At 38.3% G+C, this 50,486-nt stretch carries 45 protein-coding genes and 3 pseudogenes; 28 read left to right on the forward strand and 20 right to left on the reverse strand.

Annotation, left to right across the window (positions count from 1 at the left end):
• Nucleotides 1–292: 292 nt before the first annotated feature.
• Both POD11_RS16800 and POD11_RS16805 read right to left on the reverse strand, forming a co-directional pair.
• The gene (locus tag POD11_RS16800; protein WP_239969309.1) at nt 293–844 is read right to left on the reverse strand and encodes a peptidylprolyl isomerase; all 552 of its coding nucleotides are present in this window, start codon (nt 842–844) and stop codon (nt 293–295) included.
• Nucleotides 845–1,001: 157 nt separating this feature from the next.
• A complete protein-coding gene (locus tag POD11_RS16805; RefSeq protein WP_239969304.1) occupies nt 1,002–2,072 on the reverse strand; it encodes an alpha/beta hydrolase in 1,071 nt (356 codons plus the stop codon).
• A 210-nt stretch (nt 2,073–2,282) separates the two neighbouring features.
• Here POD11_RS16805 and POD11_RS16810 point away from each other — a divergent pair, with 210 nt between their 5' ends.
• Complete coding sequence (locus POD11_RS16810) at nt 2,283–2,609, forward strand: hypothetical protein (protein ID WP_262458034.1); 327 nt, start codon at nt 2,283–2,285, stop codon at nt 2,607–2,609.
• Between the two features lie 166 nt (nt 2,610–2,775).
• Here POD11_RS16810 and POD11_RS16815 read toward each other — a convergent pair whose 3' ends face one another.
• Nucleotides 2,776–3,006, reverse strand: coding sequence for a hypothetical protein (locus POD11_RS16815; RefSeq protein ID WP_000733015.1), 231 nt, complete (start codon nt 3,004–3,006; stop codon nt 2,776–2,778).
• A gap of 391 nt (nt 3,007–3,397) precedes the next feature.
• A complete protein-coding gene (locus tag POD11_RS16820; RefSeq protein WP_262458035.1) occupies nt 3,398–4,264 on the reverse strand; it encodes an MBL fold metallo-hydrolase in 867 nt (288 codons plus the stop codon).
• A 107-nt stretch (nt 4,265–4,371) separates the two neighbouring features.
• Here POD11_RS16820 and POD11_RS16825 point away from each other — a divergent pair.
• From POD11_RS16825 to POD11_RS16850, 6 genes and pseudogenes are all read left to right on the forward strand, one after another.
• Nucleotides 4,372–5,264: pseudogene (locus POD11_RS16825) on the forward strand (LysR family transcriptional regulator).
• A gap of 162 nt (nt 5,265–5,426) precedes the next feature.
• Nucleotides 5,427–5,981, forward strand: a complete 555-nt coding sequence (grpE, locus tag POD11_RS16830; RefSeq protein ID WP_002115470.1) for a nucleotide exchange factor GrpE — start codon at nt 5,427–5,429, stop codon at nt 5,979–5,981.
• Between the two features lie 102 nt (nt 5,982–6,083).
• A pseudogene (dnaK, locus tag POD11_RS16835) lies at nt 6,084–8,038 on the forward strand (molecular chaperone DnaK).
• A gap of 328 nt (nt 8,039–8,366) precedes the next feature.
• Entirely contained in the window at nt 8,367–9,272 is a 906-nt protein-coding gene (locus POD11_RS16840) for a matrixin family metalloprotease (RefSeq protein WP_262458039.1), read from the forward strand.
• 124 nt (nt 9,273–9,396) lie between these two features.
• A pseudogene (locus tag POD11_RS16845) lies at nt 9,397–10,376 on the forward strand (M57 family metalloprotease).
• A 101-nt stretch (nt 10,377–10,477) separates the two neighbouring features.
• Nucleotides 10,478–10,852, forward strand: a complete 375-nt coding sequence (locus tag POD11_RS16850; RefSeq protein ID WP_014207668.1) for a hypothetical protein — start codon at nt 10,478–10,480, stop codon at nt 10,850–10,852.
• A 63-nt stretch (nt 10,853–10,915) separates the two neighbouring features.
• Here the strand turns inward: POD11_RS16850 and POD11_RS16855 are convergent, their stop codons facing one another.
• From POD11_RS16855 to POD11_RS16870, 4 genes are all read right to left on the reverse strand, one after another.
• Nucleotides 10,916–12,208: a lytic murein transglycosylase gene (locus POD11_RS16855; protein WP_262458043.1), complete on the reverse strand. Its 1,293-nt coding sequence runs from the start codon at nt 12,206–12,208 to the stop codon at nt 10,916–10,918.
• 684 nt (nt 12,209–12,892) lie between these two features.
• Nucleotides 12,893–14,014 (reverse strand): 5-(carboxyamino)imidazole ribonucleotide synthase, encoded by a 1,122-nt coding sequence (locus POD11_RS16860; protein ID WP_262458045.1) that lies wholly within the window; start codon nt 14,012–14,014, stop codon nt 12,893–12,895.
• Nucleotides 14,015–14,023: 9 nt separating this feature from the next.
• Nucleotides 14,024–14,539 carry a 5-(carboxyamino)imidazole ribonucleotide mutase gene (gene purE / locus POD11_RS16865; RefSeq protein WP_262458046.1) on the reverse strand — a complete coding sequence of 172 codons (516 nt, stop codon included), beginning with the start codon at nt 14,537–14,539 and terminating at the stop codon, nt 14,024–14,026.
• Nucleotides 14,540–14,819: 280 nt separating this feature from the next.
• Entirely contained in the window at nt 14,820–15,182 is a 363-nt protein-coding gene (locus POD11_RS16870) for a DMT family protein (RefSeq protein WP_080649754.1), read from the reverse strand.
• Nucleotides 15,183–15,423: 241 nt separating this feature from the next.
• Here POD11_RS16870 and mpl point away from each other — a divergent pair, with 241 nt between their 5' ends.
• On the forward strand, nt 15,424–16,797 hold the full coding sequence (gene mpl / locus POD11_RS16875) for a UDP-N-acetylmuramate:L-alanyl-gamma-D-glutamyl-meso-diaminopimelate ligase (RefSeq protein ID WP_262458049.1): 1,374 nt from the start codon (nt 15,424–15,426) through the stop codon (nt 16,795–16,797).
• A gap of 67 nt (nt 16,798–16,864) precedes the next feature.
• On the opposite strand, the gene POD11_RS16880 is transcribed toward mpl, so the two are convergent.
• Nucleotides 16,865–18,115, reverse strand: a complete 1,251-nt coding sequence (locus tag POD11_RS16880; protein WP_262458051.1) for a low temperature requirement protein A — start codon at nt 18,113–18,115, stop codon at nt 16,865–16,867.
• A 135-nt stretch (nt 18,116–18,250) separates the two neighbouring features.
• Between POD11_RS16880 and POD11_RS16885 the strand changes: the two genes are divergently transcribed.
• From POD11_RS16885 to POD11_RS16920, 8 genes are all read left to right on the forward strand, one after another.
• The gene (locus tag POD11_RS16885; protein ID WP_239969287.1) at nt 18,251–18,847 is read left to right on the forward strand and encodes an undecaprenyl-diphosphatase; all 597 of its coding nucleotides are present in this window, start codon (nt 18,251–18,253) and stop codon (nt 18,845–18,847) included.
• A 318-nt stretch (nt 18,848–19,165) separates the two neighbouring features.
• Nucleotides 19,166–20,122: a TerC family protein gene (locus POD11_RS16890; RefSeq protein WP_009392840.1), complete on the forward strand. Its 957-nt coding sequence runs from the start codon at nt 19,166–19,168 to the stop codon at nt 20,120–20,122.
• Nucleotides 20,123–20,310: 188 nt separating this feature from the next.
• Nucleotides 20,311–20,676, forward strand: a complete 366-nt coding sequence (locus POD11_RS16895; RefSeq protein ID WP_224993797.1) for a hypothetical protein — start codon at nt 20,311–20,313, stop codon at nt 20,674–20,676.
• A 21-nt stretch (nt 20,677–20,697) separates the two neighbouring features.
• On the forward strand, nt 20,698–21,858 hold the full coding sequence (locus POD11_RS16900; protein ID WP_262458053.1) for a glutathionylspermidine synthase family protein: 1,161 nt from the start codon (nt 20,698–20,700) through the stop codon (nt 21,856–21,858).
• Nucleotides 21,859–22,149: 291 nt separating this feature from the next.
• A complete protein-coding gene (locus POD11_RS16905) occupies nt 22,150–23,205 on the forward strand; it encodes an aromatic ring-hydroxylating oxygenase subunit alpha (protein ID WP_262458054.1) in 1,056 nt (351 codons plus the stop codon).
• Nucleotides 23,206–23,261: 56 nt separating this feature from the next.
• Nucleotides 23,262–24,587, forward strand: a complete 1,326-nt coding sequence (gene guaD / locus POD11_RS16910) for a guanine deaminase (RefSeq protein WP_262458055.1) — start codon at nt 23,262–23,264, stop codon at nt 24,585–24,587.
• Nucleotides 24,588–24,801: 214 nt separating this feature from the next.
• Nucleotides 24,802–25,329: a hypoxanthine phosphoribosyltransferase gene (gene hpt / locus POD11_RS16915; RefSeq protein ID WP_002115408.1), complete on the forward strand. Its 528-nt coding sequence runs from the start codon at nt 24,802–24,804 to the stop codon at nt 25,327–25,329.
• Between the two features lie 172 nt (nt 25,330–25,501).
• A complete protein-coding gene (locus tag POD11_RS16920; protein WP_002115476.1) occupies nt 25,502–25,753 on the forward strand; it encodes a GlsB/YeaQ/YmgE family stress response membrane protein in 252 nt (83 codons plus the stop codon).
• 52 nt (nt 25,754–25,805) lie between these two features.
• Here the strand turns inward: POD11_RS16920 and POD11_RS16925 are convergent, their stop codons facing one another.
• Nucleotides 25,806–26,504 (reverse strand): DsbC family protein, encoded by a 699-nt coding sequence (locus POD11_RS16925; protein ID WP_262458057.1) that lies wholly within the window; start codon nt 26,502–26,504, stop codon nt 25,806–25,808.
• 94 nt (nt 26,505–26,598) lie between these two features.
• Nucleotides 26,599–27,576, reverse strand: coding sequence for a CDF family Co(II)/Ni(II) efflux transporter DmeF (gene dmeF, locus POD11_RS16930; protein ID WP_271743744.1), 978 nt, complete (start codon nt 27,574–27,576; stop codon nt 26,599–26,601).
• 42 nt (nt 27,577–27,618) lie between these two features.
• Here dmeF and POD11_RS16935 point away from each other — a divergent pair, with 42 nt between their 5' ends.
• Nucleotides 27,619–27,882 carry a metal/formaldehyde-sensitive transcriptional repressor gene (locus POD11_RS16935; RefSeq protein WP_016142629.1) on the forward strand — a complete coding sequence of 88 codons (264 nt, stop codon included), beginning with the start codon at nt 27,619–27,621 and terminating at the stop codon, nt 27,880–27,882.
• Between the two features lie 49 nt (nt 27,883–27,931).
• Here the strand turns inward: POD11_RS16935 and mnmE are convergent, their stop codons facing one another.
• The 5 genes from mnmE to rpmH all read right to left on the reverse strand — a co-directional run bounded on the left by mnmE (nt 27,932) and on the right by rpmH (nt 32,031).
• Nucleotides 27,932–29,287 (reverse strand): tRNA uridine-5-carboxymethylaminomethyl(34) synthesis GTPase MnmE, encoded by a 1,356-nt coding sequence (gene mnmE / locus POD11_RS16940; RefSeq protein WP_262458062.1) that lies wholly within the window; start codon nt 29,285–29,287, stop codon nt 27,932–27,934.
• Nucleotides 29,288–29,377: 90 nt separating this feature from the next.
• Nucleotides 29,378–31,138, reverse strand: a complete 1,761-nt coding sequence (gene yidC / locus POD11_RS16945; protein WP_262458063.1) for a membrane protein insertase YidC — start codon at nt 31,136–31,138, stop codon at nt 29,378–29,380.
• Between the two features lie 5 nt (nt 31,139–31,143).
• Nucleotides 31,144–31,464 (reverse strand): membrane protein insertion efficiency factor YidD, encoded by a 321-nt coding sequence (yidD, locus tag POD11_RS16950; RefSeq protein WP_016142632.1) that lies wholly within the window; start codon nt 31,462–31,464, stop codon nt 31,144–31,146.
• 10 nt (nt 31,465–31,474) lie between these two features.
• Entirely contained in the window at nt 31,475–31,867 is a 393-nt protein-coding gene (rnpA, locus tag POD11_RS16955) for a ribonuclease P protein component (RefSeq protein ID WP_005063921.1), read from the reverse strand.
• Nucleotides 31,868–31,896: 29 nt separating this feature from the next.
• Entirely contained in the window at nt 31,897–32,031 is a 135-nt protein-coding gene (rpmH, locus tag POD11_RS16960) for a 50S ribosomal protein L34 (protein WP_000831329.1), read from the reverse strand.
• Between the two features lie 681 nt (nt 32,032–32,712).
• Here rpmH and dnaA point away from each other — a divergent pair.
• The 6 genes from dnaA (at nt 32,713) to POD11_RS16990 (ending at nt 40,465) form a co-directional block, all read left to right on the forward strand.
• Nucleotides 32,713–34,122: a chromosomal replication initiator protein DnaA gene (dnaA, locus tag POD11_RS16965; RefSeq protein WP_262446722.1), complete on the forward strand. Its 1,410-nt coding sequence runs from the start codon at nt 32,713–32,715 to the stop codon at nt 34,120–34,122.
• A 97-nt stretch (nt 34,123–34,219) separates the two neighbouring features.
• Nucleotides 34,220–35,368: a DNA polymerase III subunit beta gene (dnaN, locus tag POD11_RS16970; RefSeq protein ID WP_002115478.1), complete on the forward strand. Its 1,149-nt coding sequence runs from the start codon at nt 34,220–34,222 to the stop codon at nt 35,366–35,368.
• A 14-nt stretch (nt 35,369–35,382) separates the two neighbouring features.
• Nucleotides 35,383–36,465 (forward strand): DNA replication/repair protein RecF, encoded by a 1,083-nt coding sequence (gene recF / locus POD11_RS16975; RefSeq protein WP_002115479.1) that lies wholly within the window; start codon nt 35,383–35,385, stop codon nt 36,463–36,465.
• Between the two features lie 52 nt (nt 36,466–36,517).
• Nucleotides 36,518–38,986 carry a DNA topoisomerase (ATP-hydrolyzing) subunit B gene (gyrB, locus tag POD11_RS16980; protein WP_016142635.1) on the forward strand — a complete coding sequence of 823 codons (2,469 nt, stop codon included), beginning with the start codon at nt 36,518–36,520 and terminating at the stop codon, nt 38,984–38,986.
• Between the two features lie 35 nt (nt 38,987–39,021).
• Nucleotides 39,022–39,414 carry a cytochrome b562 gene (cybC, locus tag POD11_RS16985; protein ID WP_262458064.1) on the forward strand — a complete coding sequence of 131 codons (393 nt, stop codon included), beginning with the start codon at nt 39,022–39,024 and terminating at the stop codon, nt 39,412–39,414.
• Between the two features lie 124 nt (nt 39,415–39,538).
• A complete protein-coding gene (locus tag POD11_RS16990; protein WP_262458065.1) occupies nt 39,539–40,465 on the forward strand; it encodes a hypothetical protein in 927 nt (308 codons plus the stop codon).
• A gap of 48 nt (nt 40,466–40,513) precedes the next feature.
• Here POD11_RS16990 and POD11_RS16995 read toward each other — a convergent pair whose 3' ends face one another.
• Nucleotides 40,514–42,442, reverse strand: a complete 1,929-nt coding sequence (locus POD11_RS16995; protein ID WP_262458067.1) for an ATP-binding cassette domain-containing protein — start codon at nt 42,440–42,442, stop codon at nt 40,514–40,516.
• A 253-nt stretch (nt 42,443–42,695) separates the two neighbouring features.
• On the opposite strand from POD11_RS16995, the gene POD11_RS17000 reads away from it, so the two are divergent.
• The 4 genes from POD11_RS17000 (at nt 42,696) to erpA (ending at nt 46,781) form a co-directional block, all read left to right on the forward strand.
• A complete protein-coding gene (locus tag POD11_RS17000) occupies nt 42,696–43,700 on the forward strand; it encodes a putative solute-binding protein (protein ID WP_262458068.1) in 1,005 nt (334 codons plus the stop codon).
• Between the two features lie 255 nt (nt 43,701–43,955).
• A complete protein-coding gene (locus tag POD11_RS17005; protein WP_002115480.1) occupies nt 43,956–44,963 on the forward strand; it encodes a putative solute-binding protein in 1,008 nt (335 codons plus the stop codon).
• 353 nt (nt 44,964–45,316) lie between these two features.
• Nucleotides 45,317–46,321 carry a putative solute-binding protein gene (locus POD11_RS17010; RefSeq protein ID WP_239969260.1) on the forward strand — a complete coding sequence of 335 codons (1,005 nt, stop codon included), beginning with the start codon at nt 45,317–45,319 and terminating at the stop codon, nt 46,319–46,321.
• A 124-nt stretch (nt 46,322–46,445) separates the two neighbouring features.
• Nucleotides 46,446–46,781, forward strand: coding sequence for an iron-sulfur cluster insertion protein ErpA (gene erpA / locus POD11_RS17015; protein ID WP_002115421.1), 336 nt, complete (start codon nt 46,446–46,448; stop codon nt 46,779–46,781).
• A gap of 59 nt (nt 46,782–46,840) precedes the next feature.
• Here the strand turns inward: erpA and POD11_RS17020 are convergent, their stop codons facing one another.
• Both POD11_RS17020 and POD11_RS17025 read right to left on the reverse strand, forming a co-directional pair.
• Complete coding sequence (locus POD11_RS17020) at nt 46,841–47,683, reverse strand: alpha/beta fold hydrolase (protein ID WP_262458071.1); 843 nt, start codon at nt 47,681–47,683, stop codon at nt 46,841–46,843.
• A 127-nt stretch (nt 47,684–47,810) separates the two neighbouring features.
• Nucleotides 47,811–48,938 (reverse strand): anhydro-N-acetylmuramic acid kinase, encoded by a 1,128-nt coding sequence (locus POD11_RS17025; protein ID WP_262446714.1) that lies wholly within the window; start codon nt 48,936–48,938, stop codon nt 47,811–47,813.
• Between the two features lie 61 nt (nt 48,939–48,999).
• Here POD11_RS17025 and tyrS point away from each other — a divergent pair, with 61 nt between their 5' ends.
• On the forward strand, nt 49,000–50,232 hold the full coding sequence (tyrS, locus tag POD11_RS17030; RefSeq protein WP_025470410.1) for a tyrosine--tRNA ligase: 1,233 nt from the start codon (nt 49,000–49,002) through the stop codon (nt 50,230–50,232).
• Nucleotides 50,233–50,277: 45 nt separating this feature from the next.
• Here tyrS and POD11_RS17035 read toward each other — a convergent pair.
• On the reverse strand, nt 50,278–50,486 hold a 209-nt coding region (locus POD11_RS17035; protein WP_271743818.1), incomplete at its 5' end, for a hypothetical protein.

Raw genomic sequence — 50,486 nt, forward strand, 5'->3', positions numbered from 1 at the left:
AATGAAAATTATTTCGATTAATCAATCAGTAAAAATCCACACAAGTTGTTCTTCAATTCTCTTAATGATTTTTCTGCTCTTCGTCAGAGACAGAATTCAACGCAATACTAAGCTTTCATCTTAACCCTGTAAGCTAAGATATTCTCGTGTATCGCGTCGGGATGAGTGCATTATAGGGAAAAAAAACTGGTACGCAAGCACTTTTATAAATATGCTCGTTCGACCGGTTCTTTTTCAGCCAAATAAAATCTCAAAAATATACAACCAACTGATTTATATAGTTAATTTATTTTTAAAGAGTTTTGATCTTTATATCTACTATCTTTATAGGCTGTTTTGGTACATTTTGATGCATACCATAGTTTGATGTAGGGACCTGAACAATACGGTCAACCACATCCATTCCTTTAATTACTTTTCCAAAAACTGCATAACCAGGATTACCCGCAGAACGATTTAAAAAATTATTATCTGCAACGTTTATAAAAAACTGACTAGTAGCTGAGTCAGGGTTTGCTGTACGGGCCATTGCCAAAGTTCCTCGTGTATTAGCAATTCCATTTCCAGCTTCATTTTTGATAGGTGCTCGCGTAGTCTTTTCCTGCATATTTGCAGTAAGCCCACCGCCTTGCACCATAAAACCAGGAATTACACGATGAAATATCGTATCTTTATAAAAGCCTGACTTTATATAGTCTTTAAAATTCTTCACACTGTTTGGTGCTTTATCATCATAAAGTTGTATTTCAACGTTGCCTAAGTTAGTTTGCATTTCAACTAAAGTGTCAGCCCATACTGAATGACTGCTTATACCCAAACAACATAACATTAATAATTTTTTCATATCTTCCTACAACAAAATGCCAAACTTAATGAAGGGTAAATTTAATCATCTATATAAAAGAATTCTAGTGAGGATTTATTATCTTTTATTTAGTGCTTTATATTTTGGATTAAATTATTAGTCCACGTTCCACGTGAAACATGGACTAAGCTTTTATTTAACTATTTTTATCCCAGAACTTTCTGAAGTTTTTACTGATCTCGATGGTATAGCGTTTTGCCTTTTTCGAAATAGGTGTCAAATTTATAAAACCATGGGTTTGATCTGGATATTCTTCATAATGCATTTTGACGCCATTTTGTCTTAGCTTATAGCTATAAATTTTTGCTTCGTCATGCAGTACGTCATGACCAGCCGTAATCACAAAAGCTGGTGGATTCTTTTTCAAATTACCATAGGTTGGAGAAATAATTGGATCATCTAATTCTACATTATGCTGAGTTGCATAATATTGAGTGACATAATTAATATCGCTATCCGTCAAAACTAATCCTTCGTTATAAGCATAAAAAGAAGGATGTCGGCTTTTAAAATCAACTGTAGGATAAATGAGAAGCTGTGCTTGTGGAGCATAAGGTTTGTTTACTGATCGTTGAGCTACAACCGTACTGATATTTCCGCCTGCACTATCCCCTGCTACAGCAATACGATTTTTTAATATTTTTAGCTGTCTACGATTTTGATAGACCCAAGCCAATGCATCTTCGCATGATTGAATTAAATGTTGAGGTGAGACTTCTGGGGCAAGAGGATAATCAATGCTGAGTACTTGTACTTTTGCGTATTTCGCCAATATGCGGCACACCTCATCATGAGTATCTAATCCACCCACGACAAAACCTCCTCCGTGATAGAAAACCAGTAGAGGTAATTTTTTATTAGGTGCCGGGTGATAGTGTCTTGCGAAGATAGTTCCGCTTTGAAGAGGTAAGCGAATATCTTCTACAGAATCAACTTCTGTTGATTTCTGACGGATAGCCAACATTTGTGTATCGAATTGGCGTCTAGAATCAATAGGATCTGAACCAATAAAACCGATACGTCCCTGTTTAATTTGTACGGCCATCATACATTTAGTAAATGAGTCGAGATCTGGGTATTGGTAGGAATATCCAAGAATTTTGGCAAGTGATTCTTGAGCCAAACGAGGTAACTTATCAAGAGCTCGAGCAGCAGGCCCTTGGCCCTTATCTAGCAATGTTTGAATTTTTTGATTAAATGCTGTCATGCCTATCTCCATGAATTCCTTTTATCCTTCATATTTTCTACAGAATTCTTTGTCGTTTGACTATATTCGCATACAACTCATGTAATCAAGATACAAAGGTAAAAACCAATCTACGCTAATCTGATTTATAGCAAATGTCATTAACAAATCTGTCGTTTAAAACAGGACTTTTTTGCCAATTATTGTTAACAAGACAAAGGAGATTGTGCTATGTCAGCAAAACTAGTTGTTACTTTGTTAGCAACCAGTCTTTTAACTGTAGGCTGTGTTGCTTATACAGATGACCCTTATTATCGCGGTGGTTATGATTACCATGATCATGATGATGATCGTTATGACCGTAACGATGGACGTCGATATAGTGATTGGGAGCGAAAACGTTGGGAAGAGCGTAAAAGAATATACGAACAACAACGTAAAGATGCTCGCGAACAGGACAAGAATCGTCGGGATTGGGAAAAAAGACATCGTGAATGGGAAAAAAAATGCTTAGAAGATAGAGATCATGACCATCGAGATTATCGTCATGATGACTAATCTCATTACTATATAAAAAGCCCCAAAGAGATAAGGCCTTTTGGGGCTTTTTTGAGAATTCTAAATTCTCTTAATTATAGAGTAATGAGTAGCAGCTCACTTCATACATAAATCGGCATCTTAAATATATGACTCTATAATTTTTTAATGTTCTTATCGCTAAGAATTACTGAGCTGTCGCAGAACCTGAAACAGAACCAGAAGCACCAGCATCAACTTGACCTGGTTGTGCTTGACCAGAAACACCAGCATCTACACCTACACCAGCTTGTACGCCAGATGGGCTAGCGCTAGTTTGAGCAGAACCTGATGCGTTTAAACCAGCTTCAGATGCACAACCAACAGCTGTAAAAGCAACACCAGCAAGTACTACAGAGATAAGACCTAATTTTTTCATAATCGCTTTCCTTTCATTACGACAAACATTTAAATGCAAAGTTCATCTTCGCGCTGCCTATAATTCACAATTTTTTTTTCTGGCGTGCGTATCATTGGTTGTCTTTTGTAGTAATAGAAGTACAAATTGTGCAATTTTTTATTAAAATCTCTTCCTTAGCCTCACCTCTACCTTTTATATGGAAGCCACAACTTAAGCTTTTGTTTAATTTTATCAATTTCTAATTTTTATCTTAGCCTTTTACTCTAGTCAAAAATTTTCTCTTTATAGAAACGCTATATAAGGTGCGTAGAATGTTACAGAGACTTTTTACTCAAAAATGTCTTATTCCATCGAAAAAAGCCGGGTATAGACCACGGCTTTTTTGATTTTTTTAGCGCGTCATCTTAAATTATGGCCATTGCATCTCGCCTTTTACAACTTTTGCGCCTAGATCAAGGCTATCCACACTCTTCAATGTTGGATATTGTTTCTGCATGAGCTGACTTAGCTCACCCGCATTTTTACTTACTTTAACCGCTTTCTCATAGCTCTTGAGATAGTCGATAGAAAAGTTAACTGCATCTAAACCTTGTGGAGCTCCCTCAACCATATGAGCTGGAACAACTGTTTGAGGCTGCAATGCTTTAATATTTTCTAAAGTTTGAATCACTTCATTGCGGTCTTTAACTTTTGGTGTATCCGCCATCCATAAATGAATGCCTGAAGAGACAGGAATACCCCCTACTACTGCTTTAGAAGAAGGAATCCATAAATAAGTAAGTTCTTTCTTACCTTTAATTTCGATTGACTCATTTTCTAACTTTAAAGTTTTAGCAGTATAAGCTTGAGGCACAATAATTTGGCTAGGCGCATTTGCACCCATTTGTGGACCCCAATATTTCACCTTAAGCGCTTGAGTATCTTGGATATGTTTAACAGTTTCCGGCGTTGCGATAATTTGTACATTTGGGAAGTATTGTTTAAATACATCTAAACCAAAGTAATAGTCCGGATCGCCATAACTTACGAAAATTGTCTTTAATGTTTTACCGCTATCCAAAATATCCGCAGCAATACGTAACGCTTCAGATTTTGAGAATTGCGCATTCACCAACAGAACTTCTTTATCGCCTTCAATTAAAGTAGAAGTCACACCGAAATGTTCGGGTTTAGCCAAGAAACTTTGGATTTTCAAATCTTGCGCAAAAGCTGAGGAAGTTACTGTTAAAGCAGTAGCAGTTGCTAGGGCTGAAGCAGTTAATTTAAAAAATTTCATTATGTATTCTCCAATTTCATGAGAAATACTTTAAATTGCAATTTCTGTAAGGTAAATGCACTAAATTAAGATAAACTGTTGCATACATTGTAATAATGATAAAGCATATGGATACATTAAAAGCCATACAAGTCTTTGTTTCTATTGCTCAGCATGGCAATTTAACCAAAGCCGCAGAACACCTAAATTATTCACGTGCGATGGTTTCTCGTTATCTTGAGCACCTAGAATACACATTCTCACTCGACTATTCCAAAGAAATACCCGAAAAATATCTCTCACTCCAGCAGGTGAAAAAGCCCTGCTCTACTGCGAGAATATTTTACAACAACAGCAACTTCTACAAGAGTTAGCCGCACCTGAACAACATAATGGTACGATTCGTTTTACCTGTGGTTTATTTTTATTTCAATTAGGGGTTGGAGAATGTATTCGCCAATTTAAACAGCAACATCCGCATATTCAATTTGATGTATATCTGACTGAAAATACAATGGACTTAATTGATGCACAAGTCGATTTAGCCTTACGTATAACACAAAAAGTTGCAGACGGATTAATTGCGAGACCAGTTTGTCAAATCGAGTCTGTTTTCTGTGCTCATCCTGATTATTTAAAACAGCACAGTCCCCTCTCCCATCCAAGACAACTGATTCAACATGACTGTTTAGCTCACCATAGCCAACATCAATTTTGGACTCTTTTTGATAATGAACAGCAGCCTCAAAACTATCCTTTGAACGTTACCTTTAAAAGTAATGATGTAAATGCTGTTTATGACATGTGTGTACATGCTCAAGGGGTGGCGATGCTACCTACTTTATTAGTTAAAAAAGATTTAAAAGAAAAACAATTAGTTCCTTTATTTAAAAACTTTTCAGCTCCTGAGTTAAGTTTGTCGGTGGTATATGCTTCGAGACAACATTTACCCAAAATAACGCAAGAATTTATTGCTTTTATGATCGAAAATTTAAATTTTTACTTAAAACCGCAAAATTAAAAGTTTTAAATTGCCGTGTACGCTTGAATTTTTAGGCAATGCCCATACTTCATCCCTATTAATGAATTACAGCATATGCATGGCAGTTCAGGTTTTACCCAGTAAATGCTGATGCCAAAAGGACTGTACATGTTTAAAAACCCATTTAAACGGAGATCATCAATGGCTAATGAGCAAAATGAGCAAGCTCAAGACATTCAACACGAGCAAGCAGAGCAATCTAATGAGCAAACTCAGGCTGAAGGTGTAGAGCAAGCAAACGACGTTACCGTTGAATCTTTACAAGCGCAAATCACCAAATTAGAAGAAAGCCTAAAACTTGAAAAAGCACGTACTGCGAATGCAGTTTACGAAGCACAAAAAAGTGTAGAGCGTATTCAACGTGAGTCTGACAAGCATAAAGAGACTGTGCTTGAAAAATTTGCAAAAGAATTACTAGATTCTGTTGATAATTTAGAGCGTGCAATTCAAGCGGCTGGTGATGAAGAAACGCCAGTACTTGAAGGTATTAAACTGACCTTGAAGTCGCTGTTAACCACACTTGAAAAATTTGGTGTTGTAGAAGCTGATACAAAAAATGGCTTCAATGCGGATTTACATCAAGCTGTAGGTATTGACCCAAATGCTAAAGCGAATGAAATCGGTAGCGTTTTACAAAAGGGCTATACATTAAACGGTCGCTTATTGCGCCCTGCTATGGTTATGGTTGGTCAATAAATAATTTTTTGAGAGTTTTTAGATTTTTTTTAGCTAAAACGCTTGAAAAAAATAGATTCACTCTCATATCGGATAACAAGCAAAAACATTGCAAAAGAATTTTTGAGGAAAACGTCACATGGCAAAAATTATGGTATTGACTTAGGTACTACCAACTCATGCGTTGCTGTACTTGAAGGCGATAAAGTAAAAGTAATCGAAAACGCTGAAGGCGCACGTACAACTCCATCGATCATTGCTTATAAAGATGGCGAGATCTTGGTTGGTCAAAGTGCTAAGCGTCAGGCAGTAACTAACCCGAAAAATACATTATTCGCTATCAAGCGTTTAATTGGTCGTCGTTATGAAGATCAAGCGGTACAAAAAGATATCGGTCTTGTACCTTATAAAATCATCAAAGCTGACAATGGCGATGCTTGGGTTGAAGTAAACGATAAAAAATTAGCGCCTCAACAGGTTTCTGCTGAAATCTTGAAAAAGATGAAGAAAACTGCAGAAGACTATTTAGGTGAAACAGTTACTGAAGCAGTTATTACTGTTCCTGCTTACTTTAACGATGCTCAACGTCAAGCAACTAAAGATGCGGGTAAAATCGCTGGCTTAGACGTTAAACGTATCATTAACGAACCAACTGCTGCTGCACTTGCGTTCGGTATGGACAAAAAAGAAGGCGACCGTAAAGTTGCAGTTTACGACTTAGGTGGTGGTACTTTTGACGTATCAATCATTGAAATCGCAGACCTTGATGGCGACCAACAAATTGAAGTGTTATCAACAAATGGTGATACTTTCCTTGGTGGTGAAGACTTTGATAACGCGTTAATTGAATTCCTGGTTGAAGAATTTAAGAAAGAACAAAGTGTGAACTTGAAAAATGATCCACTTGCGTTACAACGTTTAAAAGAAGCTGCTGAAAAAGCAAAAATCGAGCTTTCTTCATCTAACGCAACTGAAATCAACCTTCCATACATCACTGCTGATGCAACTGGTCCTAAACACTTAGTGATCAATGTAACACGTGCGAAACTTGAAGGTTTAGTTGCGATTTGGTTGCTCGTACAATTGAGCCTTGTAAAATCGCTCTTAAAGATGCTGGTCTTTCGACTTCTGACATCTCTGACGTAATCTTGGTTGGTGGTCAGTCTCGTATGCCACTTGTACAACAAAAAGTACAAGAATTCTTTGGTAAAGAGCCACGTAAAGACGTAAACCCTGACGAAGCAGTTGCAATCGGTGCTGCGATTCAAGGTGCAGTATTGTCTGGCGACAAAACTGACGTTCTTTTATTAGACGTAACACCGTTAACTTTAGGTATTGAAACAATGGGTGGTGTATTAACACCAATCATTGAGAAAAACACGACAATTCCTGCGAAGAAATCACAAGTGTTCTCTACTGCTGCTGACAACCAGCCTGCTGTAGACATTTCTGTTTACCAAGGTGAACGTAAGATGGCTCAACAAAACAAATTGTTGGGTAACTTCCAATTAGGCGACATCCCACCTGCTCCACGTGGTGTGCCACAAATTGAAGTATCTTTCGACATCAATGCTGATGGTATCTTGAAAGTTTCTGCTAAAGATAAGAGCACTGGTAAAGAGCAATCGATCCAGATTAAAGCAAACTCAGGTTTGTCTGATGCTGAAATCGAAGCAATGATTAAAGATGCTGAAGCGAATGCTGAAGAAGATCGTAAATTTGAAGAACTTGCAAAAGCTCGTAACGAAGCTGATGCATTAATTTCAAGCTCGAACAAAGCAGTTAAAGATCTTGGTGACAAAGTTACTGAAGATGAAAAAACTGCTGTGAGCACTGCAGTTTCTGAACTTGAAGCAGCAACTAAAGAAAACGATGTTGAAGAGATCAAAGCGAAAACTGAAGCTTTACAAAACATCTTGATGCCTATCACTCAACGTGCTTATGAACAAGCACAACAAGCTGGTGGCGCTGAAGGCTTTGATCCAAATGCATTCCAAGGTGGCGATGCGGGTCAACAAAAAGCTGATGATGGTGTTGTAGATGCAGAATTTACTGAAGTTAAAGATGACAAAAAATAATTTGTTTCTTTAATAAAAAACCGCGCTTAGGCGCGGTTTTTTATTGGTTACAAAAAATAACAATACATTTTTCAGTATATTTTTAAATTATTTAATGTCAAAAAGATCAATCATAAAAATTAAGTTATTAATTTTAATTAAGATTTTTTTATTAAAAAACCACTGTTATTTATTACATTAATTATTCCATTATTGCCAAATCTAAAAACTTCTTTTGTAATTTTTTTATCAAGATCACACACCTTACTAATCTATTGAAGTTTTTATCATTTTGACGAATTAAGTTAACTAGCTAACAATAAGATTTATTTATATTTTTTATTTTACCATGAAAAAATTTCTATGGTGGGGATTGAGCTTATGCTTATGCATGGGCTTACAAACAATGCTGTTTGCTCAAAGCAACCTTTCAATCAGCTCATCTCAACAACCTTTAAAATATCGAATTGCCTTTATTGACCCGCGGTTTCAAATCACCAAAGAACAATTTATTGAGGTAAGCCAACAAGCGGCTGAAATCTGGCAAAAAGAGACTGGGAAAACTTATTTTGTTTACGATTCACAGGCTCAACTGTCAATTAACTTAATTTATGATGACCATCAAATGATTAAAGATGAGCAGCAAAACAGTTTGAATACACTTTTGCAAAAGCAGAAAATATGGCGTCTTAAAAATGAGGAAATTATTTTAAATAAACAAGAGGTTGCACAACTATCAACTGATTTGAATAAGAAAAAGATAAGTCTAAGAGCTGAGTTTGAACAATATCAACAAGACGTAATACGCTTTAATCAAGGAGAATATCAGCACTATCGGGCCGATAATTTAAAAGAATGGCAAAAACAACTAGAGCAAAAATCAGAAAATATAAAAAATGAATCAAACGATTTAAATTCTAAAATTCAAACACTTAATATAAAAATCAAGGAATTAAATCAAGAGCAAAGTGATTTAGCCGCTTTAAAAACACAATTTAAACTAGAACAAAAAACCAATATTCAGCCCTTCCATAAAGGCTTATTCAGCCAAAACCAAATTCAGATTTATGGTTACGCCTCATTCAATGATTTACGTTTGACCCTTGCTCACGAACTTGGTCATGCTTTAGGCCTAAAACATACTACTGATCCTAAATCTTTAATGTACCCCTATTTAAAAGAGCAAAACATTCATAATTTTAAATTAACAGATTCTGATTTAGATCTATTAGGGTCAATTTATAGGACTAATTAAGGAAAATCATTAAAGTTAAATGATTAAAAAAACTAAACAAAACTAGATATATTAAATTTTTTCTAAAAAACTATTTGGCATTTGGTAAAAAAGAATGAGACTAAAGTCTCATTTATTTGCCTGAATTGTACGTTTTTTGATTGATTTTTCATTTTATATTCTTATAATGCGTTTTTTTTCAAATCTCCCCCTTCGATTATGCGTTTAACATCTTTGTTATTAGGCGTAGCCTTCGCTTTTTCTAATTTTCAGGCTAATGCTAATCTTGCTACCCCAGCTCATACTCAAATCCAGCAACAAGCAGGTCAACATTTGACTTATAAAATTGCTGAAGTTGATCCACGTTTTGGTTTAAGCCAAGACCAATTAATTCAGATTAGTCAACAAGCTGCGGACATTTGGAAGCAAGGTACTGGTCAGGATTATTTTACTTATGATCCAAATGCAAAATTAGAGATCCGTCTAGTTTACGATAATAGCCAAAGTCGTTCTGAACAGCGTCAAAAAATCGCAGCACAGTTCCAACAAGAACAACAACGTGTAATTGATGAACAGCAACAAATTAAGCAATTGAAGCAATCTTTAAGTCAAACCCAGTCTGACCTTGAAAATAAAAAGCAGATTTTGAATGGCAAATTGAAAAATCTTGATCAGCAAATGATGCAACTTAATCAAGGTAAATTAGCACCTGAATATAGTGCTAAATCTCTGGCTAAAACCCAAAAAGATTTGCAAAAACAAACTGTAGCTTTAAAAAAAGAAATTGCTGCATATAACCAGCAAGCTAAAGATTTAAATGTCAAAGTGACTCATTTTAATCAAATTAATAATGAGTTTAATAATTCATTGAGTCAATTTAAGCAAAATGCTCAAGCTGATGTCTTTAAAAAAGGTATCTATAACGGCAAACAAATTGTGATTTATGAGTTTAAATCTATTGATGATTTACGTTTAACGATTGCTCATGAGTTAGGTCATGCGCTTGGCTTAAAACACAGTGATCAACCAAATGCATTGATGTACTCAGTACGTAAAGATGGTGACAAAAAAATCACTGGACTTACGGATGCTGACCGTGATCTATTAAGTACTTTACCTCAATAATTAAAAGCTTGATATAAAATGATGTATCTATTTCTGGATAGATACATCGAAATTGGTATCAAAGTCATGTTATTGTGGTCATAAGAGCTAACGAAAATAGAATGGAGATCAAGATGAGTTATTATCATATCCTGATTGAAGTAAATGATCATATCAGCACAATTGAACAGACAAGAGACATTGAACTGTTTGATATTATTGAAATTAAACCATACCTCCATTCTATTCTAATTCCTTTTTTCAATGAGCATGAAATCGAGCTTGAAGATGAAAATATCGAATATAAAGATATTCTGCATCTTGAAGTAAAACAAACTCTGTTACCGATCGAACATTTAATTGAAGAAGAACAAAAGCAGTTACCAAGTGATACTGATGTCACCATTACTGCCTATGAAATCTTTAATGACCGTGACTTAAGCCAAGATGTTACTTCGGTTATTTTTGATATTTTGGAAGCGGTTAAATTAGAGTAGTAAGCTTACATAATTGCCTATAAAAAAGGTCTGCATAAGCAGACCTTTTTTATTATTTTCAATTTATTGCATCATTTTTTGCGCTTGTTCTTGACGGAATGCGCGTAAAATTTGTTGCCCTGCTCGTCCGGTTGGATTTAAACCTAAACGAGTTTGTTCCTGACGAATAGCCACACGGGTTTTATCACCAATAAGGCCATCAACTGCACCAATATCATAGCCACGATTAATCAAAAACTGTTGGATTTCACGACGCTCGGCACGTGAAGTTCCTGGATCATCAGTTGGCCAAGATGAAACAAATGGACCAGCACCTCTCAAACGATCAGATAAATGGGCAATCGCAAGTCCATAACTTTCCGCAGCGTTATAGCTGTAAATAGCATCAAAATTCTTAAATACTAAAAATACTGGACCATTTACTCCTGCAGGTGCCATTAAACCCGCTGAAGTACTGCTAGATAAAGCCCCTTGAACAAGTGGAGAACCATCAATTCGAGTAACGCCTCGCGCACTCCAGCTACTTAAAGATTTCTTTGAACGTCGCCCTTCTCCATCAATTGACATACCTTGAGGCACTTTTACTTCGAAACCCCATGGCATTCCGGTTTGCCAACCTGCTTTATTTAAGAAATTAGCCGTTGAAGCCAGCGCATCAGCTGTACTAGAAACTAAATCTCGACGACCATCTCCATCAAAATCAACCGCTAAACGTTCATAAGTAGACGGCATAAATTGGGTATGACCAAATGCCCCAGCCCATGAACCCTTTAATTGATCTTCGGTTAAGTCGCCACGTTGTAAAATACGCATAGTGGCAAAGAATTCAGTACGGAAATAACTTTGTCGACGACCTTCGCAACTTAAAGTTCCGAGTGCTTGTAATAAAGGATATTTTCCAGAAATATCACCAAAATTACTTTCCACGCCCCACACTGCTACAATTGTTTCTGGTGGCACACCGTAGACTTGAGAAGCGCGGTTTAAAACATCTCGATGTTGCGCCAGTTTTTGTTTTCCAAGCTCAACTCGCTCTTCATCGACTAGACCAGAAAGATAATCCCAAATAGGCGTCGAAAATTCTGGTTGATAATTTAATTTATCAATAACGGAATAATCTGGAGTTAAATTTTGGGTATATCGATCATAAGTCGTACCAGACACACCAGCAGCAATGGCTTGAGAACGTAAATTTGCCAAACAGCTTTGGAAATTATTATTAGGCGTATAATCTTCGCTCGTCACTACAGGAACAGTAGCACTACTAGATATTGTAGAACCATTAATTACGAGCTCTGCTTGAGCCTGAGTCATCGCCAAAAATACAGAGCCAACAATACAAGAAAAACGTCGCATATTATCCTAGTTCAATTTTTAAATTTAAATTTGTAAGTACCATACCATTATGAGTCCAAAATTTCAGAGAGAAAACGTAAATTTGAATTCATAATCTCTACTTTAAATTCATTCCCCATGTTTTAAATTCAAATTTTCTGCTTTATTTTTAAATTTAAAAATTTCTTAATCCAAATTATAAGTTTTGAATTCAAAAAATAGCCTCAAGTTTAAATTCAAAAGTACTTCTTTAAATTTAAACCATAAATATTTCTTTTTTGTGGATAACTTTATCCACAATACGGCAAAAAGCTTCTATTTCTTAATTCTATTCCATATTCTCTTATTATTTATTAAATATTAAGGCTCAACACCATCACCACAATCCGCACTTTTAAATTTAAAATCAGCCCAAAATTTTAAATTCAAAACACCATATCAATAGACCACTAATTTTTGAATTTAAAAACCCGTCCAACTTTCTCATTTAAATTTAAAAAACACTTTTGTGGATAACTATTTTTAAATTCAAAAACACTATGGGCAGCTATTTTAGGTTTTAAATTCAAATTATAGTAGCTTTTTTAAATTCAAAAGTTCCAATTAAAGTTATCCACAGCACCAAAACATGTGAGTTCTCTTATTTTTAAATTTAAAAGACAAAAAAAGCGATCCGAAGATCGCTTTTTTTGAGTTAAAAATATTTTAGAGGTGCATATCTGCTGTTAAAGCGAGTGGTTCTGGCAAAATTTTTGCCAATTGACGGCATAAGGTCATCAATTCATTACTATCCACAGGCATTAAAGTGATATGACCTAATTTTCGGCCAGCACGTTCTGACTTATTATAAAGATGGAGATGAGCACCATTTAAGGCAAGCACATCTTCAGTTTTAGGATGTTGACCAATAATATTGATCATAACCGTTGGTCGAATAACTTCTGTTGAGCCTAGTGGTAAACCTGCAACAGCTCGAATATGGTTTTCAAACTGTGAACAAACAGCGCCTTCAATTGACCAGTGGCCTGAGTTATGCACACGCGGTGCCATCTCATTTGCACATAAACCTTGTTCAGTCACAAACAGTTCTAGAGTTAGCACGCCTACATAGTTGAGATGATTCAACAAACGAGTAATGTAGTCTTGAGCTACAGGCTGTAAAGCTTCACTGTTCGGCGCAGGTACAATTGAGTGCGATAAAATACCGTTGTGATGATGGTTTTCAGCCAATGGCCAAGTTTTTACTTCACCATTTTGACCGCGCACTGCAATAATTGAAACTTCGCGAGAGAATTTAACAAAGCTTTCAGCAACTAGACTTTTTGCAGGACCAAGTTCAGCCCAAGCAGTATCAATCTGATCTTCTGAACGAAGTACAAACTGGCCTTTGCCATCATATCCGCCAGTTGCAGTCTTAAGTACAATCGGCAAACCAAGCTCAGCAACAGCCTTTTTCAAGCTTTCTAGACTATCTACTGCACGATACGGCGCAACAGGAATCGCAAGTTCATCAAACAATGCTTTTTCTGACAAACGATTTTGCGCAGTCGCTAAAGCCACACGGGGAGGGTACAATGCTTTGGTTTGTGTCAAAACATCAACGTCTTCAACTGGTGTATTTTCAAATTCAAGACTGAAAACATCAGCACTTTCAATAAACTGCTTTAAGCCTTGCTCATCTTGGCTAGAAAAAACTTGGCCTAAAACACCTGCTGGACAATCTGTATTTGCTTCAAAAAAAGTACATTGAATATTTAATGGTAACGCTGCTTGAGCCATCATCCGGCCCAGTTGCCCACCACCAAAAATACCGATAGTTTTATCCATCTCAGCCTCTTACACCTGACCCGGAATATTTTTGCTTGCAACTTTATCAGTTTGCGCAGCACGGAAATCAGCAACATTTTTTGCGATTTCAGGACGAGTTAAACCTAAGATTTGTGCAGCCATAATTGCTGCATTCGTCGCACCAGCTGGACCAATCGCCAAAGTACCCACTGCAATACCTGCTGGCATTTGTACGATTGAAAGCAAAGAATCTACGCCATTTAAAATTGATGATTTAACTGGCACACCTAAAACAGGTAAATCAGTTTTTGCGGCACACATTCCAGGTAAATGCGCTGCACCACCTGCACCAGCGATAATCACTTGAATACCGCGTTCACGCGCAGTTTCTGCATATTCAAATAAACGATCTGGAGTACGATGAGCAGATACCACTTCCGCTTCAAATGGGACACCAAGCTGTTTAAGCATATTGGCTGTGTTTTCGAGAGTTGCCCAATCAGATTGAGAACCCATAATAATTCCAACGAGAGGTTGAGCGTCTTGTGCTGCGGCCGCATTCATTGCTAATGTTCCAGAGACAAAAGTAAAAGAAGATAAATCTCGACGAGAGCCAAGTTTTAAATGGTTCGGAAGCCCGTTATTATAGACTGATTTTTCATCTCACGAAAATTTAACTGACCAGCTCTGCGAATATTTTTATTCTCATAAAAAATTGTCATGCTTTAACAGCGGCACATTCTCAAATTTTATTACTATTATTTAAACATCCTGCAAGATCATCAAAGATCTGGAAGAGTAAAAGCTTGTATTAAATAATTGATTCTCTACAAGCTCTTACAGCTTATTGGCTTCTAAATACAAAATAAACACAACCAAATAGACATAACATCGCCCATAAATAATCAAGTTTAAATGGCTGTTTAAACAAGAAAATCATAAATGGTACAAACACAACCAGCGTGACCACTTCCTGAGTGATCTTCATTTCACCGAGTAACCAACCTTGTGCACTCAGCATACGAGTAGCGGGAATCATAAAACTATATTCAAGTAAGGCAATAATCCAACCGAATAGGATTGCTTGCCAAATGGGAGCATGGTGTAAAAATTTGAGATGCCCGTACCATGCGAGCGTCATAAAGCAATTAGAGATAATTAAGAAAGCAAAAGCTAAAACCGTTGGGCTCAAAGGCACATCCTTCATCATCACGATGATTTAAGAATTAATATGGATCGAAAATATTATAAAAGATAAACCTGTAATTCAGCTTAAATCCAAAAAATAAAGCTGTAGTTTTATGAGGGTCTCAAACACATAGAACAACAACGATTTTTGACTATCTTTTCGAGTTTAGCCTTGCTATCGTTGCTGGCAAATTTATCAATAATGCACACACAGCAATTCATATTAATGGTGTGTACAAAAGCAGTGGAGAAGGCGAGCAATGCATCTGCATATCTTGGGTATTTGTGGCACTTTTATGGGCTCTTTAGCACTTTTAGCTCGTGATTTAGGACATAAGGTAACTGGTTCCGATTTAAATGTTTACCCACCAATGTCTACCCAGTTAGAAAACGCAGGCATTACACTCATGCAAGGCTACGACCGTAGTCATTTACAGCCTCATCCAGACTTGGTTATTGTCGGAAATGCCATGAAACGTGGTATTGATGCCGTTGAATATATGCTGAACGAAGGCTTGCCTTATATTTCTGGCCCACAATTCCTTGCCGATCATGTTTTACAAGGTAAACACGTGCTTGGTGTAGCGGGTACTCACGGCAAAACAACCACAACGACTATGTTGGCTTGGGTACTTGATCAGGCGGGATTAAATCCAGGCTTTTTAATTGGTGGTGTTCCACTTGGCTTTAGTGAAAGTGCTCGTTTAGGTGGCGGCAAATACTTCTGTGTTGAAGCTGATGAATATGACTCTGCTTTCTTTGATAAACGTTCTAAGTTTGTTCATTATCATCCGAAAACGGCGATTTTAAACAATCTTGAATTTGACCATGCTGATATTTTTGATGACCTAGCAGCAATTCAAAAGCAGTTCCATCATCTTGTGCGTACCATTCCAAGTGAAGGCCGTATTATTGCGCCAATTACTGAAACTCATATTGATGAAGTACTTGAAATGGGCTGCTGGACACCCGTAATTCGTACCAGTCTAGAAGCAAATGAAAAAGCTGCTTTATCGGCTGAATTAATCTCAATTGATGGTAGCCATTTTAAAGTACTTGAAAATGGCAATGTGGTTGGCGAAGTGAAGTGGAGCATGACAGGGCAACATAGCGTAGCGAATGCTTTGGCAACGATTGCAGCTGCTCAGCATGTAGGTGTTGCACTTGAACAAGCTTGTGAAGCTTTATCTAACTTTGCCGGTGTAAAACGTCGTATGGAGTTACTCGGTACCGTGAATGGTATTGAGGTTTATGATGACTTTGCTCACCACCCAACAGCAATTGACACCACTTTAGATGGTGCGCGTAAGCGCTTAGGTGAACGCCGTTTATGGGCCATTATTGAACCACGTTCAAATACTATGCGTATGGGCAGTCATAAAGATGGCTTAGCACATTCAGCACGTTTAGCAGATGACGTTATCTGGTATCAGCCAGAAGGTTTAGATTGGGATTTACAACCTGTGATTGAAGCTGCTTCTAACCGTGCTCAAGTCAGTCGTTCACTTGATGAAATTATTGAACGTATTGTCAATGAAGCAAGTGAGGGCGATGCTGTTGTGATTATGTCTAACGGTGGCTTTGGTGGCTTACATCAAAAATTAATGAGCGCATTAAAAGTGAAAGCTGCTTAACTTCCGCTTTAGATGATTCAATAAAAAACGGGTTTCAAATTGAAACCCGTTTTTTATTTTTCTGTTTTTAAACCTTTTCTGGTTCTATATTATCCAAAAATTTATTAGAAACGATTAAACGTAAACTATAGACAATGCCCATCGCAAAAACGCTATATCCCACGTTATTACAAATAAACGGAATACATAAAATAATGAGTGCAGTAATAGGATAAAACCATTTAGTAATTCCAGATAAGCACTGAAACTCATAAAGTATCCATATGCAACTGGTATAAAGCACCACACTCACCGCGACAATTACACCCATGTATAAATCAGAAATATGGGCATGGTGCGTGGTGACATCCACGGCGGCGGCAAGCGCAGCACCTACCGCAGCAATACTCACAAAAACAAAATAATGGCCATATCCCCAAACAAACGGACGTACACCTTTAATATGATGATGCTGTTCACTGCGGTCAAAGTAAGCCCACCACATTGCAAACATCAGCATTAATCCACCAATCATCAAGAATACAGCAGGGATATTCATGGACTGAGCTGCTAATGCATCACGTATTGCATTAAAACTACCGACAATCGATTCACCCAACACAATAATTGTGAGTAGGGCATAGCGCTCTACAATATGATGAGGATGCCACGGCGTTGGAGAATATTTCTCTGCATAGATGGGAATAAATAGCTCCATCACTACTAAAAATAAAAAAACGGGGATAGAAAGTATGTGCGCGAAATTAGCAACTAACCAACCTACCTGAACTAATACAATGCCTATTGCATAGCGATAAGCCGTAATTCGTCGTTCAGGGTCATGTTTTGCGGCTCTCAGCCACTGGGTAACCAGCGCTAAGCGCATAATCACATAGCCCACAATAATGATGTCAAAATCCTGACTGTGAAACACATCAGGAATACCCGCAGCCATGACCAATGAACCTACAATCTGCACAAAGGTAAGGCAGCGATACAACGCATCATCATTGTCATATGCTGAGGCAAACCATGAAAAATTCATCCATGCCCACCACAGCGCAAAAAATACCATCAGGTAGCTTGGCAGTGCATGCCAGAGGTGATTTTCAATAATCGCGTGGTGTAACTGCTGACCAGCTGTTGCAATTGCGACCACAAAAATTAAATCGAACAATAATTCGAGGGGAGTCGCTGCTCTATGTGGTTGTTTTGGATCTCTTGGAGATAGGGGCCTCAAACTTAATTTTTTCTGTTTTTCTTGAGTAGTCATGAAATAACGTTCTCGTATAAAGTGCCGACACGTTAACACTTTAATCTCAACGCCCAGATCACGCATTAAAAATTATCTAGACCTGTTGTTTAAACTTTACCCATCAACGAACTATATTTCACTTTTGTGACAATTCTTTATCAAGACCTTAAGCTTAATTCTTTATCATAGCTCACGTTTTTGTTCTTGTTTGGAATATGAATGTCTTTAGAAACACTCAACCTTAGCTTATTCCATGTAATTAATGGGGCTCAGGATGCGAGTCAATTTATCATTCGTCTTGCTATCTTCTTTGCTAATGATCTCCTCTATATTCTTTTATTCATCCTTACATTCTTATGGTTTTATGGCGATCAAGATTTAAAAAATAGGGTCATTAAATCTGTCTTTTTAACCTGCGTATCGCTTTTAGTGGGCTATGTTATTTCGCTGTTTTACCACCACCCAAGGCCATTTGTGATGGGGGTGGGTACAACTTTTATTGAACATGCGCCAACAGCATCTTTTCCAAGTAATCATATGCTGATTTTTAGCACCATCGCTCTGTCTTATTTGTTTGCTCAGCGCAAAATGATTGGAATTATTCTTTTATTTTTATCATTTGTGGTGGCGTGGTCACGTATTTATTTAGGTGTGCATTTTCCTTTAGACATGTTGGGCGCTTTTATTGTCGCGCTACTGGTCAATGTAGCGGGTTATTACTTCTGGAACATTTATGGTACGCCTTTAACGGCATTCTTTATTCACCTATACCAAATTATATGTAAACCGCTTTTAGACCGTGGTTTGATTAAATAACCTAGAGATTTTTTTTGCATTAAAACCACGACATTAAGTTCAGTTGCGTAATACAAAAAAATCTGCCATTCTATGTGAACTTGGATATGTTTTATCCAATACAGAATTTAGTTTGACAAGGGGAGTAGCCTCCTCCAAACATAACAGCAATGTTATGTGTCAGATATCGTCAATACACTTTTATTAAAAAGTCGGTATCTGAGCATCGTGAAATTCATGATGTAGGCAAGACCTTGATCATGTTGATACAGATGTTTAATTCATCTGGCAACTGGTCGAGGTTTTTTTATGCCCAATTGCCGGATGTATGGAGGATTTATGGAAACAATCGGCAATTTATGGCTGTATATAGCATTCTTTGGCATCGTCATTGTGATGCTCTTAATTGACTTTTTAGGCTTTAAGCAGAAGCAAGGACAGGATGTCTCAATTAAGCAAGCTGCTTACTGGAGTGTGGCGTGGGTAAGCGTCGCGGCTTTATTTGGTGGTGGTTTATGGCTTTACCTGCAACAAACGGTTGGGGTGACCTTAGCAAACCAAAAAACCATGGAATACTTTGCAGGTTACTTACTTGAAAAGTCCCTCGCAATTGACAACGTTTTCGTGTGGTTAATGATTTTTGCGGCTTTTGCTATACCAGCTGCGCTGCAACGTAAAATTTTGCTCTACGGCGTATTAGGCGCAATTGTACTGCGTACCCTCTTTATTTTTATTGGTGCATGGTTCGTTCAAGAGTTCTCTTGGGTGCTTTATATTTTCGGTGCGTTCTTGGTATATACAGGTTTCAAGTTCTTAAAAGGTCAAGAAGAAGAAACCAATATCGAAGACATCAAAATTTTAAAATGGTTACGTAACCATATGCGTATTACTCCACAGCTTGAAGGAGACAAATTCTTTGTACGTCAAAACGGTTTATTGTGGGCAACGCCGTTATTTTTAGTATTGATTTTGGTTGAAGCTTCAGACGTGATTTTCGCAGTAGACTCTATTCCTGCTATTTTCGCGGTAACGAGCGATCCATTTATTGTTTTAACAGCAAACCTAATGGCAATTTTAGGTTTACGTGCAATGTTCTTCTTACTTGCTGGCGCTGCGACTAAACTGCATTATTTGCCATATGGCTTAGGCATCATCTTATTGTTCATTGGTGCAAAAATGTTGTTGCTTGATGTATTCCACATGCCAATCTGGATCTCATTAAGCTTTATCGTAATAGTGTTAGCAATTACGGCTTACCTCTCTTTACGACATAACAAAAAGCAATTGCAGTCTTAATTCATCACAACAAGACATCTACATGTGAGATGTCTTGTTATCTAAATTTTCAAAATAGGCTGTACTTTAAAAAAACAGATTAATATCATATGCCCACCTAAAATTTATCTTTCCTAATCAGAAACATAATAGATAACAGCTATTCGGTATTTTATGCCGAACATACTTATTAAAATGTGTGGAGTCTCATGCGTTCTAAAAAAATTAATCTCGTCGTTGTACCTCTATTACTCACGGCATGTAGCCATAATGATGGTCCTTTAGTACAAGACGTATATAACAACCAATATGACTGTGCTCGCGATTGGAACACCCAAACTTGTAAAGAAGAAAATAGCTCAAGTGGACATGGTTCTAGTTATGCCGGTAGCCGCTATTTAGGGCCTGCGTATTATCGAAATAATCGGGAAGTTTCTTATCATGGCAATACATTACACCCTTATAGCAATTTGAGTATAGGTCGCCCCATTATTTCAAGTACGGCGAAAAGCGCTTCTTCTTCATCCCCAATTCGTGGTGGTTTTGGCCGTAGCGGTTTTTCTTTTGGCGGCTAAGTCTTTAGGCATTCACTTAATATGAAAAGAAAAATATTTACTCCGCGCCCAGACTGGCAAGTGGAGCATCAAAATATTGGTTTCGATTATTTTAATTTACCTTCTCTTGATGGCTCAATTTACTGGTCAGAAGGTGTTGCGTATGAGTTTACCCTTAAACAGATTGAACAACTGGAAGATGCGGCAAATGAACTACATCAGATGTGTTTATCGGTAGTAGGAGATCTCATTCAACGCGGGGACTATCCAACTTATTTTCAAATTCCAGAAACAGCCATAAGCCACATTGAACATTCGTGGAAACAAAATGCGCCCATGCTCTATGGTCGCTTTGATTTCGCTTACGATGGGCGAAATATCAAAATGCTGGAATATAACGCGGACACACCGACTGGCTTACTCGAAGCTTCTGTCGCTCAGTGGCTGTGGATAGAACAGGTCTCGGGTATTGCAAACCGAGATCAATTCAATAGCATTCATGAAGACCTGATTAAACGCTGGAAGACGATTTTACCGCGTGGTAGCCATGTACATTTTGCTGCCTGTCAGGAAGCCGGAAGGGAAGACTGGGGTAATTTAGAGTACTTGATGGATACGGCTTATCAAGCTCATCTACAAGTTTCCGAGCTTTCTATGGAAAACATAGGCTGGAATGGACAAGATTTTGTCGATCTGCATAACCGTCCCATTCAAAACATATTTAAGCTCTATCCATGGGAATGGATTTGGGAGGAAGCCTTTTCTCAATATATTCACCCACACACACAGTGGATTGAACCCTGCTGGAAAATGTTACTTTCAAATAAAGCGATTTTGGTTGAGCTTTGGAAACGTTATCCAAACCATCCATTGTTGGTCGAAACCCATATTTATGACCCGCAACAAGTTTTGTCTGGCAAATGGGTGAAAAAGCCGATTTTGGCAAGGGAAGGGGCCAATATTCGAATTTTACAAGATGGTCACGACCAAGGCTCAGCTTCTGGTAGCTTTTATTTTGATGACTATGACAAATACGGATATGTTGTACAAAAATGGGTAGATACCCCATTATTTTCAGGACAACTACCTACACTCGGTTTATGGATGATTGGACATCAATGTGCAGGCATGTCTATTCGTGAAGATTGTTATGACATTATCGGTAATGATGCTCACTTTGCAGCACATTATTTTGTCGAGTAAAAACGTATAGAAATTTATAAAAAAGCACTTTAAAAGTGCTTTTTTATTATGCTTGGTCCGCAATCAAACAGTGCATTTTAGATATATAACAAATAATGAATATTTATTTTTAAAGCTAAATTAGAACAAAAATTCAAAAATATAATAATTTAATCTTATGAATTTTAAAAACTTTATTCTCATTTTCAAAATTAAAAAGTGATATTGGCAAGCTCTTTGCATCTCCTAAAAAGAAAAAAGCCTAGATTTTAAGGGCTCGCGAGAGCCCTGATTTTTTTAAGGAGTGATGCTATGAATGCTATTCCAACTTTAACGCCACTTGCCATGCCATGTAACAGCAGTTTTGATGCAAAAGATTGGGAAATTTTATCAAGTCATTGGTATCCAGTTGCCCGTATTCAAGATATCTCTACCGCGCCTCAACGCGTCACGCTACTAGACGTCAACATGGCACTCTATAAAACAGAAAGTGGTGAAATTCATCTGGTCCGAGACATTTGTCCTCATCGCGGTGTTCCTTTAACCAAAGGTTGGGTCGATGGTGATGACATTGTGTGTCCTTATCATGGTCTACGCTATAACACCGAAGGCAAATGTATTCAAATACCAGCTCAACCCGAGTTAACCAAAATTTCTGATCGTTTTTCTCTGACCAAATTTCCGGTTGTGCAAAGATACGGCCTCATTTGGACCAGTATTCATGGTCGTGATATTACTCAAGCCAATATTCCTGTATTAGATACTTGGGACCATGCAGAGCATCAAGCGATTTTGCCACCTTTTGTGGATATTGGCGGCTCTAGTGGACGTCAACTTGAAGGGTTTATTGATGTCGCTCATTTTGCTTGGGTACATCACAATGCCTTTGCGAGTCGTGATAATCCCGTCGTCCCTAAATATCACACTGAACGTACTGAATATGGCTTAAAAACGATCTATATCAGCAATGTCAGTAACTATCCGCATGAGCTAAAGCATCTCGAACCAGAAGGCTTTTTATGGAAGCGCACCTTTGAAGTCTATCCACCTTTTTCAGCCGTGCTTACAGTCGATTTTCCAGAAGGTGGGGTCTTAAAAATCTTGAATGCGTGCTGTCCTATTTCGAGCAATAAAACCCGTTTATTTGTTCCACTCACCCGTAACTTTGATCAGACAGGTGATTTAGAAAAGGTATACGCATTTAATGCTCAAATTTTTGCCGAAGATCAAGACATGGTCGAATCACAAAAGCCAGAAGAACTACCACTTGATTTAATAATGGAAGCACATTTCGAAGCAGACCGTTCATCAACGACTTATCGACGGATTTTGGCTGACTGGGGACTAAGTAAACGTTATACCGTTTAAATCTTGGCTAACTGGGGTACAATCAACCGAAAAAAGTGAAAATATATAGGCTTTCCATGTCATCGATTGCAAATACCACCGTTGTGCGTGGTCGTTTTTTAGATATTCAACAAACTGTCTCTGAGCCAACTGATATTCCAAATCAAGTACGTTATTTGGAAGATGGTGTATTGATTAGTGAACATGGAAAAATCAAATGGTTTGGAGCATGGGAAGACGCTCAAGCGCATCTACCGGCTGGAGTTGAGGTTCAACATTATCCAGAACAATTGATTGTACCTGGCTTTATTGATACCCATATTCACTTCCCACAAACTGAAATGGTTGGAGCATACGGCGAACAGCTTTTAAGCTGGCTCAATACTTATACATTCCCAACTGAAATCCAGTTTCAGGACAAAGCATATGCAAGTGAAATTGCCCAGTTCTTTGTTCAAGAACTCTTAAAACATGGTACAACCACAGCACTGGTTTTCTGTACAGTCCATCCGGAATCTGTTGATGCCTTATTTGAAGCCGCAGAACACGTTCAGATGCGTTTAATTGCCGGTAAGGTACTCATGGACCGCAATGCCCCTGAAGCGCTGTGTGACACACCAGAAACGGCTTACAGCGACACAAAAGCACTCATTGAAAAATGGCATGGTAAAGGCCGTGCTCTGTATGCGATTACGCCACGTTTTGCACCGACTTCTACACCTGAGCAATTAGAAAGAGCAGGGCAGTTAAAACAAGAATTTCCGGATGTTTACGTACATACGCATTTAAGTGAAAACAAAGATGAAATAGCTTGGGTAAAATCTTTATTTCCTGAACAAGCAGGCTATTTAGATGTTTATCAACATTATGGCCTGACTGGTAAGCGTTCTGTATTTGCGCATTGCGTTCACTTAGAAGATGAAGAATGGCAATGCATGCATGATACGCAGTCTGCTATCGCATTTTGCCCAACTTCAAACTTGTTCTTAGGCAGTGGTTTATTCCCATTGAAAAAAACATGGGAAAAACAAGTAAAAGTGGGTTTGGGTACAGATATCGGTGCTGGTACATCGTTTAGTTTACTGCAAACTGTTAACGAGGCTTATAAAGTTCAGCAGTTACAAGGTGATAAACTCTCCGCTTATGAAGCGCTTTATCATGCAACTTTAGGTGGAGCAAAAGCGCTTGATTTACAAGAGCAGTTAGGCAACTTCAATATCGGTAAAGAAGCAGACTTTGTTGTATTGAATCTTAAGCCGACCGCATTACAGCAACTGCGCCAGTCTAAATCCAAATCTGTTGAAGATTCGCTGTTTGCTTTATTCACTTTAGGTGATGACCGTAATATTGAGGCGACTTATATTTATGGAAAACGTGCTTATCAAAAAGAAACAGCCCAATAAAAATCGGGTGGTTAAGTTTTTGTTATTATTTGGAATATGTGCTGTTGTGTTAAAGCGTGATCGACATAATCCGCAAAATGATAAAATTTCAAAGCCATCAAAGGGTGCATGAAACGTCATTTTGCTTTAAAATTTTACCATTAACTCAGATTTTCGAGGTGTTGCAGGTCAACACCTTTTTTATTTTTTCTTTTATATCTTGTAGGAATCTGCCATGACTGTTGCAATGAGCATCATGATTTCAACCGAAGAAATTCAAGCAAAAGTCAAAGAGCTCGGCGAGCAAATTAACGCTCACTATGCAAATAGTGATAAAGAATTAGTCCTTATTGGATTACTTCGTGGTTCTGTTATTTTCATGGCAGACTTGTGCCGTACAATTACCAAACCGCATGAACTTGACTTCATGACAGTGTCTAGCTACGGCGGTGGTACGACTTCAAGTCGAGATGTTAAAATCTTAAAAGATCTTGACGGTGAAATACGCGGTAAGGATGTACTGGTTGTCGAAGATATTATCGACTCTGGCAATACCTTAAGCAAAGTAGTTGAAATGTTGCAAACTCGTGAGCCAAATTCGATTCAACTTTGCACATTAGTGAGTAAACCATCTCGCCGTGAAATTGATCTCGAAGTTAAATTTTTAGGTTTTGAAGTAGAAGACAGATTCATTGTAGGCTACGGCTTAGACTACGACCAAAAATATCGCCACTTACCTTTTATCGGTGAAATTGGTTTATAAATTTCATAAAAATAGCACCGCAAGGTGCTATTTTTTTATATAAAACCTTAGCTTTGAACAAAAAAGACACAAAAAGTCGCAATCTGCTACAGACAAAATAGACAGCTCTACCGCACGATAGAATATGAAGCAAAATCATTAACTTCATCAAAAAAACAACTGGAGAACAAATATGTGGTCACTTATTGTCGCTATTGTAGTTGGTTTCTTTGCTGGCTTAATCGCTCGCGCTTTGCATCCAGGGGATGATAAAGCAGGTTTCATCGTAACTACCTTGATTGGTATTGCAGGTTCACTTTTAGCCACTTATGGTGGTCGTTTACTTGGACTTTATGGCGAAAACTCAGCTGCGGGCTTCATCGCATCCGTGATTGGTGCCATCGTTATTTTGTTTATCTACAATTTGATTGCACGAAAAAGCTAAACTTTAATTCATTTATAAAAAAAGCACCTTGGGGTGCTTTTTTTAATTTATTTTAAAGGCCTAACTCTTTCCAAACTGCCTGAATTTCTTCAGCAGAGCGTGCGCCCACCAGCTTAAAACCATTTGCAAAAATTAAGGTAGGAGTGCCATTAAAACCTAGTTTTTTTCCTAATTCCAAATTACGGTCAATTGGGTTTACACAGCTCGCAGCTATTGGTTTAACCCCTTGCTGAATCAGTTTTTTCCATGAGTAAGATTGATTCGGTGCACACCAAACCTGTCTAGAAACCACAATAGACTGAGGCTTTAGAGGATAGATAAAGTTATAAATAGTTACGTCTTTAAGCTTATCGAGTTCAGGTTCAAGCTGCTTGCAATAAGGACAGTTTGGATCAGAAAAAACGGCTAAAACATGCTGTCCATTACCTTTGACTGTTTTAATCGCATCTTTTAAAGGTAGCTGTTTCCAATCAATTGAGTTTTGTCCTAACACCAAATCTTTGGTTAAGTTCTTCTGGTCTTTTAATCGAATCATAGAACCAACAAACATATGCTGCCCATCTTCACCTACATAGATGATTTGCTGATCCAGATTAGCGCTGTACAGCCCAGGCATTTCGGTTTTCTGAATATTACTAATTTTCAAATTAGGATATTGTTTTTTAATATTTTCCCTAACAGTATCTACATTAGCGAAACTCATAGTTGCAGTTAAGCTAAATAACGCCAATATTCCTAATTTTTTAAGCATAAAACCGACTCTAAGTAGGAGAGGAGATCATTTTAATCAGTTCTGTTTTCAAAAGCTGAATTGATTACCGAGTTATAACCAAACTGCCACTCATTTATGCCAATGTTTCACGTGGAACATAAGTAGGTTTTAGAATATTAATTTCTACTGATATATGCACAATTTCCTCATGAATCGATAAAGCATGACGAATCTGGTCTGCATTTAAAGAAATATCATCAGTCTCTAGGGCCAAAATACAAGAAAACTTACCTTTGGCGACTTTCCAAACATGAATATCCGTAATTTCAAGGTTCTTAGGAAATTCTGCAATCACTTCACGAATTTCTTCTACCACTGGATGATCCATTTCTGCATCTAGAAGGGTTTTCCCTGTCTCTTTCATTAAGCCAAGAGACCATTTTGCAACCAAAATAGCACCTAAAATCCCTAAAAGTGCATCTAAAAAATCCCATCCGAAATATTTACCTGCGAAAAGCGCAACAATTGCAAAAACAGAAGTGACCGCATCTGCAACCACATGTAAAAAAGCAGCTTTTTGGTTTAAATCATGGTGATGATGCCCGTGGTCATGCTCATGATGGTGATGGTGATGGTGATGGTGCCCATCATCGTGAAGTAACCATGCACAAATCAAGTTAATGACCAGACCTAAGATTGCAATTGGAATCGCTTCGTTATAAAAAATTTCAACTGGATTAAATAAACGTTGTATCGACTGAAATGCCATAAAAATAGCGACAACCATCAGCAAAATTGCACTGCTATAGCCCGCTAAAATCTCGATTTTCCATGTTCCGAAACTAAACCGACGATCTTTGGAGTAATGTCGAGCCGCACGATAAGCAAAATAGGCTAAACCGAGTGCCAACATATGTGAGCTCATATGCCAACCATCAGCCAGAAGCGCCATTGAATTAAAAAACCATCCACCGAATATTTCTAATACCATCATGGATGCCGTTAAAATTGTTGCAATCAAAATACGTTTTTGTGCAAGTGGATTTCCTTCATCAAACTGATGTTGATGATGACGTGATACACTATGTTCCTGCATAAAATTTAAACCCAATATACTCCCTACCAGTATATTAAATTATACAAGAGAATACAGATGAGTCACATCGGTCAGGATAAAAAAATAGTTAATCGTGTAAAACGACTAAAAGGGCAAATCAATAGTATTGAGCATGCTGTTGAGCAACCAGATATTTCATGCATAGAAATACTTCAACAAGTTGCTGCAATTAAAGGGGCAATAAATGGCCTGATGAGTGAATTAATGGAACAGCACTTACACCACCACGTGCTCAAAGAAGCAAAAGTCGATCAGAATGAATTAGATGAGTTTTTAAAGGTTTTAAAAAGATACGGTTAACAAAATGACTGAATGACACAGCTAAGTGCATCATTCAGATTTTTTTTAATTATTTTCCAATACAAAATGAACCAAAGATTTTGCCTAAAAGGTCATCGGCACTAAAGTCGCCAGTAATTTCACCTAAAGCATTTTGAGCAAGACGTAGTGATTCAGCAACCAGTTCACCTGCATTAAATACAACGAGTTGCTCACGTGCTTCTGAAAGATAGAGCTGTGTGCGCTTCATTGCGTCTAAATGACGTGTTCTTGCAATAAAGGTGTCTTCCTCAGGGTGAAAGCCTGCATGCACTGTAATCGCATCTACGAGGCCTTGTACGCCCATCTCTTGTTTCGCTGAAACTGTAATATGACGGAACCCTTGATAATCGCCTATTTCAGCTAATTGACCAGTTAAATCGCATTTATTACCAATTAACATTAAACGACGTGGTTCAATGTGTTCAGCAAAATATTCTTGAGCAAGTTTTAATGGGTCATCACCTTGATTTAAATCATAAACCAGTAATAACAAATCAGCCTGTTCAATTTCTTTGATTGCTCTACGAATCCCTTCTTTTTCAACGATATCTCCTGTTTCACGAAGGCCCGCAGTATCTGTTAAGGTGATTGGTAGACCATTTAAGCTAATTTTTTCATGCAAAACATCACGAGTTGTACCGGCAATATCAGTCACAATTGCACGTTCAACACCAGCAAGTGCATTCAATAAGCTCGATTTACCCGCATTTGGTTTACCCGCAATAACAACTTGCAAACCTTCACGTAATAATTGCCCTTGTCGTGCAGAGGTTTGAACAGCATGTACCGACTGCTGAACATCTTCAAGTAGAGCTAAAATTTTGCCATCTGCCAAGAAATCGATTTCTTCTTCAGGAAAATCAATTGCGGCTTCAACATGTAAGCGTAAATGAATCAGTTTTTCTAAAACTGTATTAATTTTTGTTGAAAAAGCGCCTTGTAAAGAACGAACTGCAGAGCGTGCCGCAGCTTGCGAAGTCGCATCAATCAAATCAGCAATAGCTTCCGCTTGTACCAAGTCCATCTTGCCATTTTCAAAAGCACGCATGGAAAATTCGCCAGCTTTTGCAGCGATTGCGCCCAGCTCAAATAGACGTCCCAGCAAGGCATTTTGAATGACTGGACCACCGTGACCTTGTAGTTCTACAACATCTTCACCTGTAAACGAGTGAGGATTGGGAAAGCATAGAACAATCCCTTCATCCATAATGCTGCCATCAGCATCATAAAATTTACGAAAACCCGCCATACGCGCTTCTGGCAAGTTTTTATGTGTCAGTTTTTGAGCAATTTCATAAGCCTTAGGTCCAGATAGGCGAATCACGCCCACACCACCACGCCCTGGTGGCGTTGCAATTGCGGCAATCGTGGTTTGACTTTGCATATTATTCACCTAAAAACCTAAAATCCAGCCAAAGAAAAATCCGCCTAAGATTACCATCTTAAGCGGATTTATTCAGCAAAAGTTCAACGATTAAGAAGCTGATTCAGTCTTATTGATACGACCTTTTTCAACGCTCTTATTAATAAACGACTGCTGTAAAATAGTAATACTGTTGTTCACAATCCAGTACAGCACGAGACCTGCCGGGAAGAACAACATAAATACCGTGAACATAATCGGCATAATGCGGAACACTTTTGCCTGCATTGGATCAGCGGGTTGCGGGTTCAACATTTGCTGCGCAAACATGGTAGCACCCATGATTAACGGCAAGATGAACCAAGGATCCATTGCTGACAAGTCTTGAATCCAGCCTAACCATGGTGCATGACGTAATTCCACACTTTCCATGAGTACCCAGTACAAAGCAAGGAAAATTGGCATTTGTAGCAATAATGGTAAACAACCTGAAAGTGGATTTACTTGTTCACGCTTGTATAAAGCCATCATTTCTTGCGAGAAGCGCATACGGTCTTCACCGAACTCTTCTTTCATGCGTTGCATTTCTGGTGCAATCACACGCATTTTCGCCATAGAACGATAACTTTTTGAAGATAAAGGCCACAAGATCATCTTCACCATAATGGTAAGCAAGATGATTGACCATCCCCAGTTACCCACAATGCTATGGAAGAATTGAAGACCTAAGAACAAGAGCTTAGCAATTGGCCATAACCAACCATAATCAACAGTCTGATTTAAACCTACAGCTAAATCTTTTAATTCAGATTGTACTTTTGGACCTGAATAAAGTTTTGCATCCACTTCCATTGAAGTGCCTGCCGGAACATTAATCACTGGTGAGGTAAAACCAATGATATTCATATGATCAGCAGATTGACGAGATTCAAGCTTAGCTACATAAGGCTGACCATTGGCTTGAGTCAGCTTAAGATTTCCAGGAATCCAAGCACTTACAAAGTAATGCTGAACAATTGCAACCCATCCACCCTTCGCTTCAGTATTTACTTTTTCTTCTGAGAAATTAGCAAATTTAAGCTTATTGTAATGTGCATCAGGTGTTCCCCAAGCTCCCCCTAAGAAAGTTCCTAGAGTGAAAATACCTTGAGAAGACTTACCAGGATCTTCAGAATTATCGCGCTTTAATTGTCCAAACATCTGACCTTGCCAGCTTTGTTGGCTACGGTTAATGACTTGATGTTTTACAACAATTGGATATTGACCTTGAGTAAAGGTAAAAGTCTTAATAATTTCAACGCCTTCAGGTGTTTTAAATACCATTGGAACGTTTAAAACTTTTTCAGATTGACCCTTTTGGTCCTGTACACCCTTAGCATCAGCCAAAGTATATGATGTCTTTTCAACAGCATATAATGGACGACCACCACGACTACTATCTGGTCCATTCAAACCAATTAAGCCAGATTGAGCAACATATGTACGCTTGGCATCATTTTCAAGCATAACAAAAGGTTGATCGCTGTCTTTGCTTTTGTCGTGTGAGAGTAATTCAATACGAACAATATCACCACCTTTTGGATTGATCCAAATATGGTAAAGGTCAGTTTGTACTGAAATAAGCTGTTGATTCACAGGTGCAGTTGCATCTGTGGTTTGTGACTGCGCAATATTTGCTTGTGGCACATCGGAAGCCACTGTTGCATTTTTAGCATTTGGCAAATCAGCAGATACTTCATGCGAGCTTACAGCCGCCGCTTGTTGTTGCGGTGCAGTTACAGCATTTCCATAATCTTTTTGCCAAGCCAAAATGAGCAAATATGCGGTGACAAACATGGCCCCGAGAATTGCAAACCTGGCCCATTGTTGCATATCTATTACCCCAAATGGTTAGAGAGATTTTGCTTCAGTAAACGATCACGAAAGGGTACAGCAACATGATGCGTTTGAGAATCTATTTGATGAAACGAAATAAAACGAATTGCTTTTGGCGGTACCGGATCATATCCAGATCCTCCCCACGGATGACAACGACAAATCCGTTTAGAAGATAACCAAACGCCTTTTATCGCACCATGAGTGTGCAGTGCTTCTATCGCATATTGGGAACAAGTCGGGATATAACGACAACGGGGTCCAAGAAGCGGACTAATCGCAATTTGATACAGTCGAATCAACCAACGTAGAAAACGGACCATTGGCTATCTCTTAATTCTGCGAGGTTGTGCCAACTTTAGAATGTTTTTTTGCTAAGCGCTGTAATTTTTGCCAAGCAAAATCTAATTGTTGATATAGCTCAGCATTCGTAATCGTTTCTATACCAACTTTCGGCATCACTACAACATCTATGTCTGATCCAAAATTCGGCTGATGTAGACGAAAGCTCTCACGAGCAAGACGTTTTATTCGATTTCTTTCATGCGCTCGGCGCACTTTTTTCTTAGCAACAACAATACCCAAACGGCTTTTAGGCTGTTCGGTTAATTTTGCAAGAAATAAAAAATGGGGTTGATGCACTTTAAAAAGCGCACCATCAAATACACTTTTATAATCTGCAGCACAGCGTATTCGCACGTCTGTGCTAAAACTGTAAAGTGTCATCACACCCAAGTCTGGTCAGCGTAACAGTATTAAACAGTTAAGCTATGACGACCTTTTGCACGACGACGAGCTAATACTTGACGACCAGCTTTAGTTGCCATACGAGCACGGAAACCATGAACGCGTTTACGCTTTAATTCAGATGGTTGGAAAGTACGTTTCATATTGAAACTCCCAAAAATGATCTTTCTATAAAGGTCCGCGATTTTATTGTGCAATGTTTACGCTGTCAATGAAAAACCAAGAAAGTTTTGTATTTAACCCAAATTTTTAATCTTTTTACTTCTTTTTATTCTTTCCATAATTTAGGTCAATATATAGCTTTAAAAGTTATACACAAAGTAATTGTCTATTTTTATTAGAACTTTTAATATATACACACCTTATATACATATTTATCAACAAAACAAGATATCATCTTCGTTTTGTTTTGCTGCATTTGAATTTAAATTCATATTTTGCAGTTATCCACAAAAGATCATTCTCCTATTAAATAAATTCAAATTTAGAAATTTAAATTTATTCTTATTAGGGATAACTTTTTCTGTGGATTCCGCACTTTTAAATTTAAAAAACATATATTTGGGTTGTTGATAACTCTGTTTTTATTATATTTATGGATTGTGGATAAGTTTATGTGTTAATTTATCCACAGGTTGTGCAAAAAGTTATACACAAGCCGATTTGAATTTAAATTTATTCACAAGAGATTTCTTTTTAGACAAAATCAAACGAAATCGTCATGACAGATGTGGATAACTTGGTTAGAATGGCGACCCCTTCTCATCAGGAAGGGTTAATCTTTAGATTATTTGAATTTAAAAACGCAGAAATAGGGGATACACATGCTGTGGACAGACTGCTTAACTCGCTTGCGACAAGAGCTCTCTGATAACGTCTTTGCGATGTGGATTCGCCCATTAGTTGCTGAAGAAGTAGAAGGTATACTGCGTCTTTATGCACCTAATCCTTATTGGACGCGTTACATTCAAGAGAACCATTTAGAATTAATTTCTATATTGGCCGAACAGTTATCAGAAGGGCGTGTGCGTCAGGTTGAGATTTTAGTTGATTCTCGTCCTGGTAGTATTTTGTCATCGAGTGAACAGCCAGCAACTACAACGGCTGCTTTACAAACTGCGCCTCAACAAAGCTTTAAAGTAAAAAAAGAACCGGATGCTATTTCCAATACACCTACTACTAATAGTGTAGTAAACCCAAAAACGCCGAAAAAGAAGCTATTAAATCCTCAATTTACTTTTTCTTTATTTGTTGAAGGCCGTTCGAACCAGATGGCTGCTGAAACATGTAGAAAAGTGTTAACACAATTAGGTGCTTCACAGCACAACCCTTTATTCTTATATGGTCCGACAGGCTTAGGTAAGACTCACTTGATGCAGGCAGTTGGTAATGCTTTATTACAAGCCAAGCCTAATGCACGGGTGATGTATATGACCTCGGAGAGTTTTGTTCAGGATTTTGTAAGTTCTTTGCAAAAAGGCAAAGTGGAAGAGTTCAAGAAAAATTGCCGTTCTTTAGACTTACTATTGGTTGATGATATTCATCTCTTAGCAGGTAAAGAAGCAAGCCTAGTTGAGTTTTTCTATACATTCAATGCCTTACTTGATGAATCAAAACAAATTATTTTAACCTCAGATCGGTACCCGAAAGAATTGACCGAGTTGGATCCTCGTTTGGTATCTCGCTTTTCTTGGGGTCTTTCTGTAGGTGTTGAGCCTCCAGATATTGAAACTCGTATCGAAATTTTATTGAAGAAAGCTGAAAATAGCGGCGTTGATTTACCTCGAAACTGTGCATTATTCATTGCACAACAAGTAGTTGCCAACGTCCGGGAACTTGAAGGGGCACTCAATAAAGTCGTTGCAATTTCTCGATTTAAAGGTGCGCCGATCGATCTTGATGTTGTCCGTGAATCTTTAAAAGATGTATTGGCAATCCGTGCACGTACAATTAGCGTAGAAAATATCCAACGTGTGGTCAGTGAATATTTCCGAATTCCTTTAAAAGAATTGGTAGGACCAAAACGGACACGTATTTATGCTCGACCGCGTCAGTTAGCAATGGGTCTTGCTCGTGAATTGACGGGTGATAGTTTTCCTGAAATTGGAATGGCTTTTGGTGGGCGTGACCATAGTACGGTGATGCATGCTTGTGAAAAAGTTGTGAGTCTTCGAGAGGAAGATCCGATTTTTGACGAAGATTATAAAAATCTACTGCGTCTACTTCAGAGTTAATGAAATAATAAGACGTTGTTGCAAAGTCTACGTAAGTGCAGCATAGTACACAGCTAAAAAATGAAATATTTGCTCCAAGTTGCTAGAGGAATGAATCGTGCGTTTGAAAATCGCTAAAGAAAGCTTACTCAATGTTTTATCGCATGTTGTCGGTGCGGTAGAACGTCGTCATACATTGAATATTCTTTCAAACGTCAAAATTCAGACTAATGCTCAGGCACTCACCATTACTGGTTCTGATTTAGAAGTCGAACTGGTTGCCAGTACTGTTTTAACAGAAGGGGCATGCATTGAAGCAGGTGAAACAACTGTTCCTGCTCGTAAGTTGATGGAAATTTGTAAATCATTGCCTACAGCTGCATTGATAGATTTACAAATTACTGAAGATCAGAGATGTATCTTAAAGTCTGGTAATAGCCGTTTTGTATTAGGTACTTTACCGGCAGAAGATTACCCGTTATTAACCACTGAAAATAGTCAAGGTACACAAGTACAGGTTACTCAACGTGAGTTAAAGCGTTTATTTGAAAAAACAGCTTTTGCTATGGCTGTACAGGATGTGCGTTTCTATTTAACTGGTACTTTATTAGAAATTGATGAAAATCAATTACGTGCAGTAACAACAGATGGTCACCGTTTAGCACTTTGTGAAATCACTGCTTCTTCTACATCATCTCAATTGGTTCAAGCAATTGTGCCTCGTAAAGCTGTGGGTGAATTGCAGCGTTTACTCAGTATTGAAGATGAACAATTAACATTGCTCATCGGTCGTGAATTGTTAAATGTCACGATTAATACACCGAGCCGTGACAAAGAGCAGGGCGATATCACTGTTCGTTTTACGACGAAATTGATTGATGGAAAATTCCCTGATTATCGTCGTGTAATTCCACGTGGTGGCGATAAACATGTGTTAATTAGCCATGATGTGTTCAAACAATCATTACAACGTGTCGCAATTTTGAGTAATGAGAAGTTACGTGGCGTTTTCTTGAATTTTAATCAAGATTCTTTACAGCTACGTGCAAATAACCCTGAACAAGATGAAGCGATTGAAGATTTAGCAATTCAGTACCAAAACATACCGCTTGAAATGTCGTTTAATGCGCAATATTTGCTAGATGTTTTAGGTGTGCTTGATGGTGATGATGTAAATATGAGCATGACTGAAGCAAACCAGTCTGTATTGGTTCAAGATCCGGCACATCCTGACCAGACGTATGTCGTAATGCCAATGCGTGTATAATTCGGCTGATTCATATGCATCTTACGCGTTTAAATATTGAACGTGTGCGTAATTTAAAAACGGTTGCACTCCAAGGGTTGCAACCGTTTAATGTATTTTATGGCGCTAACGGTTCAGGAAAAACTTCAATTCTGGAAGCAATCCATTTGCTTGCAACAGGGCGGTCATTCCGTACCCATATACCCAAAAATTATATTCAATATTCTGCCGAAGATGCGATTGTCTTCGCCCAGTCCGCAACTGAAAAAATTGGCATGCAAAAGTTAGCCTCTGGTGAGCAGTTGATGAAGGTCAATGGCGATACGGTGGCTACACAAGGGCAACTCGCGAAACTGCTGCCTTTGCAACATATTGACCCACAAAGTACAGATATTATTGATCATGGGGCAAAACCTCGCCGTCAGCTTTTAGATTGGCTGATGTTCCACGTGGAACCTGAGTTTTATTTTGCTTGGCAATATTATTCTCGTGCATTGAAACAGCGTAATACCTTACTTAAAACCAGACGGAATATTTCTTTAGCGGATTTAGAGCCGTGGAACAAAATGTTGAGCGATTATGGGGAAATTTTACACTCTCAACGTTTAAGTATTGTGGAACAATGGAATGTCTTTTTTCAAAATGATTTAAGTCAATTACTACCTGATCTGGAGATTGAACTGGAATATAGTCCGGGTTTTCATACAGAGCAGGGACTTATGCAAGACTTGCTGAATCAACATCAAAAAGACATCGAAAGACGCTATACCGAATATGGTCCACATCGTGCAGATTTGCGCTTGAAAACCCCGTTTGGACATGCTGACGTTGTTTTATCAAGAGGTCAGAAAAAACTGCTGATTATTGCCTTAAAACTGTCACAAATTGCAATGTTGCATGCGAGTAATAAGGAAACTGTGGTATTATTAGATGATCTGACAGCAGAATTAGACTTAACCGCACAACAACGTTTAATTGAACGATTAAGCCAACTTGGTAGCCAGGTTTTTATGACAACTTTAGATCATGCATCGGTAAAAAAACACTTACATGATCTGTCTATTTCATATCAATTATTCAATGTTGAATCCGGTCAAGTTAGTCTTGCTTCACCATAATTTTTTGATGTTATCCATCTTTGAATAAACCTATATTTGCTAGGGAGAAACCATGAGTTCAGAGTCTCAATCAGCCTCTCAAACAGAACAAACCAATGAAAAGGCTTATGATTCCTCTAGTATTAAAGTATTACGTGGATTAGATGCAGTTCGTAAACGTCCGGGGATGTATATTGGGGATACAGACGACGGTACCGGTTTACACCATATGGTATTCGAGGTTGTTGATAATGCAATCGATGAAGCTTTAGCGGGACATTGTGATGAAATTATTGTCACGATTCACGAAGATGAATCGGTAAGTGTTTCCGACAATGGTCGTGGTATTCCAACCGATATTCACCCTGAAGAGGGGGTTTCTGCAGCAGAAGTAATTCTTACGATCTTGCACGCAGGCGGTAAGTTTGACGACAACAGCTATAAAGTTTCAGGTGGTTTGCACGGCGTCGGTGTTTCGGTTGTAAATGCGCTTTCAAGTAAATTGCATTTAATTATTAATCGCGCTGGCCAAGTGCACGAACAAGAATATCATCACGGTGATCCGCAATATCCATTACGTGTAATTGGTGAAACGGATAAGAGTGGTACAACGGTACGTTTTTGGCCAAGTGAACTAACTTTTAGTCAAACCATTTTTAACGTTGAAATTTTAGCGCGTCGTTTACGTGAGCTTTCATTTTTAAACGCGGGCGTGCGCATTGTTTTACGTGATGAACGTATTAACCTTGAGCATGTATATGACTACGAAGGTGGTTTATCTGAGTTTGTAAAATACATTAACGAAGGTAAAACTCATCTAAATGAGATTTTTCATTTCACTGCAGATACCGAAAATGGTATTGGTGTAGAAGTTGCATTGCAGTGGAACGAAAGTTATCAAGAAAATGTGCGTTGTTTTACCAACAATATTCCTCAAAAAGATGGTGGTACGCATTTAGCTGGTTTCCGTGCGGCTTTAACACGTGGTCTTAATCAATATCTTGAAAATGAAAACATTCTCAAGAAAGAAAAAGTCAATGTGACAGGTGATGATGCTCGTGAAGGTTTAACGGCGATTATTTCGGTCAAAGTACCTGATCCGAAATTCTCATCTCAAACGAAAGAGAAACTGGTATCGAGTGAAGTAAAACCAGCGGTTGAGCAAGCAATGAACAAAGAGTTCTCTGCTTACTTACTTGAAAATCCACAAGCTGCAAAATCGATTGCCGGTAAAATTATTGATGCTGCACGTGCACGTGATGCTGCGCGTAAAGCTCGTGAAATGACGCGTCGTAAGAGTGCACTTGATATTGCTGGTTTACCAGGTAAATTGGCAGATTGTCAGGAAAAAGACCCAGCACTTTCTGAATTATATCTAGTCGAGGGTGACTCTGCGGGCGGTAGTGCTAAGCAAGGTCGTAACCGTAAGATGCAGGCTATTTTACCGTTGAAAGGGAAAATCCTGAACGTTGAACGTGCACGCTTTGACAAAATGATTTCAAGTCAGGAAGTGGGTACTTTAATCACTGCACTTGGCTGTGGTATTGGTCGTGAAGAATATAATCCTGATAAGCTTCGTTATCATAAAATCATTATCATGACCGATGCTGACGTCGATGGTTCACACATCCGTACCTTGTTGTTAACCTTCTTCTTCCGTCAAATGCCGGAATTGGTTGAGCGTGGACACATTTATATTGCTCAGCCACCTTTGTATAAATTGAAGAAAGGTAAACAAGAACAATACATCAAAGATAATGATGCATTAGAAACGTATCTCATCTCAAATGCGATTGATGAGCTATCTTTGCATACCAATGCTGAAGCTCCAGCAATTACAGGTGAAGCACTTGCGAAAGTGATTCAGGATTATCAAGTTTCACAAAAGAGCTTACAGCGCTTAACTTTACGTTATCCAGCTAGCTTACTGGATGCTTTACTTGAAGTAGAAGCATTCAAGAGCGATCAGAACCACGATGAAGCTTATGTACAACAATGGGCTGATCAGGTACGCGATATCATTACCAGATTACAACCAAGCTTACGTCCAGAAATCTCTTTAGAGGCATTTGAGCGTGAAAATGCTCAGGGTGAAAAATCTGCACATTACTGGCCACGTATTACGGTGTATGTACATAACTTGCCACATGCGTACTTGCTTGATGCAGCTTTATTGAATTCGGCTGAATATGCACGGTTGTTGAAAAACTCGAAGAGTTGGTTCACTTTACTTGAAGATGGTGCTTATTTACAAAAAGGTGATCGCCGTATTCAAGTGGCCAACTTCCATCAAGTTTGGCAACATATTTTGCAAGATTCACGCCGCGGTATGATGATCCAACGCTACAAAGGTCTTGGAGAGATGAATGCTGAGCAGCTGTGGGAAACAACAATGGATCCTGAAAACCGTAATATGTTGCAGGTGACCATTGATGATGCGATTGAAGCAGATCGTATGTTCTCTTGTTTAATGGGTGATGATGTTGAACCACGTCGTGCATTCATCGAAGAGAATGCTTTAAATGCGGATATTGATGCTTAATTCATAACATGATTCTAAATCAGTCTAGGGAGAGAATGATGAGTCAGAAATTATTAGCTAGTCTGTTAATTTCATGTGCGATTTTAGGAAGTTCTGCTGTTTCGGCGGCAGACCTAGAAACGAATATGAAAACTTTAGCTAAGAGTACTAAAGCATTTGCTGAAGCGAAAGATATTGATAACGCGAAACAACAGCTTGTTGTAATGCGTGAAGCAGCTGTTTCTTCTAAGCAATATTTACCACATAAACTTGAAGGTTTGCCTTCAGAAAATGTACAGGTAAAAGAGTATCAAGCTGGTTTAGATCAGCTTGTTGCTGAGATTGATAAAGTAACTGCTTTGGTTGAGCAAGGACAATTAGATCAAGCCAAAACTGAAGCAATCAATTTAGTCACAATACGAAATGAAAATCATAAAAAATTTAGATAATTGTTTATGATGATTAAAGAAAAGGCTTTGTTTAGTTTAAGACAAAGCCTTTTTTTTGGTAAGGACTGAAATTTTAAACTGCTATTTAAGTGGTAGTTTTTATTTATACCAAGAGAATATAATTTTGAAAAAAACTCACATACTCTTATGCATTGGGATCATTTTTTTTAATTGTTTATTTCAACTGCATGCTGCGATAGCCCCCACCTTTTACGGAAAATTAGTATTTCATCGTTATAGTGATTATGACGCATGGGACAGTAAGCTTTATTTGTATAACTTCACAACACAGCAGACTACATTACTGGGTACAAATTGGAAAATTGACCATATGATGAATGGCCATTTCTCTCCAGATGGAAAATGGTTAACTTTCATGGGAGTGAACTCTGGGCAGCATTATGGCGATGCATGGGATGTATATGTTTGGAAAGTCGGAAGCACTGAGTTACCTATTAACTTAACTCAGGGTAATAATAAGCGCGATGAAGATCCTAAATTTATAGATAATCAACGTATTATTTTTAAACAAAATGGCGATTTAAAAATCGTCAAAATGACTGATCGGACGATGACTTCTGTCACGCAAAATGGTTGGGATATAGAAGAGTCGATGCCTTATCCAATGGTGAATACTACTCAAATCTTATATGCGAAAGGTGCTGGAAATAATTCTCGAATTTTCAGTATTGATCAGTCGGGTGCCTATGATATACAGCTGACCAATATCGCTTCATACTATCCAATATGGTGGCAAGGAAGTCGCTTCTTATATGTACGCTGGTACAGTCCAACAAATGCTCATGATCAGGTCTATATTTATGATATGGCGAATAAACAAACCACACGTTTGCCATTTAACAGTACTAATTATGATACTTCCGACCCAGCTCCTTTAGATCAGCGTTACATGGTAGTGTCTCTTGCAGGACAAACAGGAAGTCGAGGAGGTTATGATTTATATATCGCTGACAGTCTATCAAGCAATGTTTGGCCTTTACCGATCAATACCAATTTAAATGAATTAGGGGCTTTTTATACGCCTTACTAATCAATAAAAAGCCGATTAAGAAATCGGCTTTTTATTTTAGAAAATAGATTAATCAAAAGAAGCTTCCATCTCTTCCAATTCCATCATGAGTTCTAATAGCTGCTCTTCATATTGTTCAAGTTTAGCTTTTAGCTCTGTCTGTTCATTCATAAGTTTGAGCAAATCATCCTTACGTGCCGAGTCATATAAAGAAGTATCTGCCAAGGATTCTTCAATTTTGGCAAGCTGCGGTTGTAGCTTTTCAATTTGAGACTCAACTTTTTCAATATTCTTACGAATAGGTCGAGTCTGTTCACGACGACGAGCCGCTTCTTTACGCTGCGCTTCTTTATCAACTTTAGCAGGCGCAGGAGCGGCAGAAGATGAGTTAGTCTGTGCTATAGCAGTCTGAGCATTAATTTGTTGCTGGCGTGCTTCACGTAGCCATTTAGCATAATCCTGTAAATCACCTTCGAATTCAGTACATTTACCGCCGTGTACTAAAAGAAGCTCGTCACAAACGCTTGCAATGAGTTGGCGTTCATGGGAAACCAGAACGACAGCTCCTTCGAAATCTTGTAATGCCATGCTCAGCGCATGACGCATATCAAGATCTAAATGGTTGGTCGGTTCATCGAGAATTAAAACATTTGGACGCTGCCATACAATGAGTGCTAGGGCTAAACGAGCGCGTTCTCCACCAGAAAAGCTTTCACATGGCGTATCCATGCGTTCACCACTAAAGCCAAAACTACCCAAGAATGAACGTAGGGTGGCTTCACTAATTTGTTTATCTGCTATACGGGCAAGCTGTAGCATTGGACTAGCATTGCCATCTAAAGCATCCATTTGGTGCTGTGCAAAGTAACCAATGTTAAGCAGCTCGGAAGCTTTACGTTCACCTGCCAAGAGTGGTAAATCACCAACCAAACTTTTAATTAGTGTTGACTTACCTGCGCCGTTCATCCCAAGCAAACCAATACGTGAGTTTGGTGTAATTTGTAATCTGATTTTTGCAGCTATTTGCTTACCACCATAACCAATGCTGGCATTGTCTAAAGTCAGCAAAGGAGAGCTCATTTTGGTCGGTTCACGGAAACTAAAAGTAAACGGCGTATCAATGTGAGCGGGTGCAAGTTGCTGCATGCGTTCAAGTTGTTTAATACGACTTTGTGCCTGACGAGCTTTAGTCGCTTTTGCTTTAAAACGGTCAATAAACTTTTGTAGATGAGCACGTGTTTCTTGCTGCTTCTCAAAAGCTTGTTGCTGCTGGGCAAGACGTTCACTACGTGTGGTTTCAAATGTAGAGTAGTTTCCAGTGTAAAGCGTGAGTTCTTGATTTTCGATGTGAAGAATATGATCTGTAATCGCATCTAAAAAGTCACGGTCATGCGAAATGAGGATGAGAGTACCTTCATAGGCTTTAAGCCAATCTTCTAACCACAAAATTGCATCCAAGTCTAAGTGGTTGGTTGGTTCGTCGAGTAAGAGTAAATCTGAACGACTCATCAATGTACGCGCCAAATTTAAACGCATACGCCATCCACCTGAGAAACTCTCAACGTTTAAACGTAACTGATTTTCTAGAAAACCAAGACCCGCCATGAGCTGAGCAGCTTTAGATGGAGCTGAATAACCATGAATTTCATCAAAGCGACCATGCAATTTAGCCAGTTCAAAATCAGTCAGTTGATCGGGTTGAGCAAGCTTATTTTGAATATCCCAAAACTCTTCATCACCTGAAAGAACAAAATCAATTGCAGGCATATCTAGGGCTTTTACTTCTTGCGCCATATGCGCCACGGTCCAGCCTGTCGGACGAGTAAGTGAACCTTCGTCTGCACCTAAACTGCCAAGTAATGCAGCAAATAAAGTCGATTTACCTGCACCATTTACCCCAGTTAGACCAATCTTCCAACCTGGGTGTAATTGCATAGACGCTTTTTGAAATAGAACACGTCCACCGCGGCGTAAAGAAACTTGGTCAAATTGAATCATCTTATTGTATCGAGGTGAGTTAGGGATGCTGTATTTTAAAGAGAACTGCCGATGAAAACAAAACATTCCGGATTTTAGTGAGCAGCTGTTAATAATTGCATGTATCAAGATAGCCTAAATTTCGCTATTCATCCGAAATTTCCAAAATATTGAACAAGATAGAACATATTTAAAAAAATGTGGCTAAAATAAAAACAGTTTAAAGTTTGGTTGATTAATGAGCTACTAATAAAACTAGACTAAGGAAAGTCAAATGAAAAAAAGATTGGGGATAATTAGTGCAGTATTTTGCTGTGCTATGGGAACAGCACATGCAGGACAAAATGTGTGCGTGTTTGATTTATTAGGAAAGTCAGGTGAATCCTATAAAATGATGGAAGAGTGGGCGCTTGCGGCGAAAGAGTGGCAAGCAGATATCACTTTAATTCCATTTCAAGATGAAGGTTTGGTTGACCGTAGATTACGTGAGGGTAAATGTGATGCCGCATATATGACCTCCATGCGGGCGCGAAATTACAATAAATTTGCAGGTTCAATTGATGCGATTGGTGGGGTAACCAGTAATGCAATTGCCCAAAAAGCTATTAGTTACGTTTTAGATAAACGTAATAAACATCGCATGGTGACAGCACAAAATGGAACCAATTACGAAGTCGTTGGTATTGTCCAAATTGGATTGGCTTATTTATTTGTGAGGGATAAAAACCTCAATTCAATTGAAAAAGTACGTGGAACTAAGTTTGCTATTTTGCAATATGACGCAGCGCAGAAAATTATGGTGGAAAGTGTAGGTGCCCAGCCTATTCCTTCAGAAATTACCGATTTTGTGAAAAAGTTTAATAGTGGACAAGTCGATGCAATTGCTGCGCCAGCTTATGCTTATAAACCTTTAGAGATTGGTAAAGGCGTTGGAGTGAAAGGGGCAATGTTTACTTTTCCCGTAGTTAACGTTACGGGAGATTTAGTTGCTCGAAGTGATAAGTTCCCCACAGATTTCGGTATAAAGTCGCGTGCTTGGTTTATACAACAATTACCTCAGAATTTTGCCATGATAAAACGGCTAGAAATGGGCGTCCCCTCAAAAATAAAAATGAATTTTTCAGCAGAAGATAAAACCAAGTATCAAAAAATTTTACGCGAAGGCCGCCTCAGCTTAACAAAACAAGGTGTATATGATGCAACCATGATGAGTGTGCTTAAGCGTGCTCGCTGTACAGTTGAACGGACAAATTTTGAATGTACGCTCAATGGGGAGTAGTTTATTTTTTAAACACAAAAACGCTACATATATTTCAAACCTGAATATGGGTATGAAAATTGTGAATATAAAAAGTAACTTATGGAAAGTTAGTCATTTTTGCCCCTAATAAATAATTTAAATTGAACAAACAATGGTTCAATGAGATAAAAATATTTGAGTAAAAGCTCTATTTTTTTCTAAAAAACATGATTAATATCTGTGTTTGAAAGGAAACTTCAAACAAAAAATCTGTTCCGTGGAAGGATGAAGAAAATGAAAAAAATCGTACTTGCTATGGCTGCCGCTTCTGTTGTTGGTTTTTCTGCTTCAGCGCAAGCAGCGAGTACCGTATGTGTATTCGACCTCTTAGGAAAAGCAGGCGACTCATATAAAATGATGGAAGAATGGGCTCTTGCTGCAAAAGGCTGGGGTACTGAAATTAACTTAGTTCCTCGTCAGGACGAGGCTGTTGCTGATAATGATTTTAAAGCGGGTAAATGTGATGCTGTAGCAATGACAGCAATGCGTGCACGCCAATATAATAAATTTGCAGGATCTATCGACTCACTCGGTGGTGTTCCAAACAACCAAATCGCTCAACGTGCAATTACTTATGTATTAGATGCGCGTAATGCAGCAAAAATGACCACAAATATGGGTGGTAAAAAATACGAAGTTGCTGGTATTTCTCCGCTAGGTTCAGCATTCATCTTCGTACGTGACAAAAACATTAACTCTGTTGAAAAAGCTGCGGGTAAAAAATTCGCTGTATTAGGTTATGACGATGCACAAAAAATTATGGTGCAGCGTGTAGGTGCTCAAGCAGTTCTTTCTGATATCTCAAACTTTGCTGCTAAATTTAACAATGGTCAGGTAGATATGGTAGGTGCGCCTGCTTATGCTTACAAACCATTAGAGTTAAACAAAGGTTTGGGTGCAAACGGTGTAATGTGGAACTTCCCTGTATTACACGTTACAGCAGATCTAGTATTACGTTCTGATAAATTCCCAGCTGGTTTTGGTCAAAAATCTCGTGACTGGTTTGTTAAACAGTTACCGAAGAGCTTTGCAATGATCAACCGTTTAGAAGCGCAAATTCCTGGCAAATACAAAATGAATTTAAGTGCTGAAGACAAACTTAAGTATCAAAAAATGTTGCGTGATGGTCGTATGGACTTAACTAAACGCGGTGTTTACGATGCTGGAATGATGTCTGTATTGAAAAAAGCACGTTGTTCTGTAGACAAGGCTAACTTTGAATGTTCAATGCCTGGTGAATAATCCTAATTTTTTTCAGAAAGCCTAGACCTAGTTCTAGGCTTTTTGTTTTATGTGTGCTGTCAATTCTGCCATTGTGGTTAGTTAGAAAGACGTTAAGCTAAATTTAGATAAAAACTTCATAAGGAAACATGAAGGGTATAAAAATGGATTAAGGACTTGAGTGATTAAAATAATTGCTAATAGATAGGTCAATCTCTGTCTATTTTTCATGGAAATAAAATCATAAAAGCAAATAGGGTCTATACAAATATTCCATCATGATTTTTATATGAGGCCTATCCGATTCATACCTGATCGGTGTGAAATTTCTTGGTATCGAAAAACAAAAACTCCACAAGGAAAGGAAAAAGAATATGCAATTTTCCAAAATGCTATTACTTGCGATGGGACTTACCACAGTTTCTTTTGCAGCTCAGGCTAAACAAACAGTATGTGTTTTTGACTTCGTTGGTAAAAATGGCGATGTCTATGCACTGATGAAGGATTATCAACTTGCCGCTAAAAACTGGGGCGCTGATATCGAACTTAAAGTAAACCAGAATGAAGCCGTGATTGCTGAAGATTTTAAAGCGGGTAAGTGTGATGGTATCAGTGTATCAGGGATGCGTGGCCGCCAATTTAACTCATTTACTGGGTCATTAGACGCGATCGGGGCCATTCCTGACCTCAAGCTTGCTGTAAAAGTGATGCAAGGTTTAGCAAGTCCGACTTTTAGTAAATATATGGTTAATGGACGCTATGAGGTTGTTGGTGTTATCCCAGTTGGTGATGCTTATCTTTTGGTAAATGATCGCAGCATCAATACAGTAGCGAAAGCTGCAGGTAAGAAAATTGCTGTTCTTGACTATGATGAAGCACAAAAAATTATGGTTCAGCAGGTCGGGGCACAGGCTGTGAGTGCTGATGTAACAAATTTCGGTGCGAAATTTAATAACCATCAAGTTGATATTATTGGTGCGCCAGCAGCAGCATTTAAACCTTTGGAACTACAAAAAGGTTTAGGAACTAAAGGTGCAATTGTGAACTATCCGATCTTACAGGTCACAGGAAATATTATTATCCGTCCCGACAAGTTTCCGGCTGGTTTTGGCCAGAAATCTAGAGAATGGGTTTCAGGTCAGCTACCACGTGCTTTTACGATCTTGGGTAAAATGAAAGCTGATATTCCACAAAAATACTGGATGGAGGTTCCGGCTGCCGATAAACCAGGCTACCAAAAACTCATGCGTGAGTCTCGAATTAACCTTACACAACGTGGTGTATACGATAAACGCATGATGAAACTACTATGGCAATTCCGTTGTAAGCAAGATGCGAAAAACTTCGAATGTGGCTTACAAGACGAGAATTACAAATAATCTTGATAAAAATACTCAAGATTCGCTTTAAACTTCGAAGACAGACCCTATATTGATTATGCTATACTCAATATAGGGTCTTTTTTATTTTGAAAGGCACAGCAAAATCCGAGGAACAATCATCATGAATGCCCAAGCTCTAGTTTTGACAGATAATGCTGCCAATAAGGTACGCCAACTCCGTGATAGTGAAGGGAATGACGATCTCATGTTACGTGTATATGTAACAGGAGGCGGGTGTTCAGGGTTTTCGTATGGCTTCAATTTTGCTGAAAGCGTAAATGAAGATGATGCAGAATTCGTAAATGGCGATGTGAAAATGCTGGTTGACTCATTAAGCTACCAATACCTCATTGGTTCAGTAGTTGACTACGTAGAGGGTCTAGAGGGTTCGCGTTTTATCGTACAAAACCCGAATGCAACAACAACATGTGGTTGTGGTTCTTCATTCTCGATTTAACAGAATTTTAAAATTTAAAAACCTCTCCATGACGAGAGGTTTTTTTATTGAGCAAATTATTATTTTTCACGGACAGATTCTAAAAAAAATTGCACGAGTTCAGGTGCATTCTGATAAGGAATCCAATGCGACGCATCCATAAAAACTGCGTCATAACTATTTTTAAAATAACGTGAGTTTAGCTCGGCACTTTTTTCTGTGATGGCAATATCATGTTTACCCCAAATAAAAAGAGTGGGGACGTCTATGGCTTTAAATGGATTTTGAGGTTTGTCCCAAAAAAAGCCACGATACCAATTCAACGCCGTCGTTAATCTATTTTCCTTTATAAACTCAGCCTCGAATATTTCAATTTGCTGCTTAGTCATGCCAGATGATTTAAGAAATGTACGGCCCAATTTAGGTAACTTTTTAAATAAAAGCTCGGGCAGAATCGGTAGCTGAAAAATTGCAAAATAATAAGATTTAAAAAGTTGTCTACTGCTTAAACAAGCTTTTAAAAAAGCGGCTTGATGGGGGACAGAAACTAAAGTGAGATGTTGAATATATTGTGGATACTTCATCGCAACGCCCGAAGCGATTGCCGAACCCCAGTCATGCCCCATTAAATAAACTGGCTGACCCAACTGCTTAATTAAACTGGCCACATCTTCTACAAGTTCACTTAGTGAATATTGAAATCGGCTTTGAGGCCTAGCATTTAAACTATAACCGCGTTGATGGATCGCAAGCGTTCTAAATTGATGCTGATGCAATAACTCAGAGGTTCGCTCCCAACTATGGGCAGTTTCTGGAAAACCATGTAATAAAACAACGATTGGACCATCTATAGGGCCTGAATCAATTACATCGAATGTCCAAGCTTCATGTTTATATTGATGAATACGTTTGGTCAGATCCATAAAAACATGCCTTAAATTATTTTTGTTGGCATTTATCATGAGTTTTTATGCTCATTTAAATAACAGCATTTCGGGTCAGTAAATGTGCTATGAGGTCGAATCTGACCAATCAAATCGATAAATAGCTTTATACCGCCGTGATCGTACCTAGAATTCTGAAATCCGAAGCACCTGTTACCGCTGGTAAATTACCACTTAAACCCTCTACAAAACGCATAGCTAACCATGCAAATGCGGTAGCCTCGACCCAAGTAGGGGAAAGTCCCAAAACATCTGTAGGTTGAACAGACCAATTGTGCTTACGTAAACGCCAGCGTAATTGTTCTAATAAATAAGAGTTATAAGCACCGCCACCACAAACATACACTTCGCCTGTTTCCATTTCAGAGCGATAAATCGCTTTTTGAATAGCACGCACAGTAAGTTTTAATAAGGTTGCCTGGATGTTTTCAGGTGTATCTTCTAACTCATCATAAGTTAAATCATTTCGCCAATCGATTAACTGGTCATCTAGCCAGTCAATATTAAAGTCTTCACGTCCTGTGCTCTTAGGCGGTTCTTTAGAAAAATACTCATGAGCATAAAGACGGTCGAGTAAAGAGCGAATAGGGTGACCATAAGCAGCCCAGTCGCCATTTTCATCATATGGATGACCTGTATGGCGATGGCACCATGCATCCATCAAAATATTTGCAGGACCTGTATCAAAACCAAATACGCCGTCACTGTTATTGGCAGGCAGCATACTCACATTGGCAATCCCACCTAAATTCAGAATCACACGATGAATACTTGGATGTTGAAATAATGCTTGATGGAAAGCTGGAACTAATGGTGCGCCTTGGCCCCCCGCTGCCATATCTCTACGACGAAAATCTGAAACGACCGGAATTTGAGTAATTTCAGTAATAATATTTGGATCACCAATTTGTAGCGTAAAGCCATGTTCTGGACGATGACGAATAGTTTGTCCATGCGAACCAATTGCTTTTATCTGACTACGGTCTAATTGGTGCTTTTCAATGAGAGTATTAATCCCATCACCAATCATTTTGGCTAGAGCAACATCAGCTTTACCCATGCGGTCAATTTCATTGTCATCGGGTAAAGTTAATGCCATAAGCTCATCACGTAACTCGGGTTCGAATGGAACTGTAAGTGTGGCATGAAGCTGTAGTGGCTCAAATGAAGCCGCAACAATATCCACACCATCCATACTAGTGCCAGTCATTACGCCGATATAGATTGCGCTCATATGCAACTTCCCCTGCAAGACGCTGAAAAAATGTTAGTATATCGCACAAATTGAATAACTGATGTGTTTAGGTTTTGTGATGTCAAATTTCTTGCCCGCCGAAGAACAGCTTGCCCTCATCCAACGAGGCACGCACGAAATTATTTCAGAAGAAGATTTACTGAAAAAGCTTAAAGAGAATCGCCCTCTTAAAATTAAAGCTGGTTTTGACCCTACAGCACCAGATTTACATTTAGGCCATACGGTTCTTATTAACAAACTAAAAACTTTCCAAGATTTGGGCCATGAAGTTACCTTCTTGATTGGTGACTATACAGCGATGATCGGTGACCCAACTGGTAAAAGTGCAACTCGTCCGCCGTTGTCACGTGAACAAGTAGAAGCTAACGCTAAAACTTATCAAGAACAAGTTTTCAAAATATTAGACCCAAATAAAACAAAAGTACGTTTTAACTCAGAATGGTTTAATCAAAAGTCTGCTGCTGACCTTATCCAATTGGCAAGCCAGCAAACTGTATCTCGCATGTTAGAGCGTGATGACTTTACAAAGCGTTATAGCAACCATCAGCCGATTGCAATTCATGAGTTTTTATATCCTTTAGTTCAAGGTTATGACTCAATTGCGCTTGAAGCTGACGTTGAGTTAGGCGGTACAGACCAAACCTTTAACTTACTTATGGGTCGTACTTTACAAAGCCGTTATGGCCAAGAATCTCAAGTGTGTATCACTGTGCCGATTCTAGAAGGTCTAGATGGTGTAAATAAAATGTCTAAATCTTTAGGTAACTATATTGGTGTATTTGATACACCAGGGGCAATGTACCAAAAAGTTTTATCAATGCCAGACTCTTTAATCGAACGCTATTTCGATTTATTAAGTTTCAAATCTCTTGATGAGATCAAAGCTTTATTAGATGAAATTGCTGCTGGTCGTAATCCACAAGAAGTAAAACGTATTCTTGCACTTGAGCTCGTTGAACGCTTCCATGATGCAGAAGCTGCTGCTAATGCCCATAAGAGTGCGGGTAACCGTATTACAGAAGGTGAAGTACCTGAAGATACACCGGAAGTAACTATTTCACGTGGTGAATTTGGTGGAGAAATATTTATTGCTACCATTTTACGTGTAGCAGGCCTAAATCCGAATGCAGCTGCGGCTAAAGATGCAGTAGCTCGTGGCGCAGTTAAAGTTGACTGGAACGCGGTTGATGCAAGCTTCTCTGTAAAAGAAAATGGCAGCTTTATTATTCAATCGGGTAAAAAAGCAATTGCACGTGTAATTTTCACTGATTAATAAGAAAGTTATATAGTGATAAAAGCAGGAGTAATCCTGCTTTTTTTATTTTAGAGTTACCAAAGTAATTAAGCGTTCCACGTGGAACCATCTAGATATAATTAATAATAAAAGGAGTATGGTAAAAAATAAGAAGAAATATAAAGCAGAGTAGAGTGTTTGCTCTATTATTTCTTTGGAATCTTTGGAATCTTTGGAATCTTTGGAATCTTTGGAATCTTTGGAATCTTTGGAATCTTTGGAATCTTTGGAAT

The sequence above is a fragment of the Acinetobacter sp. P1(2023) genome, assembly GCF_028367635.1.
GTDB classification, from domain to species: Bacteria; Pseudomonadota; Gammaproteobacteria; order Pseudomonadales; family Moraxellaceae; genus Acinetobacter; species Acinetobacter pittii_E.

Coding starts and splice junctions, on each gene's coding strand:
- POD11_RS16800 (WP_239969309.1), bottom strand. CDS start 844: ATGAAAAAATTATTAATGTTATGTTGTTTGGGTATAAGCAGTCATTCA.
- POD11_RS16805 (WP_239969304.1), bottom strand. CDS start 2,072: ATGACAGCATTTAATCAAAAAATTCAAACATTGCTAGATAAGGGCCAA.
- POD11_RS16810 (WP_262458034.1), top strand. CDS start 2,283: ATGTCAGCAAAACTAGTTGTTACTTTGTTAGCAACCAGTCTTTTAACT.
- POD11_RS16815 (WP_000733015.1), bottom strand. CDS start 3,006: ATGAAAAAATTAGGTCTTATCTCTGTAGTACTTGCTGGTGTTGCTTTT.
- POD11_RS16820 (WP_262458035.1), bottom strand. CDS start 4,264: ATGAAATTTTTTAAATTAACTGCTTCAGCCCTAGCAACTGCTACTGCT.
- grpE (WP_002115470.1), top strand. CDS start 5,427: ATGGCTAATGAGCAAAATGAGCAAGCTCAAGACATTCAACACGAGCAA.
- POD11_RS16840 (WP_262458039.1), top strand. CDS start 8,367: ATGAAAAAATTTCTATGGTGGGGATTGAGCTTATGCTTATGCATGGGC.
- POD11_RS16850 (WP_014207668.1), top strand. CDS start 10,478: ATGGAGATCAAGATGAGTTATTATCATATCCTGATTGAAGTAAATGAT.
- POD11_RS16855 (WP_262458043.1), bottom strand. CDS start 12,208: ATGCGACGTTTTTCTTGTATTGTTGGCTCTGTATTTTTGGCGATGACT.
- POD11_RS16860 (WP_262458045.1), bottom strand. CDS start 14,014: ATGGATAAAACTATCGGTATTTTTGGTGGTGGGCAACTGGGCCGGATG.
- purE (WP_262458046.1), bottom strand. CDS start 14,539: ATGAATGCGGCCGCAGCACAAGACGCTCAACCTCTCGTTGGAATTATT.
- POD11_RS16870 (WP_080649754.1), bottom strand. CDS start 15,182: ATGAAGGATGTGCCTTTGAGCCCAACGGTTTTAGCTTTTGCTTTCTTA.
- mpl (WP_262458049.1), top strand. CDS start 15,424: ATGCATCTGCATATCTTGGGTATTTGTGGCACTTTTATGGGCTCTTTA.
- POD11_RS16880 (WP_262458051.1), bottom strand. CDS start 18,115: ATGCGTGATCTGGGCGTTGAGATTAAAGTGTTAACGTGTCGGCACTTT.
- POD11_RS16885 (WP_239969287.1), top strand. CDS start 18,251: ATGTCTTTAGAAACACTCAACCTTAGCTTATTCCATGTAATTAATGGG.
- POD11_RS16890 (WP_009392840.1), top strand. CDS start 19,166: ATGGAAACAATCGGCAATTTATGGCTGTATATAGCATTCTTTGGCATC.
- POD11_RS16895 (WP_224993797.1), top strand. CDS start 20,311: ATGCGTTCTAAAAAAATTAATCTCGTCGTTGTACCTCTATTACTCACG.
- POD11_RS16900 (WP_262458053.1), top strand. CDS start 20,698: ATGAAAAGAAAAATATTTACTCCGCGCCCAGACTGGCAAGTGGAGCAT.
- POD11_RS16905 (WP_262458054.1), top strand. CDS start 22,150: ATGAATGCTATTCCAACTTTAACGCCACTTGCCATGCCATGTAACAGC.
- guaD (WP_262458055.1), top strand. CDS start 23,262: ATGTCATCGATTGCAAATACCACCGTTGTGCGTGGTCGTTTTTTAGAT.
- hpt (WP_002115408.1), top strand. CDS start 24,802: ATGACTGTTGCAATGAGCATCATGATTTCAACCGAAGAAATTCAAGCA.
- POD11_RS16920 (WP_002115476.1), top strand. CDS start 25,502: ATGTGGTCACTTATTGTCGCTATTGTAGTTGGTTTCTTTGCTGGCTTA.
- POD11_RS16925 (WP_262458057.1), bottom strand. CDS start 26,504: ATGCTTAAAAAATTAGGAATATTGGCGTTATTTAGCTTAACTGCAACT.
- POD11_RS16935 (WP_016142629.1), top strand. CDS start 27,619: ATGAGTCACATCGGTCAGGATAAAAAAATAGTTAATCGTGTAAAACGA.
- mnmE (WP_262458062.1), bottom strand. CDS start 29,287: ATGCAAAGTCAAACCACGATTGCCGCAATTGCAACGCCACCAGGGCGT.
- yidC (WP_262458063.1), bottom strand. CDS start 31,138: ATGCAACAATGGGCCAGGTTTGCAATTCTCGGGGCCATGTTTGTCACC.
- yidD (WP_016142632.1), bottom strand. CDS start 31,464: ATGGTCCGTTTTCTACGTTGGTTGATTCGACTGTATCAAATTGCGATT.
- rnpA (WP_005063921.1), bottom strand. CDS start 31,867: ATGACACTTTACAGTTTTAGCACAGACGTGCGAATACGCTGTGCTGCA.
- rpmH (WP_000831329.1), bottom strand. CDS start 32,031: ATGAAACGTACTTTCCAACCATCTGAATTAAAGCGTAAACGCGTTCAT.
- dnaA (WP_262446722.1), top strand. CDS start 32,713: ATGCTGTGGACAGACTGCTTAACTCGCTTGCGACAAGAGCTCTCTGAT.
- recF (WP_002115479.1), top strand. CDS start 35,383: ATGCATCTTACGCGTTTAAATATTGAACGTGTGCGTAATTTAAAAACG.
- gyrB (WP_016142635.1), top strand. CDS start 36,518: ATGAGTTCAGAGTCTCAATCAGCCTCTCAAACAGAACAAACCAATGAA.
- cybC (WP_262458064.1), top strand. CDS start 39,022: ATGATGAGTCAGAAATTATTAGCTAGTCTGTTAATTTCATGTGCGATT.
- POD11_RS16995 (WP_262458067.1), bottom strand. CDS start 42,442: ATGATTCAATTTGACCAAGTTTCTTTACGCCGCGGTGGACGTGTTCTA.
- POD11_RS17000 (WP_262458068.1), top strand. CDS start 42,696: ATGAAAAAAAGATTGGGGATAATTAGTGCAGTATTTTGCTGTGCTATG.
- POD11_RS17005 (WP_002115480.1), top strand. CDS start 43,956: ATGAAAAAAATCGTACTTGCTATGGCTGCCGCTTCTGTTGTTGGTTTT.
- POD11_RS17010 (WP_239969260.1), top strand. CDS start 45,317: ATGCAATTTTCCAAAATGCTATTACTTGCGATGGGACTTACCACAGTT.
- erpA (WP_002115421.1), top strand. CDS start 46,446: ATGAATGCCCAAGCTCTAGTTTTGACAGATAATGCTGCCAATAAGGTA.
- POD11_RS17020 (WP_262458071.1), bottom strand. CDS start 47,683: ATGGATCTGACCAAACGTATTCATCAATATAAACATGAAGCTTGGACA.
- POD11_RS17025 (WP_262446714.1), bottom strand. CDS start 48,938: ATGAGCGCAATCTATATCGGCGTAATGACTGGCACTAGTATGGATGGT.
- tyrS (WP_025470410.1), top strand. CDS start 49,000: ATGTGTTTAGGTTTTGTGATGTCAAATTTCTTGCCCGCCGAAGAACAG.